38 protein-coding genes are annotated in these 45,066 nt (G+C 36.2%); 27 read left to right on the top strand and 11 right to left on the bottom strand.

Going from position 1 to position 45,066, the window contains the following annotated elements:
* Positions 1-179: 179 nt before the first annotated feature.
* The 11 genes from CYP54_RS01955 to ccoG form a co-directional block, all read right to left on the bottom strand.
* Positions 180-1,550 carry a thioredoxin reductase gene (locus CYP54_RS01955; RefSeq protein WP_103603996.1) on the bottom strand — a complete coding sequence of 457 codons (1,371 nt, stop codon included), beginning with the start codon at positions 1,548-1,550 and terminating at the stop codon, positions 180-182.
* 3 nt (positions 1,551-1,553) lie between these two features.
* Positions 1,554-5,222 carry a hypothetical protein gene (locus tag CYP54_RS09800; protein ID WP_181001498.1) on the bottom strand — a complete coding sequence of 1,223 codons (3,669 nt, stop codon included), beginning with the start codon at positions 5,220-5,222 and terminating at the stop codon, positions 1,554-1,556.
* A gap of 24 nt (positions 5,223-5,246) precedes the next feature.
* Positions 5,247-8,780 carry an Mbeg1-like protein gene (locus CYP54_RS01945; protein ID WP_181001496.1) on the bottom strand — a complete coding sequence of 1,178 codons (3,534 nt, stop codon included), beginning with the start codon at positions 8,778-8,780 and terminating at the stop codon, positions 5,247-5,249.
* On the bottom strand, positions 8,781-9,407 hold the full coding sequence (locus CYP54_RS01940; protein WP_103603995.1) for a tRNA 2-selenouridine synthase: 627 nt from the start codon (positions 9,405-9,407) through the stop codon (positions 8,781-8,783). It lies immediately after the preceding gene.
* A gap of 36 nt (positions 9,408-9,443) precedes the next feature.
* On the bottom strand, positions 9,444-10,133 hold the full coding sequence (locus CYP54_RS01935; RefSeq protein WP_103603994.1) for a tRNA 2-selenouridine synthase: 690 nt from the start codon (positions 10,131-10,133) through the stop codon (positions 9,444-9,446).
* A 27-nt stretch (positions 10,134-10,160) separates the two neighbouring features.
* The gene (locus tag CYP54_RS01930; RefSeq protein WP_021090435.1) at positions 10,161-10,388 is read right to left on the bottom strand and encodes a hypothetical protein; all 228 of its coding nucleotides are present in this window, start codon (positions 10,386-10,388) and stop codon (positions 10,161-10,163) included.
* 17 nt (positions 10,389-10,405) lie between these two features.
* Complete coding sequence (locus CYP54_RS01925; RefSeq protein WP_103603993.1) at positions 10,406-11,788, bottom strand: efflux transporter outer membrane subunit; 1,383 nt, start codon at positions 11,786-11,788, stop codon at positions 10,406-10,408.
* Positions 11,778-14,903, bottom strand: a complete 3,126-nt coding sequence (locus CYP54_RS01920) for an efflux RND transporter permease subunit (RefSeq protein WP_103603992.1) — start codon at positions 14,901-14,903, stop codon at positions 11,778-11,780. Before CYP54_RS01920 ends, CYP54_RS01925 begins: the two co-directional genes overlap by 11 nt.
* Positions 14,904-14,913: 10 nt before the next feature.
* Positions 14,914-16,074, bottom strand: coding sequence for an efflux RND transporter periplasmic adaptor subunit (locus CYP54_RS01915; RefSeq protein WP_103603991.1), 1,161 nt, complete (start codon positions 16,072-16,074; stop codon positions 14,914-14,916).
* A 109-nt stretch (positions 16,075-16,183) separates the two neighbouring features.
* Positions 16,184-16,810, bottom strand: coding sequence for a TetR/AcrR family transcriptional regulator (locus CYP54_RS01910; RefSeq protein ID WP_103603990.1), 627 nt, complete (start codon positions 16,808-16,810; stop codon positions 16,184-16,186).
* 30 nt (positions 16,811-16,840) lie between these two features.
* A complete protein-coding gene (gene ccoG / locus CYP54_RS01905) occupies positions 16,841-18,166 on the bottom strand; it encodes a cytochrome c oxidase accessory protein CcoG (RefSeq protein WP_103603989.1) in 1,326 nt (441 codons plus the stop codon).
* A gap of 138 nt (positions 18,167-18,304) precedes the next feature.
* Between ccoG and rpsU the strand changes: the two genes are divergently transcribed.
* The 27 genes from rpsU (at position 18,305) to CYP54_RS01770 (ending at position 44,476) form a co-directional block, all read left to right on the top strand.
* Positions 18,305-18,517: a 30S ribosomal protein S21 gene (gene rpsU / locus CYP54_RS01900; RefSeq protein WP_009294994.1), complete on the top strand. Its 213-nt coding sequence runs from the start codon at positions 18,305-18,307 to the stop codon at positions 18,515-18,517.
* 103 nt (positions 18,518-18,620) lie between these two features.
* Positions 18,621-19,253: a DNA-binding protein gene (locus tag CYP54_RS01895; protein WP_103603988.1), complete on the top strand. Its 633-nt coding sequence runs from the start codon at positions 18,621-18,623 to the stop codon at positions 19,251-19,253.
* Positions 19,250-19,867: a UPF0323 family lipoprotein gene (locus CYP54_RS01890; RefSeq protein WP_103603987.1), complete on the top strand. Its 618-nt coding sequence runs from the start codon at positions 19,250-19,252 to the stop codon at positions 19,865-19,867. The genes CYP54_RS01895 and CYP54_RS01890 overlap by 4 nt, the downstream gene beginning before the upstream one ends.
* Positions 19,868-19,869: 2 nt before the next feature.
* On the top strand, positions 19,870-21,051 hold the full coding sequence (locus tag CYP54_RS01885) for a glutathionylspermidine synthase family protein (protein WP_103603986.1): 1,182 nt from the start codon (positions 19,870-19,872) through the stop codon (positions 21,049-21,051).
* 2 nt (positions 21,052-21,053) lie between these two features.
* A complete protein-coding gene (locus CYP54_RS01880) occupies positions 21,054-21,989 on the top strand; it encodes a D-2-hydroxyacid dehydrogenase (protein ID WP_103603985.1) in 936 nt (311 codons plus the stop codon).
* On the top strand, positions 21,989-22,747 hold the full coding sequence (locus tag CYP54_RS01875) for a hypothetical protein (protein WP_103603984.1): 759 nt from the start codon (positions 21,989-21,991) through the stop codon (positions 22,745-22,747). Before CYP54_RS01880 ends, CYP54_RS01875 begins: the two co-directional genes overlap by 1 nt.
* 16 nt (positions 22,748-22,763) lie before the next feature.
* A complete protein-coding gene (locus CYP54_RS01870; RefSeq protein WP_103603983.1) occupies positions 22,764-23,261 on the top strand; it encodes a YajQ family cyclic di-GMP-binding protein in 498 nt (165 codons plus the stop codon).
* 258 nt (positions 23,262-23,519) lie between these two features.
* Entirely contained in the window at positions 23,520-24,311 is a 792-nt protein-coding gene (locus tag CYP54_RS01865) for a YegJ family protein (protein WP_103603982.1), read from the top strand.
* A gap of 30 nt (positions 24,312-24,341) precedes the next feature.
* On the top strand, positions 24,342-24,848 hold the full coding sequence (locus tag CYP54_RS01860) for a hypothetical protein (protein WP_103603981.1): 507 nt from the start codon (positions 24,342-24,344) through the stop codon (positions 24,846-24,848).
* Positions 24,839-25,330, top strand: coding sequence for a hypothetical protein (locus CYP54_RS01855; protein WP_103603980.1), 492 nt, complete (start codon positions 24,839-24,841; stop codon positions 25,328-25,330). The genes CYP54_RS01860 and CYP54_RS01855 overlap by 10 nt, the downstream gene beginning before the upstream one ends.
* Positions 25,331-25,571: 241 nt before the next feature.
* Positions 25,572-26,936 (top strand): coproporphyrinogen III oxidase family protein, encoded by a 1,365-nt coding sequence (locus tag CYP54_RS01850; RefSeq protein ID WP_103603979.1) that lies wholly within the window; start codon positions 25,572-25,574, stop codon positions 26,934-26,936.
* Positions 26,936-28,570, top strand: coding sequence for a multidrug ABC transporter permease/ATP-binding protein (locus CYP54_RS01845; protein ID WP_103603978.1), 1,635 nt, complete (start codon positions 26,936-26,938; stop codon positions 28,568-28,570). The genes CYP54_RS01850 and CYP54_RS01845 overlap by 1 nt, the downstream gene beginning before the upstream one ends.
* 105 nt (positions 28,571-28,675) lie before the next feature.
* Positions 28,676-29,065, top strand: a complete 390-nt coding sequence (locus CYP54_RS01840; protein ID WP_103603977.1) for an NAD(P)H-quinone oxidoreductase subunit 3 — start codon at positions 28,676-28,678, stop codon at positions 29,063-29,065.
* The gene (gene nuoB / locus CYP54_RS01835; protein ID WP_012001120.1) at positions 29,047-29,559 is read left to right on the top strand and encodes a NuoB/complex I 20 kDa subunit family protein; all 513 of its coding nucleotides are present in this window, start codon (positions 29,047-29,049) and stop codon (positions 29,557-29,559) included. The genes CYP54_RS01840 and nuoB overlap by 19 nt, the downstream gene beginning before the upstream one ends.
* Complete coding sequence (locus tag CYP54_RS01830) at positions 29,556-30,314, top strand: NADH-quinone oxidoreductase subunit C (RefSeq protein WP_103603976.1); 759 nt, start codon at positions 29,556-29,558, stop codon at positions 30,312-30,314. Before nuoB ends, CYP54_RS01830 begins: the two co-directional genes overlap by 4 nt.
* Positions 30,311-31,540 carry an NADH dehydrogenase (quinone) subunit D gene (gene nuoD, locus CYP54_RS01825; protein WP_103603975.1) on the top strand — a complete coding sequence of 410 codons (1,230 nt, stop codon included), beginning with the start codon at positions 30,311-30,313 and terminating at the stop codon, positions 31,538-31,540. Before CYP54_RS01830 ends, nuoD begins: the two co-directional genes overlap by 4 nt.
* Positions 31,537-31,767: an NADH-ubiquinone oxidoreductase subunit E family protein gene (locus CYP54_RS01820; protein ID WP_103603974.1), complete on the top strand. Its 231-nt coding sequence runs from the start codon at positions 31,537-31,539 to the stop codon at positions 31,765-31,767. The genes nuoD and CYP54_RS01820 overlap by 4 nt, the downstream gene beginning before the upstream one ends.
* Positions 31,764-32,474 (top strand): hypothetical protein, encoded by a 711-nt coding sequence (locus CYP54_RS01815; protein WP_103603973.1) that lies wholly within the window; start codon positions 31,764-31,766, stop codon positions 32,472-32,474. The genes CYP54_RS01820 and CYP54_RS01815 overlap by 4 nt, the downstream gene beginning before the upstream one ends.
* Entirely contained in the window at positions 32,471-34,771 is a 2,301-nt protein-coding gene (locus CYP54_RS01810; protein ID WP_103603972.1) for an NADH-quinone oxidoreductase subunit G, read from the top strand. The genes CYP54_RS01815 and CYP54_RS01810 overlap by 4 nt, the downstream gene beginning before the upstream one ends.
* Complete coding sequence (nuoH, locus tag CYP54_RS01805) at positions 34,764-35,759, top strand: NADH-quinone oxidoreductase subunit NuoH (protein ID WP_103603971.1); 996 nt, start codon at positions 34,764-34,766, stop codon at positions 35,757-35,759. Before CYP54_RS01810 ends, nuoH begins: the two co-directional genes overlap by 8 nt.
* An 8-nt stretch (positions 35,760-35,767) precedes the next feature.
* Entirely contained in the window at positions 35,768-36,379 is a 612-nt protein-coding gene (gene nuoI / locus CYP54_RS01800) for an NADH-quinone oxidoreductase subunit NuoI (RefSeq protein WP_103603970.1), read from the top strand.
* Between the two features lie 23 nt (positions 36,380-36,402).
* On the top strand, positions 36,403-36,939 hold the full coding sequence (locus tag CYP54_RS01795) for an NADH-quinone oxidoreductase subunit J (protein ID WP_103603969.1): 537 nt from the start codon (positions 36,403-36,405) through the stop codon (positions 36,937-36,939).
* A complete protein-coding gene (gene nuoK / locus CYP54_RS01790; RefSeq protein ID WP_085657926.1) occupies positions 36,936-37,238 on the top strand; it encodes an NADH-quinone oxidoreductase subunit NuoK in 303 nt (100 codons plus the stop codon). Before CYP54_RS01795 ends, nuoK begins: the two co-directional genes overlap by 4 nt.
* Positions 37,239-37,241: 3 nt before the next feature.
* A complete protein-coding gene (nuoL, locus tag CYP54_RS01785) occupies positions 37,242-39,080 on the top strand; it encodes an NADH-quinone oxidoreductase subunit L (protein WP_103603968.1) in 1,839 nt (612 codons plus the stop codon).
* Positions 39,080-40,591 (top strand): NADH-quinone oxidoreductase subunit M, encoded by a 1,512-nt coding sequence (locus tag CYP54_RS01780; protein ID WP_103603967.1) that lies wholly within the window; start codon positions 39,080-39,082, stop codon positions 40,589-40,591. Before nuoL ends, CYP54_RS01780 begins: the two co-directional genes overlap by 1 nt.
* Entirely contained in the window at positions 40,588-42,078 is a 1,491-nt protein-coding gene (gene nuoN / locus CYP54_RS01775) for an NADH-quinone oxidoreductase subunit NuoN (RefSeq protein WP_103603966.1), read from the top strand. The genes CYP54_RS01780 and nuoN overlap by 4 nt, the downstream gene beginning before the upstream one ends.
* Positions 42,047-44,476 (top strand): tetratricopeptide repeat protein, encoded by a 2,430-nt coding sequence (locus tag CYP54_RS01770; RefSeq protein ID WP_181001494.1) that lies wholly within the window; start codon positions 42,047-42,049, stop codon positions 44,474-44,476. Before nuoN ends, CYP54_RS01770 begins: the two co-directional genes overlap by 32 nt.
* The last annotated feature ends 590 nt before the right edge of the window (positions 44,477-45,066 follow it).

The raw sequence follows: 45,066 nt of genomic DNA, 5'->3' as shown, positions 1-45,066 counted from the left end.
GTTAATAGTGTGACCAACATATTGCCTACATGCATTATCTCTTTATAGTTTTCTTCTAGTTTTTCATATGAGGTTTTATAAAGTTCTATTAGGCCGGTTATCGTAGAGATCTTTGATTGTAGTGGCTTAATATATTTTTCTTTGGCTCCGTTTGGAGCCATAGATATTAAATTTATTCTTTAATCCTTTATATTATGCTCTTTTGCATAACTTAGTATCTTTTGCCTAAGATCTTCAGGGAAGCTATCTCTATACATTACTGGCGTTAGAGGATTTAGCTTTTTGTCTAATTTACCAGCCTCATATAGTCTTGTTAGCTCTTCTGGTGTGTTATAGTATGGTGCATTAGGATAGCCCTCAGGTGGAGTTAGGGACATTATTTTAGATTCTAGAAGAGTGGAGTCGATGTAGAGGTCTATGTCTCTATCTTCATAATTAGCTGGATAGCCTTTTTCAGAAAAAATCTCTGCATATTCTAGCAGTTCTTTTTTTACATACGCCACAAATTCTTCCCTTGTAGTCTCATTTGCATCTAGGTCTCTAGGATCAAGTAGTTTGCCTTCGTCTTCCACAAGTTCTCTTAAAACTCTATGCATTGATCCTGTAGGGTTAATCACTACACCACCCCTATTAAAATCCATCACAAAGTAACTTCCCACTATCTCATCAAGATAGGGCATCATGCCATATTCATCTAGTGGTGGATTTTTAAATAAATTCTCAAATTTTATTTTTGCTTGCAAGTCTTTATTTGAGCCTGATATATAAGACGAAGAAGAAAAGTATCTAGCTAACACTTTTAAAGCATCTACTTCTCCTAGTTGGGCTGCTAAGAATACTGCTTGTCTAGCTCTTGTTTTAAAGCCAGAGTTATTTAATACAGTAGCTGAAGAAAATGATCGTCTATCTCCTAATATACCTGCACATATATTCCACTCACCATTAAATAATCTTGATTTAAGTGTATTTTTATTTCTATTTACTTCATCATAAATTTCAGCATACTCAGGCTTTGTTAGTTTGCCATTACTATCTACTCTACCTATTACATCTTCAGGAATATCTATCATAGTGCATTTTAGATTACTTCTTTTTACTAGATAGATATATCTATCTCTTTTATCTTTTAGACTTTCATAATAAGCTTTTTCTGTTTTAGTCCAAGGAGCTATCTTAGTAGAGTTTGATTTATAGCTAATATCTAGCCATGGTTTAAATGATAGATAGTCTGTTTGACCTAAAGAGTTTGGTTTAGGGTTATAGTATAGTGGTTTATAGTTTTTATATAAAGATGAGTCTAGGATGGAGCGGGAGTCAAGGAGCATTTGGGATTTTTCCTTAAAATACTTTGTTGTGTTGTCATCTTTAGTTTTAGACACGATTAAATTTGTATTTTTATCAAACCAGACTTCTTCTCCATTTGGAGCTATGACCGTATATGTATTAGTGTTATCCATTAAATTTTCTTTACTCATTAAATTTCCTTTATTGATTATTAATAGTGATCCGGCTACTAAAAGAGCTATGATGATAAATATGATCTTTTTCATCTCTTATCCTATATATAGACCATCTTCCATAACTATGGTAGTGGCTAGACGACCTATTAGGCGAGGTGGCATATCTTTTTTATTTTTTTTGCTATGCTCTATCTTACACCCCACATACATACCCTTTACATTGTTGTTGCCTATTACATCTAATGCTTTTAGTAGTCTTCTTGATTTATTATCTACTTCACATACATTGGTATTTAAATTTCCATTTTTAAAGTCTTCTAGTATCTCCATAGCTTCGTTGTATTTGTCTATTGGTAGGTCAGTACCCTCTTCGACACCCTGACTATATAAATCATAAATTTCATCTCTTTGTTTTATATCTATTGAGTTTGATGGACTTATTGTTAGCAATGTTTTAACTCCTTGTAGCATAAGCTCTTTTGGTGAATATGCTAGTTTTTTATTTCTTTTGTTAAGGTTGTTAAAGAACTCTTCATCAGTTTTATTATCTGTTCTTAGCTCATCTAGACATAGATAAGATATCATAGTATCTAGGCTTATATCTTTAGATAGATTAGAGTCTAGTTTGTTTGTAGTAGTGTTTATATCATAGTAGAAGAAGTTATGATAGTCTAGTCCTCCACTAGATAGTCTTCCTCCTATGATAGTTCTTTTTAGATCTATATTTATAAAAGATGAGTATATCTCTATAGGATAGTAGGTATATTCACTTGTTTTAGTGGAATTTGGTTCATAAGATATATTCTTAACAGCATAGGTATCATTAAATTTATTTGTGAAATACTTATGAAGTATTAGTTCATAAGATCTTTTTTGTTGTTCGTAGTTGTTGATGAAAAAACTATCTACTAAAAAGCCAAATCCAGCTTGTATTAAAGTTTCTGCATAAGTTTTTAAGCTATTTTTTAAAAAATTTTTACCAGCACTTATAGCTATTTGTCTTTTTACATTTATGCCTACTTCAAATTCATCTATCCATTGTTTTGTTTTTTTTATGCTGTGTTTGGATTTTTTTTTGTTATCTACATATATATAGAGAAGTTGGTTGCCTTTTACTTTGACCACTCCAGCAAATGCTGTTTGTTTGATTTTTTTCAAGGCTTTTTTATTGTTTTCGTGAACTAGTTTTGCAACTGGCGCTTCGCCTAGCATACTAAATACTTTTAGTTCTCCTATTAGCTCCATAAAAATATTCTTAAAGATATTGCCTTTACCACCTGAGAACACAGCGTCAATTACTTTTTTCATTATATCGTCAGACTTGTCTATGAAAAAGCCATAAAATGGAAATATATCATATAGGGCATCATCTAATGTTGATGTTAAAGATAGATCTATAGTATATTTATACTCATCATCGTCTATCTGTTTAATATACTTTTCAAAATTCTTATCATCTATGCTTTCTCCGTCTATGCCGGTAGAATTTTTAAGAAGCTCTTTTAGCTCATTATAGGAGTCATCGTCTAGTATATTTTCACCATTTCTTACATGGCTTTGCTCTATTTTTTCTACTATCTCTTCTATGCAGATAGCATCTTGTTCTTTTTTTGCTTCTTTTGTTTGCTTGAAGAAGTAAATAGGCACAATAGCATTATTTTCTTGTATATAATATGTATTTTCGTAAAGAACATTAAGTGTTTCACCAAATATCTCTAGTGTCTCATAGTTTGATGAAAGATATGAAAATTTTAATCCTTTTTGCTTAATAATAGAGCTATCAAATATCTGCCTTATGACATAATAGCCCATCACTAGAAGAAATATTTTTGTAGCAGGGTAGTAATAATGTGTCCTTATAGAAACTTGATTGTAAGATTCATCAGCTATTGCTTCAAAACTCTCCATCCCTTCATTAGGCATTTTAAAGTATTGGTTTAAAAAATAAGCCACTTTATCATGTTTCAAGTTTGAATTTAAGCCTGAAAAGAAAATTTCAAATTCCTTTATATTGGCTTTTAAAAATTCCTCTTCATTATTAACTATCTCTTCCATATCTTTGGCGTTTTTAAAGTGTCTATTTATGCGACCTAGATATAAATTTGCCTCATTAAATTTTTTGTATTTTGCGTTAAAAGTGGTGTTTAAAACCTCTACTGATTTTGCGTCACTTCCATGAAAATTTTTGACACCTTTCATATATGAGTTATACTCCTCTATATCCTTTTCAAATTTTGCAAGCCTAGAGTTAATAACTCTCGTAAACGGACTCAAGCTTAAAAGATAAAGGTCTTCGTCTTTTTTTGCACCTATTTGTATAGAATACTGACTATAGTCTTTTACATTGCCTACATTTTTCGGATCAACTATCTTTTTACCGCTAACCCTGTTAATACTATCTTCTATCTTATAGCTTAAGATGTTTTGTATAAGGTGCTCGTTTAGCTTTGCGTTTAGCCTTATGGGGGCGTTTGAGACGACAAGATAGTTTTTAGAGATACCGCTACTATTATTTGTATTGTGAGTATTGTCTTTTGTTGTTAGGGATTTGTCTTTTAGGAGATTTGCAAATTTGAAAGAGTTAAAAAATGGATATTGCATATAGACAAAATTTGCTCTATTTGCGATCACGCACTCTTCTATCCTTTTAAGTAAGCTCTCTTCGCTATTGTTCTTGTCGTTTTTACATATAGATATATTTTTAGACTTATCTACATTTTCATTTTTGCTTACTCTAGCGTCAAATAAGCTTTGCTCATCGCCCTCTAAAATAAAATCAGAACAAATACCAATATACTCATCATAATTGCTCTTGGCTTTAGTGGCTGTTATATCAAAGCATGAAAAATCTATAAATTTTCCACTTTTTTGATCGTTATTTGTAAAAACCAATATATTATTAAATGACACTGTGTTTAATAGACCTAGTATAAAGCCAAATTTAGTAGCTAGCAAGCTAGCGGCTGGACCAGAAAACGCGTAAAAGCCTCTTTTGTTTAAAAAGTCAATTATATTTGTAGTAGTAGTTATCGCCTCTGGAGCTGCCAGCAATAAAGCTAGTGGCTTAAACGATCCCTTTATATCGCTTATGTCGACAAGATTGATTAGAAATTTTGTGATCTCTTTTAAAATATATTTATTGCCATCATCTGAAGCTTTTTTGAGATTTTCTTTTATATTTTTAAAGCTCTCTTCTATGGCCTTTACGGTTTCATCTCTTTTATCAAAATTTTCACGACTTAGTATTGTATTGGTTTTGTTGATTAGCGAATTTTTTAGCTTATCTAATATAGCCTCAAAATTTGTCTCTATATTTTTATAGTTAGATACCAACTGGCTAGATGCATCGTCAAAATTTTTAATCTTATTGTCTTTGCTTCTACCATTGTTTGCAAGTTCTATTAGCTCTTTTACGAATTCTGCTATTACATCTTGTTCTTTACTAAGAACCTCTACATCTATATCAATATCTTTGATTGTTATCTTATTGGTTGTGTTAACAGCTTTTTCGCTTTTAAATAAATTTGACTTTTCTAAATACTTATATGTTTTTATAAGCACATTTTTATTGGCTTTCTTGTGATTGTATAGTCTCGCGATTGTCTTGTTATATAAAGCATCTCCATTTAATATATTGGTATCATGAAAATGGTTTAAATCGCGACAATAAAATGTTATGTTTTGATATTTGTCAGCAAAAACATCAAATGCGTCAAGCAAGTCTTCTATGCTTCTAATAATTTTTGTATTATCTAATCTCAAGAACGATCCCTCTCTTTAAATTTATCAACTAACAAGCATTACAAAGTTAGTTGTGTTTATGTTATTTGTATAGCCACTATCTAGCCCTTTAGCTATCTCAAGCTCTATGCTTTTAGCTCCAGTTGGAGACATAAAAACATAAGTGTAAGTACGTCTATTCTTTTCTATATTAGAACTATTAAATTCATCTAAACTGGCAAAAAAGCCTACCCCACTTTCCGGGCTATTTGCCTTTTTGTAGTTCTCTTTATCAAGAGAGCTAAAATTCTTTGGAACTACAAATATCAAATTCAGTTTATCCACTCCATATCTTAGTTTAAATTCTTTGATGTCATAACGCTTATCGTCATAATTATCCGCTAAAAGAGCCTTTAAATTCTTATCCTCTACGTCTCTTCCCTCGTCTAAATTGAGTTTGATCTTGCTAAAGCCATTTTTATCTTCAAATTTTTTATCAAATAGATAATAGGTAGTTACCAAAAGATTATCTATTTGAGAAGCAAAAGCTTTTATATGAAGTCTGATCAATGGCTTATTTAAATTTGGATTTTGTACGGCAAGGTTATTATTCTCAAACATAGAATTACTTAAACTATGCTCTAGTTTTAGTTTATTCTCTTTTTTTATGCACCTTAGCGAAGAACCGGTGTTGCTTAGGCAGTTTGGCACTAGATCTTGCATTACAGCGTAGTGATCATTCATACTTTTTAGACTAAGTGCTGATCTTGGTACATAAGCTACTATGACGCATGGGATCCTAGCTGAGCAGCCTACTATTGGCGAGTTTATAAAATCAACATCAAGTATCACGCCTTGATCGTCTGATCTTATGCTCCTACCTGCCCTACTTTTTAAGATCACATGACCGCCATGTGGGCAAATGATAGTGTCATCCTCTATGACAGGGCATGAAGTCGCAGTAGATGAAATTTCTTTAGATTGATTATCTTTTTGTAAATTTTGCCTTTGATTTAAATTTGAAAGAGCCTCTTTAGTCTTTTTGCTCATTGGTTTTAGATCGATATTTAGACTCTTATTTAATAGTGAATAATTTAATATATTTGCTTGAGAATTTCTATAAGCAACATTTAGCCTTCCTATATCTTTATCCTCATCTCTTGGCTGATGAGTAAAATTTAGAGGTATATTCTCATCACTATTATATTTTTCATCTTTAAAATAAAGTGGATAATCCTCCTCTTCATTGGCTTTAGACAAAAGGGCAGAGTTTAGATATATTCTTTGATTCGTATTTTTGTTATCTAACTTAAATATCTCCTTTAATACCTCAACATCAACGATACTTTTATCTACTGCACTTACACTAAGAGTATCGTTATTTTTATAAAAGATACTTCCTACGCTCTCATTCATAAGAGCTTTTATATCATCGGTTGCTACTTTATTGTTGTAAGCCACATCGTCGTTATTTTGAGCAGATTTATTATTAGCTATTACTATGGCTTCATCGCTAGAGCTTATGTCCTTAGAGTCTATGCTAGCTAAAAAATTTTCATTTTCTTTTAGCTTTGCTAGATCCGCGTATTTTAGATTTATTATGCTCTTTAGCATATCTATTCTATCTTTTACGAAGATGCTGGCCTCTGCTATATCTACTCTATTATCTCGTAGTATCGTTATATTTTTATAGATGTTTTTACTATAAGAGAAGTATTTACCAAGCTCATTTACGTCTATCTTTTTTTCAAATACAAATAAATTCAAAGCACAAATAGCCACTAGCATATCTATATCGCCAGCTCTAGCATCACTTACTATCTTTGTCGCATCTAGTTTATCTAGATCATCTATATCTAGTATCTTTACTAGATGTGCTTCTTTATTGCTATTTTTATCTATGTTGCTGCCTAAATTTTCTATTATATACCCGACCATATCTTGCTTAAAATTTTCATCACTAAATTTGCCATATTCATAAAAGAGATTTAAATAAGCATAAAAAATATATAAAGGCGTATCTAGCATAGAAGCATCACTTATATCATCTATATTTACATCTAAATTTAACTTCGATCTTATGCATTTTAGTTTAAATTTAAGCGACTGGATATATTCATTTAGATAGTCAAGTGCTTCAGCTATATCTTTGCCTTCTATCTTGGCTTCATTTTCTTTGTTTTCTAGAAGATAGCACAGCATATATAAAACCAAAACGCTCTCTTTTAAAAAGTGAGATCTAATTAATATATTCACCAAGTGTCTATTCTCGGTATTTTCATACTTTACTTCGCCAGTTGTATCTATGCCTAGCTTATAGCCTAGATCAGATATGACCGAAAAGGTAGGTTCTATCAAAACAGCTACATCTTTCGAAAAGCTATCTTCATCTCTATTGATACTTTGTTTAACGCTCTCTACGTGATGTATCTCTATGTCTATATCTTTTTCTTTGCTAGCTTTATTTATATTAGAGCTCACCTTTTTATCTGCAAGAGTCTTTTGAGCTTGTTCATTATTTTTAACTACATCTACGTATTCATCTACACTGCTCTTATCATCTTTAAAGCCAAACATACCTTTTATCTTGTTAAAAACTGAGCCTACCATCTTTCCTATAAAGCCATCTTTGTCTATGACTCTTGCTATCCATCTTGCACCTTTTGCTATAGCTTTAGCCACAAAGCTAAGAAGCCTTAAGCTCCAAGTAAAAGCTGAAGCTAATATACCACCATAAATTCCTGGAGCGTTATAAGTATAAAGTTCTTTTACTCCGCTATCTTTGAAAGTTACTGCATATATTTGAGCTAGATGACCTCCTAATGAGTGACCTGATAAAATGATGTCTTTGGCGGTGTTATCTAAGCTACTTAAGTTTTGACTATGAGAATTTATAGCTTCTTGCATAGAGGATTGGAGTGATTTTAAGGCAGATATTTGCATAAGCGCTCTTGATGTGATAGCCATAAAGGCATCATCTAAGAGATCGTTTATTTTCATCTCTGTTCCTCTAAAGCCTATTATATAGTTTGACTTAAGCGTATCATAAAATATAGTTGAGCTAAAACCTGATTTTTGATTAGGTATGTGCTTTACTAGCTCATAGCGATTGACAAAGAGTTTCGTGCGAGGAGAGAGGGATTCGGGTTTATAAAAGATATAGAGTGGCTGATCTGGTACCAAAGCTATAAAATTTTTTACATCATTTTTGAGTTCAGTATCTTTTGTTTCTCCATTTGCCCCAACTGGTTTCTTTACTATTTTATCTGCCATAAACCTAGCTTCAATTGCTAAAGCATAAGCGGTAGGATCACCAAAATTCCTACCATTGTTTTTTGCTTTCTCGGAAAGCTCCTCTATTGTGTCACCCTTGATAACATCATCTGCATATCTCCAAACAGGCTTTTTTATTTCATCTTCTCTATAAGAATTTACAATGTTTTCAGGGACATTATCTTTACCAAATTTATCATAAAGCTCATCAAGTCCATTTCTTTCATTCTCAAATACATTATGAAGCATTGCATAACTTGCATCAGCTATATCAATATAGTCTTTAAAGCAATTTATTAGCTCTTTATTTGATTTTTTAGTTTGCACTTACTTGTCCTTGTTTGCTTTTATGAATTTGTTGTTTGTTAGAATGAATTTGTTTCCGCCGCTTACCGAAACTATACTTTTTTTACTAAAGCTTATTCCCATTCCTTCATCTCCAAATAAGCCATATTTAGTACTATATGTTTCATAATAAACATCTATGCTTATAGGAACTATTTCTCCATTATCATCTACATATAATTTTCCTAAATCTAAATATGGTTTTTCTTTGTTAAAATTTTCTAAACCTATAAACTCAATTATTTTATTTATATAGACTTCAGAAGTTTTGGCTTTCTTACCAGTTTGGTTTTCATAATCTACCCAACGAGTATAGTATCTTTTACCATTTGAGAGGGTTTGAGGGAATTTTTGATCCATGATTTCTAGGTCAGATCTTTTAAAATTTCTTTTGTTATTTTTAAAGAAATCGTCCATATAATCGCTTCTTTCTTTTTCTCTTCTCTCTATCTCATCAACAAATTTTTGATTAAATATATACACTCCACCATATTGTTTAGCTAAGTTTTCTAGTTCAGAGTTACTTATCTTTTTATTTGCTTGATTAGCTGAGCAAGCTATTAAGAATATACTTGTTAGAAGTAAGAGTGTTATAGCTAGAAATTTCATTGATTATCCTTTTATGTTTGAAATTTTAGTTTGCACTTACTTGTCCTTGTTTGCTTTTATAAATTTGTTGTTTATTAGAATGAATCTATCTTTACTAGTTCTTGTTACAAAATTTTGTTTACTTAATTTAAAACCCCTTCCTTCGTCACCATATAAGCCATAGCTGGTCTTTACATATGTATAAGATACTCTTACAGTTACAGGTATAGCCATATCTTTGTCTTCATATAGATAAAGCATTAGTAATTCTGGTCTTTGTTTGCTAAAATCATCTCCAATAAATTCTTTTATCTTATTTATATAAACTTCTGGTACTTTGGCCTCTTTACCAGTTTGGTTCTCATAATCTATCCAGCGAGTATAGTATCTTTTACCATTTGAGAGAATTCGTGGAAGTTTTTCATTAATAGGCTTTGGATCAATAGCGTAAAGCCCATCACCCAAATCTCTACCTTTCATTTTTTTACTTAACTCTTTTCTCTCAGCTTCTCTTTTCTCTATCTCTTTCTCAAATTTCTCATCAAATATATATACTCCACCATATTGCTTAGCTAAGTTTTCTAGTTCAGAGTTAATTATCTTTTTGTTTGCTTGATTAGCTGAGCAAGCTATTAAAAATATACTTGTTAGAAGTAGTAATATAAATGCGGTAAATTTCATAAATAAATTTTTAAAATAAATAATCAAAAATCTAAGAATTTTACATAATGAAGTCAAGGAGTTCATCTAAGGATTTTGTCCTTAGATGAAAGATTAAGATTTTTTGATCGCTCTAATAGGAATAACAAATATTGCTGCGATCACATAAAAAGCAATACAAAAAACAGCCGCCATCATAAATATCTCACCGATATCATAAAAGCTTGACTCAAGCCTAAATGTATCAACGTAATTTATCGCAAACCATAATGCTACGCCAAGAGCGATAGCAAAAACAAAAAATCCCCAAGAAAACAAGAAATTTAATATCTTAGTTCCCAATTTCTCTCCTTTTTTAATTATTTTTCTAACCTAAATCCGCCACCAAAAGCTCTATAAACTTCGACTGCACTATCAACCTCATCAAGCTTTGCTGAGACGTCTTGTAATTTTGCTTGAAGCAAATTTCTCTCCGCATCAAGAAGCTCTAAATGCCCAATATAGCCAGCGTCATATTGCTCTTTGGCAAGCGAGTAAATTCTTTGTTGGGATTTTAGCAAATTTTTTACCTGATCCAAAGAGAGCTTTGCATTTTGTCTTGAGATGAGGGCATCTCTAACCTCACCAAGGGCCGATCTAACAGTTGCTTCGTAAGTGATAGCTGCGATTTGCTCGTTTGTCTCGGCAACACGGACATTGTTTTTTGTCCTGCCAAAATCAAAAATTTTCTGTGCTAAAGAGCCGCCTATGCTCCATGTATTGGCATTTCCAACAAAGATATTTTCAAAATCAATACTTGAAAAGCCAAAAAGTCCAGTCAGTGAAATGCTTGGAAAATACTCAGCCTTTGCAACACCAACAAGAGCATTTGTAGCTCTTAAATCAGCTAGTGCCTTTGCCACGTCGCTTCTTCTTAGCAAAATTTCAGAGCTAATGCCAGCACTTATCTCGGGAGAAGCTGGTAAATTTTGCGAGCTAGCAATAGCTCCACTTAAAATTTCATTATTACTTTTACCAGTCAAGATGGCTAGTGAGGTGATAGCTTTTGACTTTGCATTTAATATAGAAGTAAGATTGGTCTTAGCGCTTTCTACTGCTGCCTTGCTTTGCAAATAGGTCATCTCGTTTATGCTTCCAAGATCAAGCTGTGTTTTGCGAAGCGCTAGCGTGTCTTCATAGGTTTTTAAAGTCTCTCTTAGCACAGCTTCTTGCATATTTAATGAAACTAACGCAAAGTAGCTTTTTGCAACACTTGAGCTAATACTTAGCCTCGCGCTATCATAGTCAAATTTGGTTGCATTTAGGCTTTCTTCGGCCGCTGCTACATTATTTCTTACTCTACCCCAAAGATCGATCTCATAGCTTAATCCTAAATTTATATCTGATTTTCTATAACGAGTTTGTGGTTGTTTAGTATACGTTTCCCCGCTACTTTTTGCTTTTTCGTAGCCTACATTTAAATTTATACTAGGAAGCAAATCCGCCTCAGCTACGCCAAGGCTTGCTTTTGCTTTCTCTAAATTTAAATAAGCAACACGTAAATTTGTATTTTTCTCTAGTGCATTTTCTACTAGAGAATTTAAATTTTCATCGTTAAATTCTCTCCACCAAAGATCTCTTATATCGCTTGTTTCGAAAGTATATGTTGAGGTGAAATTTGTATCCACGTTTGGCATATCTGGACGAAATGAGCAACCAGCTAAAAATGCCGCTGTTATAAGTATAAACGCCTTATTTCTCATCTTTTTTTGCTCCCTTTTTCCAGTATTTTTCATTTAAATTTTCAAGCAAATAGTAAAACATTGGCACGAAAAATATCGCTATCGTAGTTGAAGCGATCATGCCACCAACCACACCAGTTCCTAGTGAGTGGCGAGAAGCTGCACCAGCACCTGTGCTTATAACCATCGGGAAGACGCCTAAAGTAAATGCAATTGATGTCATTACAATTGGTCTAAAGCGAAGTCTAGCTGCATTTATCGCTGAGTCAAATATACTCTTACCGCTATCACGCTCTTGCATTGCAAATTCTACGATCAAAATGGCGTTTTTGGCCGCTAGACCAATAAGCAACAAGAGTCCGATCTCAAAGTAGATATCGTTTGTTAGCCCTCTTATCCAGACTGCGAGCAATGAGCCAAATACCGCAAATGGCACGGCTGTGATAACCGCAAGTGGGATGAGCCATCTTTCGTACTGAGCTGCAAGGATCAAAAAGACAAAAATCATACCAAAGATAAAAGCAACCGTGCCTGTTCCTTGAGAATTTACCTCTTGATACGCCGTTCCAGCCCAGCTTATAGCGTAGTCCTCGCTGCTTAGCGTGTCATTTACGACCTCTTGGATCGCTCTTATCGCATCGCCTGACGTGTAGCCAGGTTTTGGATCACCCATTATCTTAGCTGATGGAAAGAGGTTAAATCTATCAACAATATCAGGTCCAATCGTTCTTGTAAGCGTTGCTACTGAATTTAGTGGCACCATGCCGCCATCATATGAGCGGACGAAAATTTTTCTTAGATCCTCAGGATTATTTCTAAAACTTTCCTCAGCTCTTGCATATACTCGGTAAGATTTACCAGCAAGATTGAAGTCATTTATATAGTAAGAGCCAAAAGTAGCTGCTACCGTGCTAAAAATTTCACTCTCGCTTACGCCAAATAATTTAGCTTTTTCTTTATCAACTGTTATCTTGAACTGACGATAATTTGTCTCAAGCGTGGTTCTGACATTTGTTAGTTCAGGCCTTGCATTGGCTATTGCTGATACTTTTCTAGCATCTGCTTCTATCTCGTTGTAACTCTTGCCGCTTTTATTTTGTAGATACATCTCAAAGCCACCAGTCATTGATAGACCCATAATAGGCGGTAAATTTACAACGAATGTCATTGAGTTTTTTGAGCTCCAAAGCATGCCATTAAACTGGCCAGCTAATGTATCAGCTCCATTGTTAGCGCCTTTTCTCTCACTCCAATCTTTTAGTTTTATAAAGCTAACGGCTGAATTTTCTCTAAGCGAGCTAGCCAGTATGTCATAACCTGCAAAAGCCATAGTGAACTCAACATTTGGATTACTTAAAATGGCGTTGCTAATTGAGACTACTTCTTCTTTTGTCTTTAGCATATTTGTTGAAGGCGGAAGTGAGGTGATAACCATTAAAGCACCCTTGTCTTCTGAAGGCACAAGCCCTTTTGGAACCTTTTGAAATAGGCCATACGTTGCAAATCCCATTATGCCAATGACTATAAAGCTGATAATGACGTGTTTTAAAATTTTAGCCACTCCAGCCGTAAAGAGTCTGGTGCTAAAGTCAAAGAAGTCGTTAAATTTCTGAACTATCCAAAATGGCTTGCTCTCTTGTTTCTTAAGCATAACCGCACAAAGCGCTGGCGTAAGAGTAAGAGCGACGAAGCCTGAGATACAAACAGAAACAACAAGTGTTAGAGCAAACTGCTTTTGTATAACGCCAACAAAGCCTTCCATAAATGAAACTGGCACGAAAACTGCGCAAAGCACGAGTACGATAGAGATAACCGGAGTTTGCACCTCCTCCATTGCCTTAAACGTCGCGTCTTTTACGCTGATCTCTTTATCTTCATGTAAAATTCTCTCGACATTTTCTATGACGATAATAGCATCATCTACGACGATACCGATGGCAAGGATCAGGGCAAAAAGCGTGATCAAATTTATACTAAAGCCCATCACATAAAGTCCGCCAAATGTGCCTATGATAGAAACTGGCACAGCAAGCATCGGAATGATAGTCGCACGAAAACTTTTTAAGAAAAAGTACATTACGATTAAGACGAGTACCATCGCCTCAATAAAAGTTTTTATAACCTCATCAATTGAAACATCTATAAATTCTGTTGGATTGTAAGCTATGGTGTGCTCTAGGCCAACAGGATAAGTTTTCTTTAGCTCGTTAAGCTTTTCTTTTACAGCATTTGCAGTAGCAAGAGCATTCGCATCGTTTTGTAAAAATAGCAAAAGAGGAATAGCCGGCTTGCCGTTTAACATCGCGTCGTTAGCATAGCTAGCTGCTCCAAGCTCTATGGTAGCTACATCTTTTAGCTTCAACACTGATCCATCGGAACTTTTAATTATTATATCGCCAAACTGGGCTGCGTTTTTAAGACGTCCATCGGTACGAACAGAATAAACATAAGGATTACCACCATCCGATGGCTGTTCGCCTATCTTGCCAGCAGCGTATTGTGAGTTTTGAATTTTTACTTGAGAAATGACGTCGCTTGGAGTTAGTTTAAAATGAGCTAGTCTATCTGGCTTTAGCCAAATTCTCATAGAATACTCTTTAGTACCTATCAATACTGTATCACCTATACCACTAACCCTTTTTATCTCATCAGCAATATTTAAATTTACATAGTTATATAGTTCAATCAAATCCATATTTGGATTTGTAAAGCCAACTACTTGAAGGATCGAGCCACTTCTTTCACGCACCGTTACGCCCATATTTTGCACTTCTTGAGGTAACCTTGAAAGAGCAGCTTGCACGCGGTTATTTACATCGATCGTAGCTTGTTTTGACGATGAGCCGATCTTAAAATATACGCTTATATTCATCGTACCTGCTGAGCTTGATGTGCTTTGCATATAAAGCATATTCTCAACGCCATTTATCTGATCTTCGATCGCACTTGCGACTGAATCAGCGATAGTCTGCGCATCAGCACCGCTATATGTCGCACTTACAGAGACAGTAGGTGGAGTAAGACTTGGATACTCCTCTATTGGAAGCCCTTTGATACCCATAAGACCTGCTATAACTATGATGATAGATATAACAGTTGCAAATATCGGGCGGTTTATGAAAAATCTTGAAAACATCTATCTGCCTTTACTTGCTACTTGTAGCGTTTGCATCTTTGCCGTTTATAAATTCCGCACTTAGGTCTTTATCAGTTTCAACTGGTGCACCAACTCCGATTTTAAGGAAGTTATTAACGATTATCTTATCGCCATCTTCAAGGCCTTCAGTGACTGCTACCATATTTTTTGTTTGATATCCTGTTTTTACATTTTTTTGGCTTACTTTGCCATCTTTTACGACTAAAACATAAGTGTTTGTAGCGCTTTGCTGAAGGGCAACTTGCGGGATGTTAAAGGCATTTTTTTGAACAAAGCCGCTCATCTTTATATGACCAAACGCACCTGGTAAAATTTTACCTTCACTATTATCAAAACTAGCCTTTGCTAAAACGCTGCCAGTCGCGGTATTTACGACACTATCTATAAAATTTACTTTACCATTAAAATTTTCGCCATTGACACTTAACACAGCGTCACTATTTAGCTGTTGCCATGAGCCGTTATCCAAATTTGTCTTTCTAGTTAGATTATCCACATCGGCAATATAAAATTCTGCTTCAATAGGATTTATTTTTGTAAGTCTTACGAGCTTTGTTTGGTTTGCTATGACAAGCGAGCCAATATCTACTTGATTATCACCCACTACGCCGTCAAATGGCGCTGTGATAGTCGTGTAGCCAAGATCTATTTTTGCATTTTTTAAATTTGCTTTTGCGCTTACTAAATTCGCATTTGCAATGTCATAGGCTGCAACTGCTGCGTCGTAGTCTTTTTGAGAGACTGCATTTTTCTTATAAAGGGCAGAAATTCTTTTAAACTCGGTCTCGGCATTTTTCAAATTTGCATTTGCAACGCCAACAGAGGCATCAAGCGAGTCAAAGCTAGCTTGATATTTTTCTGGATCTATCAAAAATAACTTATCACCTGCTTTTACTTTGCTTCCCGGCTTAAAAAACTGCTTTATGATAGTTCCGCCAACTTTTGGATAGATAATAACATCTTGACTACTTGCAACCGTTGCAGTGTAATCAAAACTAATAGGTATGTCTGTTTTTTGTGCGGTAAAAATATTCACATGAGATAGCGGCATCTGGCGACCTGCTGCCGCTTTATTCTCTTTATTTTCAAAACAACCACTTAGAAATAAAACTGCAACCGAAAGCACAAGAGCACTTTTAAAATTTGCCATAAAAACCTCTCTTAATTTTAAATTTTAATATCATATTTAGTTTTTTGTAATAATTGTTACAAAAATTTAAAGTTCTCGATTCTATTAGAAAACAAATAAAAAGTCAATTTTATTTTTTACTAACTCCATTCAAAAACAACTCAACACACAAGCCAACATGCTTTTTACGTTCTTTTTCACTAAGCTTTGGTTCTTCATTTATCAAAAGCGAATCGTAGTAATAAGCTCCAATCACACTTTGTATAAAGTACTTTGCAGCAAATTTGGCTGAAAATTTTGAATCAAGCTTGGCTTTTACCTCATCTCTTTCAAAGAAATTTATAAGCACAAGATCGATCTTTTTTAAAATTTGATCCAAAAATGTCTTACCAAGTTTGCCACCATTCTTAGAACCCTCACTCATCATTATCCTACCAAGAGAGATATGCCTTTTGCTGCAAGTAATAGAAAATATTATGGTTGCAAATTTGGTTAAAAATTCCCCCAAGCTGTGAGAAATTTTAAGATCTATTTTCTCATCGATCTCTTTTATAAGTGCATCTATCTCTTGCTCAAAGATCGCCTCAAAAAGCCCCTCTTTATTCTCAAAAAATGTATAAATGCTAGAAAGCGATCCGCCACTTATCGCTACAATATCGCTTAAGCTTGTCTTTTCGTATCCTTTTTCTAAAAATAGCTCAAGTGCTGTTTTTACGATAAGCTCGTATCTTTTTTTACCCTTTTCTGAGATCGCCATCTTGCTTCCTGTTAAATTTTTGCCATTTTATCATCTTTTAGGATAGATAAAAGTACTTTGCCTTTGCACGCTGATAGCTGGCTCGTCAGTGGCATAGGCTTTTATATTTATATGTTTTAAAAGATCTTTATCACTTAAATTTTCATTTTTTGATTTTAGCGTGACGATTACTCGTTGCTTTGCACCAGCTTTTAATATAAATGGCTTATTTGGACGAGAAATTTCTATATTCTTATCATCTACTTCAAAGTAAAAGGCGTGCTCTTTATTTTGTGTATTTTGCACCAAAAATACGTAAGAATTTTCGACTTCATTTTCACCTAAAATTTTATAAAGCTCGCTTGTTCTATTTATGTTTAAAAGCATGCTTTCTTTTTTACCACTCATCAATACCCCAGCTGTTAAAACAATGCCCAAAATGACGAGATAAGCAACCGTTCTAAAGCGTAAAATCTTGACTCTCTTTTGCTCTTTTATAGAGTTTATACTTCTCCACTCAATAAGCGAGCTTTCATCAAAATGCTTCATCACTTTAGCGCAAGCATCGCTACACTCTAGACAATTTATACATTCAAGCTGCATGCCTTTTCTTATATCAATGTGCGTCGGACATATCCTCACGCATGCCTCGCAGCCAGTACACAGCGCGCCCTCTTCTTTTGGTTTTTTAAATTTCTCTTTTCCGTTATAGATTACGCCGCCTCTTTTTTGATTGTAAATAACTTGGATCGTATCGTTATCAAACATCACTGATTGCACCCTAGCGTAAGGACAAACATAAATGCAAAAATTTTCTTTTAAAATGATGACATCATAAACTAACCAAATAGCGATAACAAGCCAAAATGCAAGCAAAACTCCATGCTCACTTGGCTCTTTTAAATAAGCAAAAAAATCAAGCGGTGGCACAAAATACCATAAAAAATTTGCCGAAATAATAAGAGCTAAAATACACCAAATTCCAACTGCTAAAGCACGCTTTAAAATTTGTCCTTTTGGCTCATTTTGCTTATTTTGGATATTTTTTCTGATCTTTAAAATTTTAGTTTGCAAAAGGTCACGAAATATCGTTCTAAAAATAGTTTGCGGACAGCTCCAACCGCACCAAACGCGCCCTGCAAGTGTCGTTAAGAAAAATATACTTAGGAACAAAATAATAAATAAAAATGGCAGCAAATAAAGCTCTTGCATATCAAATTTTGTAAAAAAGAGATCAACTCTACTTTTATCAAAACTTAGCAAAAATAACTGTGCATCATTTACCATGATAAATGGCAAAACAAAGACAAATAGCGTAATACAGGCGAAAAAAATGTAACGCCTCTTGGCGTAGCTAAGATGAAAATCCTTTGACATAATAAGCCTTTTTTGAAATTTTATGATTATAAAGCTTATGGCATTAAAAGAGTTTTAAAAAAAAATAGTTAAAAGCTTAAATTTATGAAAATTAAACTATACTCACGGCTTATTTTAATCTGAAAGGTGGTGAGGACGTTGCCTGGTATTAAGGTACATCCTAACGAGTCATTTGACGAGGGTTACAGAAAGTTTAAAAAACAAACTGACCGTAACTTAGTAGTAACTGAAGCAAGAGCTAGACGCTTCTTTGAGCCTAAAACTGAGATCCGCAAAAAACAAAAAATTGCAGCTCGCAAGAAAATGCTTAAACGTCTTTATATGCTTAGACGCTACGAGTCAAGACTCTAAAACCAAGACAAAGAGGGCTTTGCTCTCTTTGTTTAACTCTTCTTTTAGCCTTATTTTTTTATAATCAAAGCAATTTTTTTATTTTATTTTAAACGGAAATTCGATGCAAAAGCTAGCTATAAACGAAGCTGCAGAAATTTTAGGCATAACAAAAGAAGCAGTCTATAATAGAATCCGCCGTGGTTCGATAAATACAGTCATTGAAAATGGCACAAAATTTGTCATCCTTGATGAAAAACCAAGTAGCGAAAAAGCCGCAAAATCCGCTCCAAAAAGCACAAAAACCAAATCCCAAAATGATGAGTTTGTAAATTATTTGCTAAATGAGTTAAGCGAGTTAAAGAGTTTAAATTTAAACTTGCAAGTCGATAAAGATAGGCTTTTTAAAGAAAAAGAGCAGATGCTAATCGAGCGAAAAAATGAAATTTTACAAATTTATAAGGACAGAGATGAGAAACTCATGCAGTTTCTAAATGCTATGCAAAGGCCACTTTTAGCACAAAAAAATGACGATATGCCAAATAACGAAGCGATAGAGGCCGAGATAGAAAATGAGTCAAAATGGATAAATTTAAGTGAATTTTTAAAGGAGCTAAATCTAAAGCCAAAGGCAACGAAAAAGGCTAGTGAAAAGATAATAAAAGCGATACACCACTCAAAATTTATAAAATTTAAACGAGGCGTGATACTTGTTAGAAGACATAAAAATTTAAAAGAGTTGATAGGAGAGATATGAAACACATTAAAAAGATAGCTACTTATGCTGCGGTAGGCGGATTTGGTGCGATCGTTATGGCTGGCCTTGCTGGTTGTGGCAATAACAATGGCGGTGATGAAAACGCACTAAATGAAGTTGCGCAAAAAAACGGCGCCTTTGTTATCATCGAAGAGAGTGCACCTGGTGTTTATAAAATTTTAGAAGAGTATCCAAGCACCGAAACTAGAGTCGTGCTAAAAGATATAAATGGCACTGAACGTGTGCTAAGCAAGGAGGAGATCGATAAACTCCTAGCTCAAGCAAACACAAATATTGACAATGGCACTTCAAATTTAACAAAAACGAGCGACGCCCAGCTAAGTAGCGGTGGGCTAAGTCTTGGTGAGACGATACTTGCCTCAGCTGCTGGTGCGATACTTGGTAGCTGGATAGGTAGCAAGCTTTTTGGAAATCAAAATTTCCAAGCTACTCGTCAAAATTCTTACAAAAATCCAAGCGCATACACAAGAAGCGTTGATAGCTTTAATAAGCAAAAAGCGGCAAATTCTGCTGCAAGAAGCAGTGGCGGCAAGAGTGGATTTTTCGGTGGTGGCTCAAAATCAAGCTCTAGCTCATCAAGCTTTGGAGGATGAAAATGATAAATTTAAGAAAAATCACCACATTAAACAACGAATTTATGGAGAAAATCGGCTTTGCTTGGCATACAGATAACGATAACAGCTCATATATCGCGGATGAGATCGTACAGGTAAAAGCAAGTGAAGCGGATGCTTACTACGAAGCGGTAAATGAGCTATACGATATGTATGTAAATGCTGCTCAGCACGTCATTGATAACAACCTTTTTCACGAGATAGGTATACCATTTAACCTAGTTGATAGTATCAAAAAAAGCTGGGAAAATGATGTTCACTGGCATCTTTATGGCAGATTTGATCTTGCAGGCGGACTTGATGGTAAGCCGATAAAACTGATAGAATTTAACGCCGATACGCCAACGGCAGTCTTTGAGACAGCGATCATTCAGTGGGCGATGCTAAAGCTAAATCATATGGATGAAGCAGAGCAATTTAATAACCTTTACGAAGCTCTAAAACAAAATTTTAAACGCCTTATCACGCTTGGCGACGATAATGTAAATTTTGAGGATGTTTACGAGGGTTGGGGGATACTCTTTAGCTCTATTGCTGGCAGTATCGAGGATGAGCAAACCGTGAAATTACTACAATACATCGCAAAAGAGGCTGGCTTTAAAACCGACTTTGCTTATGTTGACGAGGTCGTTTTTAACGATGACGAGGGCATTTTTAAAAATGATGAAAATTTCGAATACTGGTTTAAGCTTGTACCTTGGGAGAGAATAGCGATCGATGAGGGCGAGCTAGCACTCATACTCTCAAATATCATCAAAAATCAAAAAGCCATCATCATAAACCCAGCCTACACGTTACTTTTCCAAAGCAAGGGGATTTTGAAAATTCTTTGGGATCTATATCCTAATCATCCGCTCTTACTTGAAACCTCAAACGAGCCGCTAAAGGGCAAAAAATATGTGAAAAAGCCGGTATTTGGCAGAGAGGGCGCAAACGTCTCGATACATGATGAAAACGGCGTACAAATAGCAAGCAATGACGGCGAATACGACTCAAACAAAGCCATCTATCAAGAATTTTACGAGTTTAACCAAGATGAGAGGGGCGAGAGCTACCAAGCTGGCGTATTTTACGCTTACGAGGCGTGTGCGCTTGGATATAGAAAGGGTGGCAAAATTTTAGATAACTACTCTAAATTTGTAGGACATTTCATTAAGGACTAAAGATGAAGATCGTTTGTTTAGACGCGGCAACGCTGGGAGAAAACGTAGATCTTAGTGTTTTTAAGAAATTTGGCGAGTTTATCAGCTACCAAAAAACCAAAAGCAAAGAGGTCGTGCCCCGTCTAAAGGGCGTTGATGCGGTCATCACAAACAAGGTCATGATCGACAAAGCCGTGATGGAGGCGACAAATTTAAAGCTTATCTGCATAAGCGCAACTGGCATGAATAATGTCGATCTAGAACATGCAAAAACTAAAAACATAGCTGTTAAAAACGTAGCTGGCTACTCAACCGCAAGCGTCGTGCAGCACACATTTGCCTTACTTTTTGAGCTAACAAACCGCATCAAATTTTATGATCACTACGTAAAAAGTGGCGAGTGGGTGAAAAGCGAAATTTTCACCTATCTTGGCGCAGATATCAGCGAGATCGCTGGCAAAGAATTTGGCATCATCGGACTTGGCGAGATAGGACGCGGTGTGGCGGCAGTGGCGCGTGCATTTGGCGCAAATGTGAGCTACTACTCGACAAGCGGAGCAAATAAAAATAGCGAATTTAAGCAAAAAAGCTTAGATGAGCTACTAAGAAACAGCGACATCATCAGCATCCACGCACCGCTAAATGAAAAAACTAGAAATTTACTGGGTGCAAACGAGATAAATTTGCTAAAAGATGATGCGATAGTGCTAAATTTAGGACGTGGCGGCATAGTGGATGAAGCTGCGATGGCAAGGGCGATAGATGAGAGAAATTTACGCTTTGGCACTGACGTTTTAGAAAGCGAGCCAATGAGCGAAAATAGCCCATTTTTAAATGTAAAGAACAAAGAAAATCTACTCATCACGCCGCACGTGGCATGGGGCAGCTTGGAGGCTAGAAAGACACTCATCACAAAGATTGTCGCAAACATCGAAAATTTCATAAATGAGAGCAGATAATGGGCTATGATATAAGCTATCACGCCATTAGCGAAGATGAAATTTCAAAGTGGTATTTTGAGGCACTTGAGCTTGCAAGGGCTGGTAAATTTGACGAGGTTTTAGCGCTTGCTAGCAAGGCTGGCGTAGAGGAATTTTACGCCCAAAAGTATAAAGATACACTAAGCGCTGCGTTACAGTATAAAGACGATAAAATTTTTAACAAAACTCACGGCTTTTGTATCGCCGTCACGCAAGGATTTTTTAGAAAGTATTTCTACACTCGGGGCACATCGCTAAGCTCTTTGGCGCAGCAAAACGAGAAATTTAAAAACTACATCAGCAACTGGCGAGAAATTTTACCAAGTGAGTTTTTGGATAAATTTAGTGGCGAAATTTACAATGAGATCACCGAAAACTACTGCTGTGGTGCTTATGTGAGTGCTAAAAACGTAGCTAAACTAAAGGCTGACTATGAAGCAGGTGGTGAGATAAAAGATGCGATTGATGGCTTTTACGCTCAAAATTTACCTGTCTTTTTAGATGCTCTAAACTACGCATACGAGCTAGAAATAGGCCTGCTCGAGGCCACTGAGGTCGTGGAGCCAAATCCACTTGATCTAAACAAATCAAGCTCATATTCAAATCTCTTTAACTGTGATCCAAATGGAGCTATCATCTACGCACAAACTGCTGTGCAGCAGATTGGAGAGGCAGTAGAGCAAGAAGAGACTGGCAAAAAGTCGATTTTTGAGAAGATCAAAGGGCTATTTAAATAAATTTGAAAGGATAAAAATGGCAACTGAGCATAGTTTTGATATAAGTGCTGAGGTCGATATGATGGAGGTTAAAAACGCTCTTGAGACAGCGAAAAAAGAGATCGCAGCTAGGTATGACTTTAAAGGTCTTGCGGCCGAAGTTGAGCTAAATGAAAAAGAGAAATTTATCACGCTTCTTAGCTCAAGCGATAACAAGATCGACACACTAAAAGATATAGTTATCTCAAAACTCATCAAGCGAAACATCCCGCCAGTAGCGATCACAGAGACAAAAAGAGAGCCAGCGAGTGGTGGAAATTTGAAGGCGACACTAAAGCTAAACGATACGCTTGATGGTGAAAACTCAAAAAAGATCACCAAGGCCATCAAAGACTCAAAGATCAAGGTGAGCGCGCAGATCAGGGGCGAAGAGATCAGAGTGACTAGCAAAAGCATAGACGATCTGCAGGAGTGTATAAAGCTGGTTAGGGGGTTAAATTTAGAACTTCCGATAAGCTTTAAAAACCTAAAGTAACGGCCTCTCGTGAGTGCCTTTAAATGAGCTAGAAAAATTTTCACTCCGCAGGCTGTATGCCTAGCGCACGCTTAATTTTTAGTCGTAACATTTAAATCCATCTCACGACATTTTTGTTTAAATTTGAAGTTGGTAGGCTAAATTTTGAAATCATTACGTAATTTTTGGATTTAAAATTTGTCGGATTTATGAGTGAAATTTATCTTATCATTTTGCATTCAAATTTGATCTATCTAAAATGAAAAATAAGGACAGAAAATGAGCTTTTTTAAGAAAATTCTCGGTAAACAAATCGATCTTGGCAAGCAAATGCCAATCTATTTTGTAAGTAGCGACGAAGACTATATGCAGCGTGCGTTTGAGCAGGCCAGAGAGAGCTTTAGATATTTTTGGCGTGAGGTTTACTGGGAGCGCCACAGGATCGTACCTATGCTTGACTATGCAATGGTAAAAATTTGCTTCTTAGATGTCGTAAATGGCGAAGAAGTCGGCGAGCACATGTGGATAGACGATGTGGAATTTGACGGCGAAACGATATATGGTACGCTCGTAAACGAGCCTGACGCCGTGCGAAACGTGAAGTTAGGCGACCAAATAAGCGCAAAGATAGACGAGATGAGTGACTGGCTCTTTTCGATAGATGGACGCGCATACGGCGGATTTAGCGTGCAGGCGATGCGCTCACGCATGCAAAAGAAAGAGCTAAAAGAGCACGATAAAGAGTGGGGGCTTGATTTTGGCGATTTTAACGATATTTTGGTAGTTTATGAGCAAAAAGAGTATCCTGAAAATTTGATAGAGCATCCAATGAGCAAAAATACATATGAGCAAGTAAAACAGTATATAAAAGAGCACCCAAATATGGTCACGGATGCTGATGAGTTTGGCTATACGCAGCTTCACAACGAGGCGATCGCAGGAAATTTAAATCTTGTAAATCTCTTGCTAGAAAACGGTGCCGACAAAAATGCCCGCACAAAAAGTGGCAAAACGGCGGCTGAATTTGCTGAGAATTTGGGCTGGAGCGAAATCGCAAAGGTGCTTAAATAGCAAGTTTTTATAAATTTTTAGGATTTAAATTTGAGTTATCAAGAAATTTTAGAACTAATGAAAGAAAAAGATAAGCCAGAATTTACAAATGAAATTCTTGTAAGTACTTTATTAAAATTTCATCCATTAATACTATCTGGCATTAGTTTGGTTGGTATGATCTATTATTTTGCATATTTTGGGATTAAGGTAAAATATTTTCTAGATTTAGGTGGAGCAGATGTAGCATACGTTGGTGTATCATTCTTTTTTATATCGACTTTTTTTTCGCTTGCTATTATATTTCCTTGTCTGATTTATCCAGGCTACTATGAAAATAAAAAAGATAAAACCTGGATGTTTTACTTTGGATTTTGTCTACTTCCTTTTCTGGCAGTAGTTTGCATGGCAGCATTAAATACTATTGTTGCAAACAAAATAATGCTTATTGATTTACTTATTATTTCTTTAGTTGTTTCTTCTATTTACTTATTTCTTATAATTTATTTTGATATAAATACAAAAGATCACTCTTTTTTTGCTTTACTATGGCAGTAGTTGCAGCTATTGTAGTATTGGTGCTTATATGTTTTACTTTAATTTTTATTCTTAAAAAAGAGCTACCTATAAATTATGATCTTATAGAAGAGTTCTTGTTGGTGATGATTGCATTTTGTATTGTAACACTGGTCTATTTTAAAGGTTTGGAATATTTTTATAAAAAAAATGAATATATAGTCTTCGTAATGACTGTATCAATTATAATAATTGCGATTTTATCTTGCTTTCTTTTAGGGGCGATCGCAAATAGGCTTGGGATGACAAATGTTGAATTTAAATATTTATCTATTGAAAAAAGTACGCTAGGTGCTTTACCATTTCAAATTTACAGTAAAGATAAAGAGCCTGATAAAAGTAATACCTATTATGAAATAGAATGTAGAAGCAATATTGTAAAACTTTATAACATCAAAGCCCTATCAACACTTGGTAAATTTTATTATTTGGAAACAATAGATTGTGAAAAAATGAGAAAATAAGATTTGAGCTTGACTCGAGCAAAATCATCTCAAGGGCCAAGAAGTAAGATATTAAATTTATCACTTAAGGTGATTATTAAAAACTAAGCCAAATACTAAAAATAGTGTGTTTTTATAAGCAAAAGCCTTAAGTGAGTTTCATCTTTTACTAAATTTTTATACCGATGCAAGGCTAAATTTATTAAAAGTTAGCTATCCTAACACATTAATTTAAAACCAAACTTATTTAAGGCGATTAGTTATGATCTTTAAAAATATTGTCGAGAATTTTGCCATAAATTACGCTCATAATTCTATTCAAAGATCACTATATAATGAATTTAATATAGACATTTTAACCACAACCTACACCAAAACTCCAAAAAAAGACAAAAAGTATATGCTCTACGCGCACGTGCCATTTTGTCACACATTCTGTCCATATTGCTCGTTTCATAAGTACCACTATGAGCAAGAACTTGCAAAAGTTTACTTTGAAAATTTACGTGAAGAGATGAGGCAGGTTAAAGAGGCTGGGTTTGACTTTGATTCACTTTATGTTGGCGGTGGCACGACGCTTATAAATGAACCTGAGCTTGAGAAAACGCTTAAGCTTGCAAAAGAGCTTTTTAGTATAGATGAAATTTCAGCAGAAAGCGATCCAAATCACATCTCACCCGAGAGTTTAGCTAGATTTGATGGATTAATTGATCGCTTAAGCGTTGGCGTACAAAGCTTTGATGATGAAACGTTAAAGAGAGTTGGCAGATATGAAAAATTTGGCTCAGCCAAGGAGGTAAAAAGAAAGCTTGAGCTTGCTCTTGGCAAGATCCCAGTCATTAGCCTCGATCTCATCTTTAACCTGCCAAATCAAACAAAAGAGCAGCTCATAAACGACATAAATACTGCGAAATCGATCTCTCCACAACAAATCACCTTCTATCCACTCATGAAATCAGAGCTAACAAGAGAGAATATAGCTCGCTCGCTTGGCGTTTCAAACGTAGATAACGAGCGTGAATTTTACGAGATCATCGTGAGTGAATTTGCTAAGGGCGGATACAAGCAGAGCAATGCTTGGGCGTTTTCAAACGAAAAAAGTGCTGACCTTCGCGACGAATATGTTGGCTCAAATTTAGAGTATCTTGGCGTTGGTAGCGGAGCATTTAGCTTTCTTAACGGTGAGCTTGTAATAAATGCGTTTAATCTACTTGAATACGGCAAAAGGATAAAAAATAGGCAAAGCCCAGTCATCGCAAAATGTGGTTTTAGCAAGAAAGAGCGACTTAAATACACGTTTTTAACAAGGCTTTTTGATGGTGGAGTTGATATTAAAAGATATAATGACGAAAATAACACAAACATCAACAAGGTCTTATTTATGGAGCTTAGCTTGCTTAAGCTTGTAAATGCGGTATATGAAGAAAATGGCATTATTAAGCCGACATTTTTTGGCAAATATATCTGCATCGTGCTTATGCGTGATTTTTACGCTGGTATGGACAAAGTGCGTGCGATATTTAAAGATGATGCTAAGATAAAACGAAGTAAGGTGCTTCGCATAATGAGCGAAAATACTGAACAAAAGTATGAGCCAAATATCATTCAGCCACGAGCTGCGATGTAATGCTTGCAAATTTAATTAAAAAAAATATCTATCAAATTTCTAAAATAGTGTTATTAACACTCGTATTTAGCGGGCTTGGCGTCTGGACTCTTTCATTTATAAATAATGAGCTTGTAAGCTTAAAAGAATTTGACCCGATTCTTGCAATTAAATTTATAGTAGTCTTACTTTTATTTTTTATAAGCGCCATCGCCGCAAATATATCGCTTACAAATTTTGGACATAAATTTATCTACGAGCTAAGATATCAAAGTGTAAAGCAAATTTTAGATACGCCAAATAGCGTGATAAATGAGATCGGCAAGGCAAAGATCATAGCTAGTCTAAACAATGACATAAAAACGATCACATTTGCTTTTATGAGTGCTACTGGTTTTATACAAAGCCTAGTTTTTATCGTCTGTGCCAGCATCTATCTTTGTGTAATCGCTCCAAAAATTTTTATCTTTTTATCCGTTTGGATCGGTGCGACTCTTTTTATAAATACGCTTTTTATGAAAAAAATTCATCTTTATTTTAAGTATTCTAGAGTTCAAGATGACGCATTGCAAAAGCACTACGACGATATCGTAGAGGGGCATAGAGAGCTTAGTTTAAATAGAGCAAGGGCAAGTGTCTGCTTTGATGAGTTAAATTTTACAGGCGATAAAAAACGTCAAAATATGGTAAAAGCCGATATTTATCACGCATTAAGTGATAATTTTACAAATATTATGCTTCTTGGCTCAGTTGGACTTTGTGTATTTTTGTGCGTAGCATTTGACTGGGCGAGCATGCAAACAGCACTAAGCATTAGCCTAACGATACTATTTTTAAGAGGCTCATTTATGAGTATGGTTGGCTCCATACCAACCGCACTTAGCGCAAAAGTGAGTTTAGAAAAGATCACGAGCTTAAATCTAAATAAATTTAAGGAAGGCTTTAAATTTGACGATAGCCTAAGCGATAATTGGCAAAGCATAAAACTAAAAGATATAAATTTCAACTACACTCACGGCAAATTTTGCCTAAAAGACGTAAATTTAGAGATCAAACGCGGTGAGATAACATTTATTATCGGTAAAAATGGCAGTGGCAAAAGTACGCTTATAAATTTACTTTGTGGCCTTATGCGCCCAAGTAGTGGTGAAATTTACCTTGATAGCACAAAGATAGATGAAGGAAATTTACAAAGCTATCAGGCAAAGATTAGCGCTATTTTTGCCGATTTTTATCTATTTTCGCAAACGCTCTCTCATAATGGCTTTGCTAGCCAAAGCGAAATAGACGAGCTTTTAGCCTTACTTGAGATCGACAAAAAAGTAAGTGTCATAGATAATAAGCTTAGTACCACGCAACTCTCAACCGGTCAGCGAAAGCGTCTAAGCCTACTAATAGCCATATTAGAGCACCGCTCTATCCTTATCCTAGATGAATGGGCGGCCGATCAAGATCCGCTCTTTAAGCGAAAATTTTATAAAGAAATTTTGCCGTTTTTACAAAGTAAGGGCATCAGCATAATCGCTGTTAGCCACGATGATAGTTACTTTGATGTAGCAACTAGGATCATCTTAGTAAAAGATGGCTTTGTGCGTGAGCTAGATGAGAGCGAGCGAATAAGTGCTGCAAAAGATGCAGTTGAGAAGATAAAATAGGAGTAATTTTTACACAAAAGCACAATACTCACCCTACTCTTAAGCCATTTCAAGCTCAAATAAATTTAAATTTAGTAGAATCTTAAAAATTAAAAAAGGCAAAGTATGTCACATTCAGAGCTTGAAAGTACCTATTTTGGTGCATTTATCATACTTTTACTAGCGACTTGTTCATTTTGTTTAATAACATTCTTATCTTCAAAAATAAGTAAAAAATTAGCCAACCGCAATACCCAGCGTCTAAAACTTGGCTTTTACGAGTGTGGTCCAACCACCGTAAAACAGCCAAATAAGATAAATATCCACTACTTTTTTTATGGAATTTTATTTATTTTATTTGACGTTGAGGTCATCTTTATGTATCCGTGGGCGGTGGATTTTAGGCTACTTGGAATTTTTGGACTAATCGAAATGTTGCTTTTTGTGACGATTTTACTTATCGGCTTTGCTTATGCTTGGCAAAAAGGAGTCTTTAAATGGCAAAGCATCAGATAAATTACGCTGCAAATGGTGGCTTGCCAGTCGTTTTAACAACCGTTGATAAACTCGTGCAGTGGGGTAGGAGCAACTCGCTTTGGGCTCTTAGTTATGGACTTGCTTGCTGTGCGATCGAGATGATGGCAAGCGGAGCTAGTAGGTATGACTTTGATAGATTCGGCACCATATTTCGCGCCAGTCCAAGACACTCAGAGGTGATGATCATAGCTGGCACGCTAACTAAAAAACACGCAGAATTTACAAGGCGCCTTTACGACCAGATGCCTGAGCCAAAGTGGGTCATCTCGATGGGTAGCTGCGCAAACACTGGTGGCATGTTTAACACCTATTCAACCGTTCAAGGTGTCGATAGAATAATACCAGTTGATATCTACATCCCAGGCTGTGCTCCTCGCCCAGAGACGCTTCAATATGCACTTATGATGCTTCAAAAAAAGATAAGAAAACAAAGTGCATTTAGGGCGCAAAAGCCAAGAAAGCTCGAGATATGAGAGAGTATAAGTCAAATAATGATCTGCAAAAAAAGCAGTATTACAAAGAGAAATTTTATATAGAAAAGCAGACGCCAAAAGATGAGGTAAGAGGTTCTAAATTTGATGAGGAGCTAGCCATCTTAGAGCAAAACGGAGTAGAAATTTTATCTAGCTACGTGGAGTTTGATCAACTTGTAATTTATATAAATTCTAGTGAAAATTTTAAAGCGCTTGAAGTATTAAAATCTTTTGGTTACGAACAGCTTAGTGAGCTTGCAGCACTTGATTTTATAAGTGCAAAAGGCGGATATGAGGTCTTTTATCAGCTTCTTAGCATTAGTAAAAATAGACGCGCTCGTGTAAAATGCTTTGTAAAAAAAGATGAAATGCTAAAAAGTGTTTGCAAGCTTTACAAAAGCGCAAACTGGGCTGAGCGCGAGATGTATGATTTAAGCGGCGTTCTCATTAAAGATCATCCAAATTTAAAACGTCTCATCATGCCTGATGACTGGCACTCACACCCGCTCTTAAAGAGCTATCCGCTAACTGGCGACGAGGCTGCCAAATGGTACGAGGTGGATAAAATTTTTGGGCGTGAGTTTAGAGAGCAAATTGGCGAAGAGAACCGCGATCCAGCTTATATTGAAGAGAAAGATACCTTTGGATTTTCAAGGGCATTTAGCGAAGAGTATGAGTATCAAGAAGATGGCGGCGTAAAATTTGTCAAAAAGGCTAAATTTAGCCAGAGCCAGATAGTAAAGGAAAGACCTTGAGTCAGTCACCAAACCGCTTAAAACCATTTTTTGAAAATTTAGAATTTGAGCAAAATGACGGCAAGATGATACTAAATTTTGGCCCACAACACCCAAGCGCACATGGTCAGTTAAAGCTTGTGCTTGAGCTTGATGGCGAAAAGGTCGTAAGGGCCTTACCAGAGGTTGGCTTTATGCACCGAGGCGTTGAGAAGATGGCTGAAAATATGACCTATCAGGAATTTATCCCAGTAACTGACAGGGTCGATTACATCGCATCAAGTGCGAATAACTACGTATTTTGCGCGGCTGTGGAGAAGCTTTGTGCTATAGAAGTGCCTAGACGTGCGCAGATTATTAGAGTGATGCTTTTAGAGCTAAACCGCATCAGCTCGCACCTTTTATTTTTAGCTACGCACGCCCTTGATGTGGGGGCAATGAGCGTCTTTTTATATGCATTTAGAGAGCGCGAATACGTCCTTGATCTAATAGAAAAATACTGCGGCGCAAGGCTAACACATAGCTCGATAAGGATCGGTGGCGTGCCGCTTGATCTGCCTGATGACTGGTGCGAGGAGCTGCTTAAATTTTGTGAAAAATTTCCAAGCGACATCACACTTTATGAAGATCTGCTAAGTGAAAATAGAATTTGGCAAGCAAGGCTTGTAGATGTGGGCGTAATTAGTAAAGAACTAGCCCTTAGTACTGGCTGCTCTGGCGTCATGCTAAGAGCAAGCGGCGTGGCGCGTGATATAAGAAAAGAAGAGCCATATCTCATCTATGATGAGCTAGAATTTGACGTGCCTTATGCGACACACGGCGACTGCTACGCAAGGTATCTGCTTTACATGAAAGAGATGCGTGAGTGTGTGAAAATTTTAAAGCAGTGTGTTAGCAAGTATCAGACAAGCAGCCCTGCCATTATCGCTGATGCACCAGATTACGTGAGCGCTTCAAAAGAGCAGATAATGAGCCAAAACTACTCACTAATGCAACATTTTGTGCTAATAACTCAGGGGCTAAAGCCACCAAAGGGTGAAATTTACTTTGCTAGCGAGTCGCCAAAAGGCGAGCTTGGAATTTACATAAACTCAGACGGTAGCGCAAGTCCATATCGCCTAAAAATTCGTACACCAAGCTTTTGGCACTGCGCTATTTATGAAGATTTATTGGTAGGCCAGTACGTTGCTGACGTCGCTACGATAATTGGTAGCACAAATATCATCTTAGGCGAGGTCGACAGATGAGAAGGATCGATCTTAGACACTTAAAGAGTGAGTTTTTGAGCGCTCTTGGACAGCAGATAAAGGCTAGCGAGCCTGGTGAAGTGATTATATTTTTATTTGAGATAGGCGATTTTAGCGGTGTGGCAAAGGCTGTAAATTTAGCTTATAATCTAAACTGCAAAGTGATGAATTCGCTTAAATTTAACCAAGTTGATTGGGTATTAACCATAAAAAAGGGCAAGATATGAAATTTAATGATTTAATAGCAGGCAAAAGCTTAAGCATCGCAAATTTACTAAGCTTGAGCGACAAAAATTTAGCAAAAAAGATAAAAGAGCACGAGTTTAAATACATCTCTTGCATCGAAGATAGCGAGCTTGGCGGCGAAAATTTAATCCGCTGCGAAATAGGCTCAATAAGCTATGTCTTAGCTCTTCTTTGCAAATACGCAAATTTGTCTTGCGATGAGTTTTTTAGCGAGCTTGATGATGGGCTGATAAGCGGCGAGTGCAATGTTGGTGAAGAGGAATTTGAAGAGCTAGGCGAGTGGATAAAGGATGTTAAAAACATCGTTATTGATGATTCATTTTTTACTCATCCAGATAAAGATGCGATCTTTTGGCTACTTGAAATTTTAGGCAAAAATGTCGTTTTGGCTGGTGGTTGTAAAAAAGAATTTAATGATTATCACAAAATAGACGAGCTAAAAGAGCTTGAAAATTTTGACGGAGCGGTCGTTTATCTAAACAAAGGTGCAAGCGATGAGATCGTAGGTGGCGTGCAATTTGGCATCGTAGCAAAGGCAAAAGATGGCGATATACTAGAACTTAAAGCAAAAGATTTTAGTGTGAAGGCAAAATTTAAACTAGACCATTCGCTAAAAGGCACAGTTGCGATATTTGGCGTAAAAGAATTTGATGGATACGTATTTAAACAAGTAGTAGTTAGTAAATGAAAATAAGCATAAATGATCAAATTTTAGAGGCAGATGAAGGCGAGAGCATCCTAAATATCGCAAGAGCAAATGGAATTTATATCCCAGCTCTTTGCTATCTTAGCGGCTGCTCACCAACTCTTGCTTGTAGGCTTTGCATGGTCGAGGCAAATGGCAAAGTAGTTTATAGCTGTAATGCCAAAGCAAAAGAGGATATGCAAATTTATACAAACACGCCAGAAATCGCTGCCGAGCGAAACGCGATCATGCAGACTTACTGCGTAAATCATCCGATTCAATGTGGCGTTTGTGACAAAAGCGGTGAATGTGAACTACAAAATTTAACCACACATCTAAAAGTAAATGAACAAAAATTTGCCATCGTTGACACGCACAAACCACATAAAAAATGGGGGCTAATCAACTACGATCCAGCTCTTTGCATAGTCTGCGAAAGATGTGTCACTGTTTGCAAAGATAGGATCGGTGAGAGTGCACTAAAGACCGTACCAAGGGGTGTTGAGGTACCAAAAGAGCTAAAAGAGAGTATGCCAAAAGATGCCTACGCAGTTTTTAGTAAGATGCAAAAAAGCTTAATAGGTCCAAGCGTTGGCGAGAGTCTTGACTGCTCATTTTGCGGTGAGTGTATCAGTGTTTGCCCTACTGGAGCACTTATTAGTTCGCATTTTCAATATAACACAAATATCTGGGAGCTAAACCCTATCCCAGCAGCAAATCCACATCAAAGCGACTGCGAGCTAATTTACTATGATGTAAAAGAAAAGAGCACTAGCGACAGAAGTAAGCAAATTTACCGCGTCAGCAATGATTTTACATTTGGTGAGGTAAGTGGGGCAGCTAGGTTTGGTTATGACTTTCACAACGAGCTTGCCTGTAAAAATGAAGAAAAATTTGAAGAGATTGCTTTAAATATTAAAAATGGTGCGATCAAAAATATAAAATTTAATAGCTTTATCACGAACGAAGAGGCCCTTATTTTAGAGCGTTTAAGAGAGAAATTTGATCTAAATTTAATAAATAATGAGGCGCTAAATTATCAAAAATTTTTAAATAAATTTAGCGAATTTAGCGGGCTTAGCTCGTATAACGCAGACTATGAAGATATTAAAAATAGCGATTTTATCATCACTGCTGGCAGTTTCTTAAGACACGAAAGCCCAGTGACAAGCTTTAAGTTAAATAACGCTTTAAAAATGAATAAAGCAACTGGAATTTACTTTCATCACATAGCCGATGAAATCGTTAAAAAATATTCTAAAAATTTTATCTACGTAACACATGAAGCTGGAAGATTAGAGCAAATTTTACTCTTTGTGCTTAAAAACTGGGGCAAAAATTTATCTAGCGCACTTACATCAAAGCTTGAAAATTTTGATGAAAATTTTGGCTTAGATATACCGGCTTTAAGTGATGACAAAAGCAAATTTACGCTCATTTTAGGAAGCGATTTTTACACAGATGAAAATGCAAATTTACTAGCTGCACTTACTGGAGTGATCGCAAGAGCTACGCCGTTTCGTGTGATGCTAATACCACCACGCACAAACTCACTTGGCGTTGCTAAAATTTGCACTCTTACAAGCGAGAAAGAGCCTGGTAAGACGCTTGGCTATAACGAAAATGGCGATTATAAATTTAGTATTTTTGAAGGTGACATCGATGCTAGCGCGCTAAATCAGCAAGAGGGCACTTTTACAAGCATAAATAACGCCTTAGTGCCAACAAATGTGGCGATACTGCACAAAGGTTATTTTCTAAACGATATCGCAAACGCACTTGGGCTAATGGCTAAAAATACGATTGATTACACGCCAAATTTACCAAAAGAAAAGGGTTATAGAGGCATTAAATTTGATGATTTAGAAAATTTTTACGTAAACGACGGCACAAGTCACAGAGGTTATAAGCTTGAAATTTCAAATTTCACACCAAATGATGATATAGAGCCACTTTTAAAAGATAGCAAGAACATAAATTTAAAAGATGGTGAAGCTCTAGTTAGCCTTGTAAATCCTATAAATTTGCCATCATTTTTTGCAAACTATGCCACACAAACAGCCAAAAGAGCGAAGCTTTATGCAAGTAGCGAATTTATGGCTAAATTTGAAATTTCACAAAATGAAGCGATTATTTTAGAAAAAGATGGGCACAAGCTTGCCATTTGCGTGGAGCTTGACAGTGAGCTTGGTGGAGTCGCTGCGTATTTAGGTGATTATGACAACAAGCTTGATGTGGGGGTTATATTTAATGGTAAAAGCTACGCCGCAGTTAAAATCATAAAGGCAAAAGATGAGTGAAACACTATTTTTTGTGCTAAGCACTATCATTAAAGCCGTGGTCATCTTAGCCGTCATGGCAAGCCTTGCAGGGCTTGCAACTTATGCTGAGAGAAAGGTACTAGCCTACATGCAGCGCCGCGTTGGGCCTGATATGGTGGGACCTGCTGGAATTTTACAGATAGTAGCTGACATGATAAAACTCTTTACAAAAGAGGACATCGTGCCAGCAAATACGAATAAATTTATCTTTTTAATAGCTCCACTAATATCAGCCATTGCCGCATTTGCAGCGCTTGCACCTGTGCCGTTTTTGCCTGAGTTTGAAATTTTTGGACATACATTACGTCCAATTCTCTCAGATATTAATGTTGGTATTTTATACATCGCTGGTGTTGCTTCGGTTTGCGTCTTCTCTCCACTTGCAGCAGGTCTTGCTAGCTATAATAAATTTGCACTAATTAGCGCGGCTCGCGCAGTAGTCTCACTTCTTAGTTTCGAAATAGTCGCTGGCATGGCTCTTTTAAGCGTTGTAATGGTAACTAGCTCACTCTCACTTGTGGATATAAACAACTATCAAAAAGGAATTTTTGGCTGGCTTATATTCAAGCAGCCCCTTGCTTTTTTACTCTTTTTAATAGCAAGCTTTGTGGAGTGCAATAGAACACCATTTTGCTTAACAGAAAACGAAACAGAGATAGTGGCAGGCTATGGCACCGAGTATAGCGGCATGAGATGGGCGATGTTTTTCATCGGCGAGTACACAAATATGATCGCTGCTAGCATCATTATTACGATTTTATTTTTAGGTGGATTTAACGAATTTTTATTTATCCCAGGCGCTTTGATGATCATCTTAAAATCAAGCGTTGTCTTTTTCTTTTTTCTTTGGGTAAGGGCTTCATGGGCACATTTAAGAGTTGATCAATTAAGTGCATTTTGCTGGAAAATTTTGCTTCCACTTGGAATTTTAAATATCGTAATCACTGGCTTTATGCTACTAATCTAAGGCGAATAATGAGTGAGAAAAAATATATTTTAATAGATGAAAAGTTAAAGCCAAAGAGTGCGTTTGATAAATTTAAGCACTTCATCGCTGTCACATTTAAGCCTGATCTTTTGATCGGACTAAAAGTCACGATAAAGCAGATGCTCTTTAGCAAGTCACATACTTTAAAATACCCTATGCAAAAGATGGAGCTAAATGCTAGATATAGGGGCATTCACAAGCTTTTAAAATTTATTGAAAGTGAAAATGAACGTTGCATTGGGTGTGGGTTATGTGAGAAAATTTGCGTTAGCAACTGCATTTCGATGAAGACTTCACTTGGCGAAGATGGACGCAAAAAGGTCACAAGCTACTCAATAAATTTAAGTAGATGCGTCTATTGTGGATTTTGTGCTGATGTTTGTCCTGAGCTTGCGATAGTTTGCGGACAAGAGTACGAAGTTGCTAGCAAGAGCAGGATTATATTTGGCACAAAAGATGAGTTTTTGACAAAAGATAAATTTTTAAAAGATCAAAGCGAGTTTGAAGGATACGGAGCGCTTCCTAAAAATGCTGATAGCTTAATCAAAAAGACGCCAAATGCATCTATAAATGAAAATGAGACAAAAAGTGATGAGTAGTATAAATTTTAAAAGGGCAAAAGATGTATGAGAGCTTTGCATTTTATCTTTTTAGCGCCTTGGTTTTGGTGAGTTTTTCTTTTAGTGTATTTTGTAAAAACGCACTAAATGCAGTCTCTGCACTAGCTGCTGGCATGGTCTTTATCTCGGCTATATTTTTCTTACTTGGAGCGGAATTTCTAGGCGTAGTACAGATAATAGTCTACACAGGTGCTGTGGTCGTTTTATATGCATTTGCAATGATGTTTTTTGATAGTAGCAAAGAGTGTGAGCCAAAAAGTAGCAAAAAAGCAAAGATCACTATCTATATTTTAAGTAGCTTTATAGCGCTTCTTTTGATATTTATATTTTTAGCTCCTCTTTATGGTGCAAAATTTGATGGATTAAGTCCCATTGCTAGCGAGCTTGGCAATATCGAGGCTATTGGAATTTTGCTTTTTAGCAAGTATTTAATCGCTTTTGAGATGTGTGCTGTAATGCTTCTTATAGCAATGGTTGCTGGCATTATCTTGATACATAAAGACCTAAATACTCAAAATACACTAGAGGAGATGCTATGATAGGACTTACTCACTATCTCATCCTTGCAAGTCTAGTCTTTGTCATAGGGCTAATTGGCATAATGCGAAGAAGAAATTTGATCATGCTATTTTTCTCAAGTGAAATTTTACTAAACTCGGCAAATATCGCACTCGCGGCTATCTCAAAATACCACTTTGATCTAACTGGGCAAATAGTTGCATTTTTTATAGTTGCTATCGCAGCTAGTGAAGTCGCTGTGGGGCTTGGCTTACTAGTGCTTTGGTACAAAAAGACTGGTAGCATTAGTCTAGATTCGATGACAAATATGAAAGGCTAAGGGATGATTTTATTTTGTATTTCGCTATTTTTTCCACTGCTTAGCTTTATCGTTTCTGGACTTTTTTCACATAGCAGTAAAAATTTACTAATTGGTGTTTTTTGCTCACTTCTCATGATTATTAGCACCACCGCTTCACTTATGCTAGCAGCCAGTCTTGGCATAGATGAACCGCTAAATTTATCACTAAAAGAATTTATAAATTTTGGTGGTCTGGATTTAAATTTTGGCTTCTATCTTGACGCCATTAGCCTTATTATGCTTAGCACTGTGGGTGTGGTGGCCAGTGTAGTGCATATCTATTCTATTGGCTACATGAAAGATGACGCAAGCTTTAACCGCTTTTTTAGTTATCTTGGGCTCTTTGTCTTTTGCATGAACGTCCTTGTCTCAAGCGATAACTTTATAGGGCTATTTATCGGCTGGGAGGGCGTTGGACTTTGCTCGTGGCTACTCATTGGCTTTTGGTATAAAAGGCCTAGCGCAAACATCGCTGCAAACGAGGCCTTTATAATGAATAGAGTCGCTGACCTTGCGATGCTTGTTGGCATCTTTTATATATTTTATAGCTTTGGCTCGCTTAAATTTAGCGAGGTTTTTAACGCTAGAAGCGACTTTAGTGGGCTAAATTTAGGCATCATTGCCACACTTCTTTTTATAGGCGCCATGGGTAAAAGCGCGCAGTTTCCATTTCACACTTGGCTTGCAAACGCCATGGAGGGGCCAACTCCAGTTTCTGCACTTATTCACGCAGCGACCATGGTAACAGCTGGCGTTTATCTAGTGATACGTGCAAATTTTATCTTTATAAATGCACCTGAAGTCTCGCACTTTATCGCTTATCTTGGCACATTTGTAGCGATATTTGCGGCCAGTATCACGCTAGTGCATAACGACCTTAAAAAGATTATCGCCTACTCGACTCTTTCTCAGCTTGGTTATATGTTTGTTGCCGCTGGTCTTGGCGCTTATAAGATTGCACTTTTTCACCTTATCACGCACGCATTTTTCAAATCACTTCTATTTCTATGCGCTGGCAACGTCATGCACGCGATGAATGACGAGCTAAATATCAAAAAAATGGGTGGGCTTTATAAATTTATGAAGCCAACTGCAGTTCTTTCTATCATCGCAAGCTGCGCGCTGGCTGGATTTTATCCATTTGCTGGCTTTTTCTCTAAAGATAAAATTTTAGAGGTTGCCTTCAGCGAAAATCAAATTTTGTGGGCTATCTTGCTATTTGGTGCGGTGCTTACGGCATTTTATAGCTTTAGACTTGTCATGCTAGTCTTTTTTGCAAGGCCAAAGAGCGAGAAGCATGCACATGAAGCCAAAAACTACATGCTAGCTGGCATGGGCGTACTTGGAATTCTCTCAGTCATAAGTGGCTTTTTTTGGAGCAACTTTAGTGAGTTTTTAGAAAAAAGCTTAAAAGATTTTTCACTAAATTTATCTCACGGTAGCGAAATTTTTTTACTTGTTTTAACACTTGGTCTAGTGCTAGCAAGCGCTGGCTTTGCTGTATTTGCCTATAAAAGAGAAATTTTTAAAGAGAATATTTGTGAGAGCAGAGCTTATAAAATTTTACAAAATGCCTACTTTATACCAAAATTTTATGAGAAATTTTTCATAAATGGCTATACGTTAATTTCACAAATTTGTAAAAAGATTGATGAGATGATAATCGACCAAAGTGTCGATCTAGTCGCAACAGCGCTAAATAAATTTGCATATTTAGCAAATAAAATGCAAAGTGGCGACTTAAGCATTATGCTTAGATTTATGGTCACAGGATTTGTCTTGCTTTTAAGCTTTATATTTTTATTAAACGGAGCCAAATAATGCTAAGTGTAATCATATTTTTCCCTGCAATAAGCGCAATACTTGGCTTTTTAATAGAAAATAAAAGCATAAAATTTTATGGAGCAAGCATCGCGCTGATCGAGCTTTTGCTAGCTATTTTTATCTGCGTAAATGTCGATTTTCAGGGTTATGACTTTGTTTTAACGCATCAAGTCTCGCTCATACCAAGCCTAAATATCAGCTATTTTGTCGGCATCGACACCATTTCGCTAGCACTTATCGTACTTAGTGCATTTATGAGCTTCATCTCTATCGCCGCACTTAGCGATGATGGAAATTTAAAGCACCTTGTTATTAGTGTGCTCTTTTTGGAGACCACGATGATGGGCGTCTTTAGCGCACTTGATATGATCTTGTTTTACAGCTTTTGGGAGCTTAGTCTCATACCGCTACTTTACATCATCGGTGCCTTTGGCAGTAAAAATAGAATTTATGCTGCAATCAAATTTTTCATCTATACATTTTTAGGCTCGGTCTTTATGCTGGTGGCGATCATCTTTATCGGCTATTTGTGCTACCAAAAAAGTGGTGCCTTTAGCTTTAGCTTGCTTGACTGGTACAAGCTTGATATCGTAGAAAATGCTCAAATTTGGCTATTTTTAGCATTTTTCTTTGCCTTTGGTGTGAAAACTCCGCTTTTTCCATTTCACACGTGGCTACCTTATGCGCACGGACAGGCACCGACCATCGGCTCAGTGCTGCTTGCTAGCGTGCTTTTAAAGATGGGCACATATGGTTTTGTAAGATTTTCACTCCCGCTTTTCCCAGATGCAAGCCTACTTTTAAGCGGTGCCGTTTGTGTCATAGCTATCATTATGATCATCTACGCAGCCCTCGTTGCCTACGCTCAAAGCGACATGAAGCAAGTGATCGCTTATAGTTCCATTTCACACATGGGTGTCATCATGCTTGGCATCTTTTCATTAAATTTGATAGGTCTTGGCGGCTCAATATTTTTGATGATAAGCCACGGTATCGTAAGCGGTGCGCTATTTTTACTAGTTGGCGTCATATATGAAAGAACTCACACCAAAGAAATTTGCGAATTTGGCGGCCTTGCTAAGGTGATGCCAAAGTATGCGCTTATATTTTTTATAGCGACCCTTGCAAGCATTGGCCTTCCGCTAACTATCGGCTTTGTGGGCGAGTTTTTGAGCCTGCTTGGCGTCTTTAAGCTAAACAAGCTCTTTGCGCTACTTGGTGGCTTTAGTATAATCGTGGGCGCTGTTTATATGCTGGTGCTTTATAAAAGGGTATTTTTTGGCGAGTGCAAGGAGAAAAATTTAAGCCTAAAAGATCTAAATTTTAAAGAGTTAGCCACTCTTGTACCACTTTGCTTACTTATAATCGCTCTTGGTGTCGCTCCAAATTTGATACTAAAACCACTTGAGCCAAGCGTGCAAAATATAATAAATAAAATGCAAACTAGAGCGGTAGATAGCGACACAAAGGATAAAATTTTATCTTTAAATGGCGGGAGCAAACTATGAACGAAATAGCCTTTTTAGACCTAAAAGAAATTTCTTTATCTTCGGTTGCTCCGATGCTTAGTATGATAATCTTTGCGCTTTTTATCTTAATCGTTGGCACCATAAAAAAAGATCTTTCAAGAAATTTCTACTGCGTATTTTGTATCATCGCAATATTTGTAAATTTGGGCCTAATACTTGATTTTAACGGTCTTAGTCTTAGCTTTTGGGATATGCTTTTAGTTGATGGCGTTTCGGTCATCTCTCAAGTCATCATCCTCATCGCCTCAGCCCTTTTCATACCGCTGGCACTTAGTACAAAAGAGTATTTTGAGTATAAAATTTACGAGTACTACGCGCTATTTTTGTTTATGATCGCTGGATTTTTATTTATGGTGAGCTCAAGCAACCTACTCATCATCTTTTTAGGCCTTGAGATCAGTTCGCTTTGCCTCTACACCCTAATCGCCCTTCACAACAAGGCAAAAAGCGTAGAAGCTGCCATTAAATACTTTGCGATGGGCTCGCTATCGGCTGGCTTTTTCGCGATGGCGATAGCGATGTTTTATCTAGCGACAAACTCAATAGACATCGCTCGTATCGGCATTGTGATAAAAGATCTTAGCCTAAATCAAAATTTGATCATTTTGCTTGGCTGCGTTTTCATAGCCTCTGCCATTGGTTTTAAGCTCTCACTCATACCTTTTCACACATGGATCCCAGACGTTTATGAGGGCTCAAATGCCCCGCTAGCAGGCTATATGTCGATCGTGCCAAAGGTGGCAGCATTTATCGTCGCGTTAAGAATTTTTGCGATGCTTGAAGGCTCGCAAATTTTGTGGATAAAAGATATGCTCTACATCATCGCCGTGCTTACTATGAGCCTTGCAAACATTATGGCGCTAGTGCAAAAAGACGTAAAAAGGATGCTTGCTTTTAGCTCCATAGCTCACGCTGGTGTCGTGCTTTGTGCGCTTGTGGCAAATTCTCACGAAGCCAATGTCGCCTTGTTTTTCTACTGGATCATGTTTTTGTTTGCAAATTTGGGTGCGTTTTCTATGCTCTGGGTGGCAAGGTGCGACGATGTCGTCTGCTGGGACAAACGCTTTAAACACCCATTTGAGAAATTTTCAGGACTTATTAAAATTCTGCCAAGTTACGCCGTGATAATGGGAATTTTTATGATCGCCCTTGCTGGCATTCCACCTTTTAGTGTATTTTGGGGTAAGATGGTGCTTATCTCATCGCTCATAAAGTCTGATTACATCGTGCTTGGTGTTATAATCATGATAAATTCTGCCATTGCAATTTATTACTATTTAAAGCTAATCGTCTTTATGTTTTTAAAAGAGCCGATCGTAAAAGATAAAAATCTCTACACCGCAAATATTTCGATGGCGCTAAAAGTAATTGTTGGCATTGCGGTAGCTGGAACGGCCTTTTCGTTTTTATTTTCTGGAGCGATTTTGGAATTTATTGAGCATTTTGTCTTTGCTTCAGGATTTTAAAAAATTTAACTATAATTGTGGCATGAAAAAGCTCTTAATTATTTTATTTTTTCCGCTTTATCTAACTGCTTTTAATCTTAGCCTAAATAGCGGCGCAAATGGTGATAAACCTTATAGCGTTCTTCAGCTAAGCGATGAGCAAGAATTTGAATGCGTGGAGCAAATTTTAGCCTATGACACCAAACGCTATGTCTGCATGCTCGATGATGAAATTTTGCCAAAAATTGAAGACACGACACTGCCATTAATGGATATAAAATATAAAAAGCAAGATGGCAAGCTTTTTATCGTCATAATGCCAAAAGCACCGTCAAAACTGTTAAATATAAAAACTGAGCTTTATAACAGTCAAAACGTACAAGATAGCCCAAAAACAACCATTTCAAAACACTTTAGCATCATTATAGATACTTCGCTTAGTGAAAATAGCAAGAGAAAGTCTGGACTAAATTTTAAACCTGATTTTAAAGATATGTTAAATCCTAGTATCGGAGCGCTTGATCTTAACAAAGCTCCTATTGCTGGGCTTGATAGTAATGATATTGATATCTACATAAGTATAAAACGAGCTTATGAAAAGGGCGCTTATGAAAATGTAGTAAAAGATACTCAAACAGCGATAAAAAGGCATCCAAATAGCCTTTTTTCAAGTGAATTTTTACTATTTCGCCTAAGGGCTCTTGATAAAATTTTTGAGACAAAAAATGAGTTTGAAGAGATCGAGCCAAAAGATATCGTAAGTGAAGGTAGGGCTTGGATTAGAAAATTCCCATCTGATGAAAACTACCCAGAAGTGCTATATCTAATCGCTAGAGCCTACCTAAAAGATAGCATCGCAAGTGATGCAAAATATATGCTTGATATCTTAAACGAAGAGCATGCAAACTCAAAATTTACAAAACTTGCAGCGCTTGATTATGCTGATTATCTCTATAAAATAGGCAGACAAAAGGAGGCGCTAAAAGACTATGAAAAAGTGCTTTACTCCACAAACGACATCGACCTTGCAAGTAGAGCAGCACTAAGCCTAGCTGATGCAAATATTGATAAAGAAAAATTTGATGAAGCAAAGAAATTTATACTAAAAATCGCAAATGCGAATGAAAAATTTTTTATGAATAATCCAACAAAGTCGATGAATCTTGCAACTACATTTGTAAGTAAAGATATGCCTGATGTGGCTGCTAAAATTTATGAAATCTTGATAAATAATAGCGATAGAACGAAAGATTTTTATGAAGTTGCTTTAAAAAATTTAGCACTAAATCTAGCCAAAACAAAAGATGAGAAAAAAGCATACGAATACTTAAATAGATATGAGACAGAGTTTAAATATGGTGATTATATCGATGAGGTGACTAAAGCAAAAGATGGGTTATTCTTTGAAGAGGAGGATAAAAATGCTACTGCACTTCATGCAAGATATAAAGAGCTAATTGAAAAATATGCTGGAACAAATATTAGCCAAAAGGCTCTAATAAGCGAGCTTGAGCTGGATATTAAAGAGCGCAAATTCTCCGATGCACTATCTTACAAAACCATGTCAAAAGATGGAAATTTAAGTAAGGCAATGGAGCTGATAAATGAGGCTGCGCTAAAGCTTACAAAAGAGTATTTTATAAAAGATGATTGCACGGCTGTTATAAATTTGCTTGAAAACTACGATATAAATAAAATCTCATTACCACAGTTTAAACTTTTTAACTGCTACTTTAGAACAGCTCGCTACAACGATGCACTTGAGTTAGCAAAAGCTCATGCAAAAGATGAAAATTTAGAAGACAGAGTTGAGTGGCTGGTAAATTTGAGCAAAATTTTATATAAAAACAAAGACTATGAGCATGCGATCATTGCTGCAAATGATGCGCTTTCACTTGGCTCATCAGTCGAATACTCAGATCCAACACCATCTCTTTTTGATAGGTTTTACTCATTGCTTGCATTAAAACGCTTTACGGAGGCGATCTCAACCATTAGCGCTATTGAGCAGCTAAGAGGCCAAGACTTTAAGATTATCGAAGCATATACAGCTATAAGCGACTATGCGATGAAAAGTAATGACTACGCCATCGCTACAACATATGCCAAAAAAGCTCTTGAGCTACAAACAAAAGCCAAGATAAATACATTTTCACCAAAGATAAATTTTAACTACTCAGAAGCTTCACTAAAGACAGATAACCTAGGTGAGGCACTTGATGAGGCGAAATTTATACTAAACATGAAGCTTGAACCAGAAGACCGCTTACATGCTTTAAATTTGATAAGTGAAATTTATATAAGACAAAAGCAGTTTAAGTTGGCTAGGCCTTATTTAAATGAGTGCTCTGACTCAAATTTTATAAGCCCGTATAAAGATGCTTGCAAAGCTAAGCTTGATATGATAGGTAAAAACTAAATGCAAAGAGATAGCTTGTTTGCTAAGTTTTATATTTAAGCTTAAATTTTAGCCTTTATTTTTGCTATTTAAGTTGAACTTTTTTACGTATTTAATTATTTTTTTACATTGCTACCAAATGCTCTTTATATTATAAAAAGAGCTATATTTTATCATAAGCCTTAATGTGTTTTTAATGCATGAGACCTGGTATAATCTTAAAATTTTAAGCATCTTTCTTTATTAACAAATGTAGGCTGTTTTACGTTTTATAAGCTTAAAAATTAAAAATGCTTAATAAGTTTTTTGCCCAATAGATCAAAGCAAAAAACAACTTGTAACGCTTTTAATTATATTGATATGATGTGTTTTATTGTATTTATAGAAATTTTTAGCTTATTGTAAATTAACTTCTAAAAATTTATCATATACTACACGCTAATTAAACAACATTATAAAAATTAATTTTTACGTTTTTAGTAGCAATTTACTAAGCAAATAAGTATACATTTTTAATAAATTTTCTATAAAAATTTCTGTGTAACAAATTAAAAAGAAAAAGAATTAGAAAAATGGTGACCCATACGAGACTCGAACTCGTGTTACCAACG

The sequence above is a fragment of the Campylobacter concisus genome (genome assembly GCF_002914005.1).
Classification (GTDB): domain Bacteria; phylum Campylobacterota; class Campylobacteria; order Campylobacterales; family Campylobacteraceae; genus Campylobacter_A; species Campylobacter_A concisus_N.
The sequence above is the reverse complement of the archived record's forward strand: the minus strand, read 5'-3'. Positions and strand labels throughout refer to the sequence as shown.

What these genes read in the sequence shown, in the direction of transcription:
- CYP54_RS01955 (WP_103603996.1), bottom strand. Translation starts at nt 1,550, where the DNA reads ATGAAAAAGATCATATTTATCATCATAGCTCTTTTAGTAGCCGGATCA.
- CYP54_RS01940 (WP_103603995.1), bottom strand. Translation starts at nt 9,407, where the DNA reads ATGAAATTTCTAGCTATAACACTCTTACTTCTAACAAGTATATTCTTA.
- CYP54_RS01935 (WP_103603994.1), bottom strand. Translation starts at nt 10,133, where the DNA reads ATGAACTCCTTGACTTCATTATGTAAAATTCTTAGATTTTTGATTATT.
- CYP54_RS01925 (WP_103603993.1), bottom strand. Translation starts at nt 11,788, where the DNA reads ATGAGAAATAAGGCGTTTATACTTATAACAGCGGCATTTTTAGCTGGT.
- CYP54_RS01920 (WP_103603992.1), bottom strand. Translation starts at nt 14,903, where the DNA reads ATGTTTTCAAGATTTTTCATAAACCGCCCGATATTTGCAACTGTTATA.
- CYP54_RS01915 (WP_103603991.1), bottom strand. Translation starts at nt 16,074, where the DNA reads ATGGCAAATTTTAAAAGTGCTCTTGTGCTTTCGGTTGCAGTTTTATTT.
- CYP54_RS01910 (WP_103603990.1), bottom strand. Translation starts at nt 16,810, where the DNA reads ATGGCGATCTCAGAAAAGGGTAAAAAAAGATACGAGCTTATCGTAAAA.
- ccoG (WP_103603989.1), bottom strand. Translation starts at nt 18,166, where the DNA reads ATGTCAAAGGATTTTCATCTTAGCTACGCCAAGAGGCGTTACATTTTT.
- CYP54_RS01895 (WP_103603988.1), top strand. Translation starts at nt 18,621, where the DNA reads ATGCAAAAGCTAGCTATAAACGAAGCTGCAGAAATTTTAGGCATAACA.
- CYP54_RS01890 (WP_103603987.1), top strand. Translation starts at nt 19,250, where the DNA reads ATGAAACACATTAAAAAGATAGCTACTTATGCTGCGGTAGGCGGATTT.
- CYP54_RS01885 (WP_103603986.1), top strand. Translation starts at nt 19,870, where the DNA reads ATGATAAATTTAAGAAAAATCACCACATTAAACAACGAATTTATGGAG.
- CYP54_RS01880 (WP_103603985.1), top strand. Translation starts at nt 21,054, where the DNA reads ATGAAGATCGTTTGTTTAGACGCGGCAACGCTGGGAGAAAACGTAGAT.
- CYP54_RS01875 (WP_103603984.1), top strand. Translation starts at nt 21,989, where the DNA reads ATGGGCTATGATATAAGCTATCACGCCATTAGCGAAGATGAAATTTCA.
- CYP54_RS01870 (WP_103603983.1), top strand. Translation starts at nt 22,764, where the DNA reads ATGGCAACTGAGCATAGTTTTGATATAAGTGCTGAGGTCGATATGATG.
- CYP54_RS01865 (WP_103603982.1), top strand. Translation starts at nt 23,520, where the DNA reads ATGAGCTTTTTTAAGAAAATTCTCGGTAAACAAATCGATCTTGGCAAG.
- CYP54_RS01855 (WP_103603980.1), top strand. Translation starts at nt 24,839, where the DNA reads ATGGCAGTAGTTGCAGCTATTGTAGTATTGGTGCTTATATGTTTTACT.
- CYP54_RS01850 (WP_103603979.1), top strand. Translation starts at nt 25,572, where the DNA reads ATGATCTTTAAAAATATTGTCGAGAATTTTGCCATAAATTACGCTCAT.
- CYP54_RS01845 (WP_103603978.1), top strand. Translation starts at nt 26,936, where the DNA reads ATGCTTGCAAATTTAATTAAAAAAAATATCTATCAAATTTCTAAAATA.
- CYP54_RS01840 (WP_103603977.1), top strand. Translation starts at nt 28,676, where the DNA reads ATGTCACATTCAGAGCTTGAAAGTACCTATTTTGGTGCATTTATCATA.
- nuoB (WP_012001120.1), top strand. Translation starts at nt 29,047, where the DNA reads ATGGCAAAGCATCAGATAAATTACGCTGCAAATGGTGGCTTGCCAGTC.
- CYP54_RS01830 (WP_103603976.1), top strand. Translation starts at nt 29,556, where the DNA reads ATGAGAGAGTATAAGTCAAATAATGATCTGCAAAAAAAGCAGTATTAC.
- CYP54_RS01820 (WP_103603974.1), top strand. Translation starts at nt 31,537, where the DNA reads ATGAGAAGGATCGATCTTAGACACTTAAAGAGTGAGTTTTTGAGCGCT.
- CYP54_RS01815 (WP_103603973.1), top strand. Translation starts at nt 31,764, where the DNA reads ATGAAATTTAATGATTTAATAGCAGGCAAAAGCTTAAGCATCGCAAAT.
- CYP54_RS01810 (WP_103603972.1), top strand. Translation starts at nt 32,471, where the DNA reads ATGAAAATAAGCATAAATGATCAAATTTTAGAGGCAGATGAAGGCGAG.
- nuoH (WP_103603971.1), top strand. Translation starts at nt 34,764, where the DNA reads ATGAGTGAAACACTATTTTTTGTGCTAAGCACTATCATTAAAGCCGTG.
- nuoI (WP_103603970.1), top strand. Translation starts at nt 35,768, where the DNA reads ATGAGTGAGAAAAAATATATTTTAATAGATGAAAAGTTAAAGCCAAAG.
- CYP54_RS01795 (WP_103603969.1), top strand. Translation starts at nt 36,403, where the DNA reads ATGTATGAGAGCTTTGCATTTTATCTTTTTAGCGCCTTGGTTTTGGTG.
- nuoK (WP_085657926.1), top strand. Translation starts at nt 36,936, where the DNA reads ATGATAGGACTTACTCACTATCTCATCCTTGCAAGTCTAGTCTTTGTC.
- nuoL (WP_103603968.1), top strand. Translation starts at nt 37,242, where the DNA reads ATGATTTTATTTTGTATTTCGCTATTTTTTCCACTGCTTAGCTTTATC.
- CYP54_RS01780 (WP_103603967.1), top strand. Translation starts at nt 39,080, where the DNA reads ATGCTAAGTGTAATCATATTTTTCCCTGCAATAAGCGCAATACTTGGC.
- nuoN (WP_103603966.1), top strand. Translation starts at nt 40,588, where the DNA reads ATGAACGAAATAGCCTTTTTAGACCTAAAAGAAATTTCTTTATCTTCG.